Genomic DNA, 54324 nt, shown 5'->3' with positions numbered 1-54324 from the left:
ACGACGTAGGGAATCGAGTCGCGCAAGGCTCCCTTGTTGCGATGAACGTCGAATTGCGCCACTAGAGCGTCGAGTGCTCGTCTGCGAACGAACCCACCGCGATGTTGACCGCGTTCCAGTCGCTGGCGCAGGCGTCGGCAAGCCGTTGGCGCTCACGCTGTGCGCCCTCCTGCCTGGCAACGTATTCGGCCAGCAGGGATTCCATGGTGGCCGAGAGATTGTCGGTATAGGCCTTGGCCTGCGTCACCAGATCTGCATTGATCGTGAGATGGATTGGCCGCTTGGCGCTGGAGACAGCAATGGATTTCATCTCGGAACCCTCAGATAAAGATCATGCGCACAGTGTCTGTATGAGAGCGCGACGAGTCAAACCGCCGCGACCCAAGGCCCTGCTTGAACGTCTCACAGCTTCATGTCGTAGCCGATGGTCACCGGCGCATGGTCCGAGAACTTCACATCCTTGTAGATGTTCTCGGTGCGGGCCAGCGCGGCGGTAGCGGGGGTGGCCAGGTGGTAGTCCAGGCGCCATCCCACGTTGTTGGCGTAGGCCTGGCCGCGGTTGCTCCACCATGTGTAGCAGGTGTCGGTGGTGTCGGGCTGGAGCAGGCGATAAACGTCCACCAGGCCGCCAGTCGGCTCAGTTTTGTTCAACAATTTTGTCATCCACTCGCGTTCCTCGGGCGTGAAACCGCTGTTTTTCTGGTTGCTGCGCCAGTTCTTGAGGTCGATCTGCTGGTGGGCGATGTTGATGTCGCCGCAGAGGATGAACTCGCGTTCGCCCTTCATGCGCATCAGGTGGGCGTGCATTTCGGCCAGGAAGCGGAACTTGGCCGTCTGGCGCAGTTCGCCGGAGCTGCCGCTGGGAAAGTAGGCGCTGATGATGGACAGCTTGCGCGATGGCGTGTCGAAGCGCGCCTCCACGTAGCGGCCTTCGGCGTCGAATTCGTGCGAGCCGAAGCCGACCACGACGTCGCTGGGCTCGTGGCGGCTGTAGACGCCCACGCCCGAGTAGCCCTTTTTCTCGGCGTAGTGGAAGTGGCCGCGCAGGCCGGCCAGCAGCTCGAAGCGTCCGGTCATGTCGGCGGCCTGGGCCTTGATTTCCTGCACGCAAATACAATCCGGCGCAGTGGCCTCGATCCAGGCTTCGACGCCCTTGGTCGAGGCCGAGCGGATGCCGTTGAGGTTGAGGCTGGTCAATTTGAACAAGGATGAATCCATGGTGGTGAGTAATCTGCAGGCCGATGACGCAGGCCGTCTGGCGCAGGAATTTGTGCAATTCGCCGTTGACGCAGGGGTGCTGCGTTTCGGCGAGTTCAAGACCAAGGCCGGGCGCATGAGCCCGTACTTCTTCAATGCCGGCCTGTTCGATGACGGCGGCAAGATGGGCCGTCTCGCCGAATTCTATGCAAAAGCCATTGCGGCCAGCGGCATCGAGTTCGACATGATCTTCGGCCCGGCCTACAAGGGTATCCCGCTGGCGGCCACCGTGGCGGTGGAGCTGGCCCGCATGGGCATCAACAAGCCCTTTGCGTACAACCGCAAGGAAGCCAAGGACCACGGCGAGGGCGGCACCCTGGTGGGCGCGCCGCTCAAGGGCCGCGTGCTGATCGTGGACGACGTGATGAGCGCCGGCACGGCCGCGCGCGAGTCCATCGCCATCATCCGCGCCGCCGGTGCCACGCCGCATGCCGTGGCCATCGCGCTGGACCGCCAGGAAATGGCCACGGAAAATGGCCAGGACGTGCCCCACAGCGCCGTGCAGTACGTGCGCAACCAGCTGGGCATGCAGGTCTGCACTATTGCAAAACTGGCAGACTTATTGCTTTATCTTGAGATTCAAGGTGGCAGCGCAGGCAGCGGCCACCATGAGCGCGTGCTGGCCTACCGCCAGCGTTATGGAGTCAACGACAAGGGGTGAGCGGTTGATGAAGCGGGCGATGCATGCACGATCCTTGCTGTGTGCCATGGGCTTGGCCACGCTGGGCTGCGCCGTGCTCGCCCAGGATATGCCCCTGGGGCCGGGCATCTATTCATGCACCGACGCCCGTGGCCGCCGCCTGACGGCCGACCGCCCGATTGCCGAATGCGTGGACCGCGACCAGCGCGTGCTGGGCAACTCCGGCGTGGAGCTGCGCCGCGTGGGCCCCACGCTGACCGACAACGAACGCGCCGAGCTGGACGCCCAGCGCCGCCGCGACCAGGCAGAACAGCGCCGCATGCGCGAGGAGCGCTCGCGCGACAAGGCGTTGATCACGCGCTACCCCAACCAGGCCGCCCACGATGCCGAGCGTGCCGAGGCCATCTCCCAGGTCGATCAGGTCATCTCCGTGGCGCGCCAGCGCCAGCAGGAACTGCAGACGCGGCGCACGGCCCTGAATGCCGAGATGGAGTTCTACAGGAAAGACCCCGCCAAGGCGCCGGCATCGCTGCGCCGCCAGCTCGACGAGAACACGGCCTCGCAGGAGGAGCAGCAGCGCTTCGTCCAGCAGCAGGACCAGGAAAAGCGCCGCATCCAGGAGCGCTTCGATGCCGAGCTGCAGCAGCTGCGCCAGCTGTGGGCTGCGAGCGCACGCCGCTGAGGCTGGCCCAACGCCGCGCCCGCCGCCGCGTTCTTTCTCCTTCCTGCCCCTCCTTTCCTTCCTCCTTCTCGTTGCACGCTTGCTGAGTCGAATTCGTCCTGCATGCGGCGCCCGCATGCAGGGCTAGGCTTTGCGCATCGAGTCTGCGGGCTGACATCAAGGGAGGCAGCATGACGGTGTGGCGTTGGTTGATGGCCTTGCTGCTGTGGGCAGCCGGGGCCTGGCTGTCCTGGGGCGGCGCCCAGCTCCTGCTGGCCGGCGGCAGCGGCTACTACGTGATCGCCGGCCTGCTGCTGGTGGTGGGGTGGGGCGTGGCGCGCCGTTCGGCCATGGCGCTGTGGCTGTTTGCGCTGTGGCTGCTGGGCACCGCGCTGTGGGCGGTCTGGGAGATAGGGCTGGACTGGTGGCCGCTGGCGGGGCGCCTGGGGCTGCCCTGGTTGATGGGCCTGCTGCTGGTGCTGCCCTGGTCGGTGCGTGCGCTGCGCCATGAGCCCGACATGGGCCAGAACCGGGGCCTGGCCCCGGCCCATGCGGCGCTGGCGCTGGTGGTGCTGGGCACGGCCATTCTTGCGGGCCTGTCATTCGGGCGCCAGCGCGATGCCCATGAAACCCAGGGCCAGTTTGCGGGGGCGGCCGCCGCTGCGTCGGACCTGCCGGCCGACGGCCAGGTCACGGCCGTGCAGAACATGTCCATGGTGGCCTCCGATGCCGGCGGCCTGCGCAGCCCGCCGGTGCTGCAGGGCGATGCCACCGATGCCGTGCCCGATGGCGAATGGCATGCCTACGGCCGCACCGGAGCGGGCCAGCGCTATTCGCCGCTGCGCCAGATCGGCCCGCACAACGTGCGGCTGCTGCAATTGGCCTGGGAGTTCCGCACGGGCGATGTGCGCGGCAAGCCCGGCGATCCCGAAGAAACCACGTTCGAGGTCACGCCGCTGAAGATCGGCGAGCGCCTGTTCCTGTGCACGCCCCACCAGTCGGTGATTGCGCTCGATGCCACCACGGGCAAGCAGCTGTGGCGGCGCGACCTGCCCATGCCCAAGGGGCTGGCGCTGCAGCACCTGACCTGCCGGGGCCTGTCCTACCAGTCGGCGCAGGCGGCCGCGCAGTTCGATGCGGCGGCGGGGCAGACGCATTCGGCGGTGGCGCCGGCTGCAAGGAAGGCCGGCGCACAGGCGGTACAGGCGGTACAGGCTGATCCGGCTTCCTCGGTCTCCCCGGCCCCTTCCTCCGATGATGGCCGCTGTACCGCCAAGCTGTTCATGGCCACGGCCGACGGCAAGGTGGTCGCCCTCAATCCCGCCGACGGCCAGACCTGCGGCAACGTGGCGGGCGGCCAGGGCCAGATCGACCTCTGGCAGGGCATGCCCGAGCGCAAGCCGGGCTCGTACTACTCGACCTCGCCGGTGGTGGTGGCGCGCGACCGCATCATCGTGGGCGGCACGGTGTTGGACAACCATTCCACGCGCGAGCCCTCGGGCGTGATCCGCGCCTTCGACATCCGCTCGGGCGCGCTGCTGTGGGCCTGGGACCCGGGGCGGCCAGCGACCAGCACGCCGCTGCCCGAAGGGCAGACCTATGTGCCCAGCTCGCCCAACAGCTGGTCCATCTCCAGCGTGGACGAGACGCTGGGCCTCGTCTTCGTGCCCATGGGCAATGCGCCGCCCGACCAATGGGGCGGGAGACGCAGCGCCGAGGCCGAGCGGTATTCGTCCTCCGTGGTGGCGCTGGACATCGCCACGGGCGCCGTGCGCTGGGTGTTTCAGACCGTGCACCACGATCTCTGGGACTACGACGTACCCTCGCAGCCCAGCCTGATCGACCTGGAGATCGGCGGCCACAGCGTGCCCGCCCTGGTGCAGCCCACCAAGCAGGGCGAGCTGTTCGTGCTGGACCGGCGCACGGGCCAGCCGCTGCTGCCCGTCACCGAGGTGGCTGCGCCGCAGGGCGCGGCACGCGGCGACCGCACGGCGCCCACGCAGCCGCATTCGCAGCTGAGCTTCAATCCCCCGGCCCTGACCGAACGCGACATGTGGGGTGCCACGCCCTTCGAGCAGCTGTGGTGCCGGCTGGCCTTCCACCGGCTGCGCTACGAGGGGCGCTTCACGCCGCCCTCGGAGCAGGGCTCGCTGATCTATCCGGGCAACTTCGGCGTCTTCAACTGGGGCGGCGTGGCCGTGGATCCGCGCCGGCAGGTGGCGTTTGCCACGCCCACGCGGCTGGCCTTCGTCTCCACCCTGGTGCCGCGTGCGGACGATACCTCGCTGCTGGTGCAGGATGGCGGCCCGCCCAAGGACGGCCTGCCCGCGCTCAACGAAAACTTCGGCGCACCGTTTGCGGTGCGGCTCAAGCCCTTTGTCTCGCCGCTGGGCATTCCCTGCCAGGCGCCGCCCTGGGGCTTTGTGGCGGGTGCCGACCTGCGCACGGGCCAGATCGTCTGGCAGCGCCGCAACGGCACGCCGCGCGACCTGAGCCCGCTGCCGCTGGGCTTTCGCATGGGCGTGCCCGGCATTGGCGGCCCGGTGGTGACCGCTGGCGGCGTGGCCTTCTACTCGGGGGCTCTGGACAACTATGTACGCGCCTACGACGTGGACAGCGGCCGCCAGCTCTGGCAGGACCGCCTGCCTGCTGGCGGCCAGGCCACGCCCATGACCTACCTGGGCACGGACCAGCGCCAGTACCTGGTGGTGGTGGCGGGTGGCCATGGTTCGACCGGCACCAAGGCTGGCGACAGCGTGCGTGCCTATGTGCTGCCCAAGGAGGTGGCGGCGCCCTGAGCGCTCAGCGCCGTGGGGGTCTGCGCCGGCTCATGCCGATCCGGCCCGGCCCAGCATGCGCAGCACGCGCGTGACCAGCAGCGCGGCCACCCAGGCCAGTCCGCCGATCAGCAGCGGCAGGCGCAGCAGCGCGCCTTGCTGGGCGAACAGCATCAGCGCGTCTGCCTTCCACAGCGCGGCATAGCCCGTGTACAGGCCGTAGGCCAGCCAGGCCAGGGCGCCCAGGGCGAACAGGGCCGCCATGCGCCGGGCGCTGCGGCCATCGCGCGAATCCGCGGGCAGGGCGCGCGTGCCGTGCCAGACCCAGCCGATGGAGGCGAGCACCAGCAAGGCACTGGCTGCCACGGACAGCTGCAGCCAGGTATGGGGGGAGAGTGAGGACATCAAAAGGAAACTGCGCGCCGGCAAAGTGCCGGCCGCAGCGAGTGTAGCGGCGCAGTGCCCTGCGTGGTTTCGGTGCTCAGGCCGGCTGCCAGACGGTGGCGCCGTGGCCCTGGCCGCCGCTGCCGGGGACGGAATGGATGCCCAGCACGGCTGCATGGCGCTGCAGCAGGGCGTCGAACTGCTCGATGCTTTCCGCCGTGGCCGGGGCGTCGTCGTATTCGCTGGCCACCTGGTCCGTGGTGAAGGAGCTGGCGCCGAACTTCTGGACGATGTTGCGCAGCTTGTCGAGGTTGGGGCTGGAGGATGGTGTCATGGCAACTCCTTGGGGTCATGGACGCCTGCTGCGCCGCAGGCCTGTGGGCCAGTGTAGCCCCGGGGCCTGGAGCGGCCATCCGGGGCATCCCCGCAAAGCGGCGTAGGACTTGGAACCCGCCGTCAGCCGCCCGTGGCCACGGGGCCGGCGCTCAGCACTTCGGCCAGCGGCTTGCGCGGCGTGGGCACCTCGCGCTCGCGCAGATCGTCGGGCAGGGCGGCTGCATCGCCGCGCCAGCCCACGGCGATCACCACCTCGGGCTCCAGGTGCTCGGGCAGGCGCAGCACCTCGCGTGCGGCGTCGGCCGAGAAGCCGCCCATGGCGTGCGTGGCCAGGCCCATGGCGTGGGCTTCCAGCGCCAGGTAGCCCCAGGCGCAGCCTGCGTCGAAGCTGTGCTTGCCGGGCGAGGCCTGGCGGTCGGACATCAGCACGATCAGCGCGCCCGCCTCCAGGCACCAGCGGCGGTTGAACTCGTTGGGAATGGTGCTGAAGGCCTGCCAGTTCGCATCGCCGCGCAGCGCATAGGCAAAGTGCCAGGGCTGCTTGTTGCTGGCCGAAGGCGCCCAGCGCGCGGCGTCGGCCAGCTGCTCGACCTGGGCCTGGCTCAGTGCCTCCGGCTTGAAGGCGCGCGGCGACATGCGGCCCAGGAATTGCGGATGGATGGGGGTGGTGGTGTTGCGTGTCATGCGGATAGGCGGCAAGCAGAAAGGAAAGCGGCAACGATAGCGCAAGGCCTCAGGGCTGGCGCTGTGCCTGGCCATGCTGCTGGCTGATTACGCGCAGGTGGCGCTCCATGCGGATGAAGACCAGCACCATCACCACCAGCACGAGGAATGACATCAGCATGCTCCAGAAGGCCGTCTCCACGGCGCCGAAGCGCTCCTTCCAGGAGCTGCTGCCGTGGCTGTCCTCGCCGCGCAGCGCGCGCGCCGCATTGTCCAGGGACAGCGTGTAGTTCAGCAGCACCGTGGACAGGATCTGCTGGGCCGTCTGCGCCTGCAGCCGCGGCTCCAGGGCAGCATTGCCGAAGACCTGCTCCAGCGCGGCGGGCAGGCCCTGCACATAGGCCGCATAGGCGCCCTTGCCGTGTTCCAGCTCGGCGGCCTGGGCACGCTCGTGGATGGCGGCGGCGGTATCCACGGGATCGACCATCCAGCTGTCTTCCTCGTCGGCGGAGGCGGCTGCGGCAGCCGCTGCATCGGCAGCCGCTGCATCGGCCGCCGCATCCACGGCCCCGGCATCGCCTTCGCGCTGGCCGCGCTCCTGGATGTGGCGCTGCACATCGGCCTCGGACGGCAGGGCGTCGCCTTGCAGCAGCGGGTGCAGCGGTGCCAGGCCCCGGGCCTGGTGGTCCCGCTCGGTGCGCTCGCGCCGCGCAGGATCCTTGTTCACGAAGGCGCGCACCAGGGCGTCGGCCTTCTGGAAGGCGGGGCGCAGCGCCGGATCGGCCAGGCGCTTTTCCATGGCGGGTTCGCCGCCGCCCGCGCCCAGGTCGCGGCTGGTTTCGTCCACGACGAACTGCAGGTCGGGCCTGGCGTCCTTCCAGTTCAATTCCTGGGCCACGGCCTGGGGCGCCTCGGCCTTGCCGGGCCTGAAGCTCTCCCAGGTCCACAGTGCCATGCCCACCAGCACGAGCAGGGAGAACACCAGCAGCACCACGCGCACCACCTGCACCAGCAGGTCCTCGATCCTGCGCAGCATGTTTGTAATCATCGGATTCCTCGGTTGGTTCGTAAAACAAGGGCGCGTCCGGACCGCCTGCAGGCCTGTTCTGTTGCTATTGATTTGAAAGCACCGGACGCAGACGCGCGAATTCTAGGAAGGCTGCCGCGCACGCGCGCACCGGTTCTCAATGTTTTACATTTCGCGCCAAACTCGAAGTGTGCATGTGCTCCCGTGGCATGCGCCGTCCTGCAATGGGTGTCTGCCGGATGGCGGGATGTTCATGGCCGCAGGGCGCATGGTTCTCCCGCTTGCGGGCGCGCTGGCTTTGGGCCTACCGGCTGTAGCGGCTTCCCGAATCCGCTGTAATGCTCGCTTTGATTTCTGACTGACTAGAGAGGGCTCGCCCATGACCAAAACGTCGCTGGATAAATCGAAGATCAAGTTCCTGCTGCTCGAAGGCATCCATCCTTCCGCACTCGAAGTGCTGCGCAATGCGGGCTACACCAATGTGGAGACCGTGACGGGCGCGCTGGAAGGCGAGGAGCTCAAGCGCAAGATCGCCGACGTGCACTTCGTCGGCATCCGTTCGCGCACGCAGCTGACGGCCGACGTGTTCGCCGCCGCGCAAAAGCTCGTGGCCGTGGGCTGCTTTTGCATCGGCACCAACCAGGTGGACCTGGACGCGGCGCGCGAGCGTGGCGTGGTGGTCTTCAACGCGCCTTACTCCAACACGCGCTCGGTGGCCGAGCTGGTGCTGGCCGAAGCCATCCTGCTGCTGCGCGGCGTGCCTGCCAAGAACGCCTCCGCCCACCGCGGCGGCTGGCTCAAGAGCGCCGAGAACTCCTACGAAATCCGCGGCAAGACGCTGGGCATCGTGGGCTACGGCTCCATCGGCACCCAGCTGTCGGTGATGGCCGAGTCGGTGGGCATGCAGGTGCTCTTCCATGACGTGTCCACCAAGCTGCCGCTGGGCAATGCGCGCCAGGCCGCATCGCTGGCCGATCTGCTGGCCGGCAGCGACATCGTCACCCTGCACGTGCCCGAGCTGCCCTCCACCCAGTGGATGATCGGCGCCAAGGAAATCGCGGCCATGAAGCCCGGCGCCATCCTGATCAATGCCTCGCGCGGCACCGTGGTGGAAATCGAGCCGCTGGCCGAGGCCCTGAAGGCCGGCAAGCTGCTGGGCGCCGCCATCGACGTGTTCCCCACCGAGCCGCGCAGCAACAAGGATGAATTCGTCTCGCCCCTGCGCGGCCTGGACAACGTCATCCTGACACCGCACGTGGGCGGCTCCACCATGGAGGCCCAGGCCAACATCGGCCTGGAAGTGGCCGAGAAGCTGGTCAAGTACAGCGACAACGGCACCACCACCTCGGCGGTGAACTTCCCCGAAGTGGCCCTGCCCGCCCACCCCGGCCAGAACCGCATCCTGCACGTGCACCACAACCAGCCCGGCGTGCTGTCGGCCATCAACCAGGTGTTTGCCGAGAACGGCATCAACATTGCCGGCCAGTACCTGCGCACCGACGAGAAGGTGGGCTATGTGGTGATCGACCTGGCAGCCCAGTCCTCGGGCCTGGCGGTCGAGAAACTGACCCAGGTTCCCGGCACCATCCGCTGCCGCGTGCTGTTCTGATGGCCAGGTTTCAGGATGCTGCGCTTGGGCGCACTTCCTGAAACTGGCGCATTGCCGGCTCGCCCTATCTGCCCGGCTGCAGCAGAAGCCGCATCAGGTCCGTGCGCGTGATCAGGCCGGTCAGCCGGCCTTCGCGCATCACGGGAATGCAGGGCACGCTGTGCCGGGCCAGGGCGTTGAGCAACTGGCCCACGGGCGTGTCTTCGTCCACGCTGAGTTCAGGCGCATGAACCAGCTGGGGCAGCTCCGACAGACGGGGCACGGCCCGGTTCTTGCCGGGCAGGCGCTGGCCCAGCCAGTTCAACAAAGAAGGTTTTGCCGCAGATTCGGCCGGGCGCACGGGGCTCATCCACAGCCACTCGTACAGCTCGGCACGGGAGACCGTACCGGCCAGGCCGCCATCGGCGTCCAGCACCGGCAGGCTCTTGGCCGGGTGCGCGCGAAAGCGTGCGGCCACGGCGTGCACGTCGTCGTCCAAGGAGCAGCTCACGGGATCGCGCGTCATCAGCTGGGCGCAGCGCACGCCGCCCAGGCGGTGCTCGATGGCGGTTTCCTCGGCGGCGGCCAGCAGCTCGGCCAGGTCGTCGGCTTCCAGGTTGTTTTCCTGGCCGAAGCGCAGCAGCAGCGCCTCCAGATCGGCATGGGACAGGCCCAGGCGCGAGGCATGGCGATGGGCCGAATCGGCGGGCGAGGCCTTGGGCGCCGTGTCGGCATGGTGGGGATAGCGCCGGCCCGTGGCGCGGTGGAGCGCCGTGGCCGCCAGGACCAGCGCCAGCGTCAGCGCGCCCACGGGCACGAAGGGCAGCATCCAGCCGGCGGCCAGCGAGGCCTTGGCATTGAGCACCGTCAGCAGGGCCATGGCGCCACCCGGCGGATGCAGCGAGCGCGTCAGCAGCATGCAGCCTATGGCGCCACCCACGGCCAGCGCAGGCGCCAGCTGGGGCGGGCACCACTGCAGCACGAACAGGGCCCAGAGCGCCGACACCGTATTGCCCACCACGCAGGACCAGGGCTGGGCCAGTGGGCTGGTGGGCACGGCGAACAGCAGCACGGCCGTGGCGCCCAGCGGCGCGAACAGGCGCAGGGGAAGATCCCAGGTGCCCGCATGCGCCAGCCAGACCAGGGCCGTGGCCAGCCCCATGCCCACGATGGAGCCCATGGCCACGCGCCACATGTCCGCAGGCGCGGGGCGCGGCACCACCGGCCCCCATGCTTTTCTGTTCCAGCCCATGGCCTTGTTGTCTTGTTGTCTTTGCCTGCGCGGCCCCGGGGCAGGGCTGCAAAAGCGCGTCATTTTAGGAAGGGACGCCGCTCTTGCTGGCAGCATGGGCTTTGCACTGCCTTGGTGCAAACCCGGAAGATTCAGTCCACCACGGACTGGTACACGCCCTCGCGCATCACCCAGCGGTAGGCAATGCGCTGGGCCATGGACTGCATCATGAGGATGGCGAACAGGTCCTCCTGCGGATCGATCCAGAAGAAGGTGCCGTAGATGCCGCTCCATGAAAAGTCGCCCACGCTGCCCGGCAGCGGGTTGAGGCCCGGCGCCGTGCGCACCGCAAACCCCAGGCCGAAGCCCTGGCCCACCTCGGGCGAGGGCAGCTGGGCGCCGAAATACGCCATGTCCGGCCCCATGCGCACGCTGGCGGGCAGGTGGTTGGAGGTCATCAGCTCCACGGTCTTGCGCGAGACCAGGCGCACGCCGTCCAGCGTGCCGCCGTTGCGCCAGAACAGGCACAGCCGCGCGTAGTCGGCCATGGTCGAGACCATGCCGCCGCCGCCCGACTCGAACACCATGGCGCGCGTGACCGGGGGGATGGGCGGCATCTGTTTCTGCGGCCCTTCGGGCTGGGGCCGCGCGGCGCGTGCGATCTCGCTGTCGGGCGCATGAAAGCCCGTGTCGGCCATGCCCAGCGGCCCGGTGATGTGCTCGCGCACGAAGGCGGCCAGCGTCTGGCCGCTGACCACCTCGACCACGCGGCCCAGCACGTCGGTGGACATGCCGTATTCCCAGGTCTCGCCGGGCTGGGCCACCAGCGGCAGCTGCGCGAGCCTGGTGATGAACTGCGCATTGGTGAACTTGCCGCTGAACAGGCCCGCATCCAGGTACATCTTCTTGACGGGGTGCTCGGTGCCGGCGAATCCATAGGGAATGCCGGAGGTGTGGCGCAGCAGGTCCTGCAGCGTGATGGGCCGCGCCAGCGGCGCGCGCTCCAGGCCCACGCGCAGCGCGGCCAGCTCGGGCAGGTACTGCTCCACGGGCTCGATGATGGACAGCCGCCCCTGCTCGGCCAGCATCATGATGGCCAGCGAGGTGATGGGCTTGCTCATGGAGGCGATGCGGAAGATGGCATCGGGCCGCATGGCCGTGCCGGCCTCGGGGTCCAGCAGGCCGAAGCTCTCCAGGTAGGCCAGCTTGCCGCGCCGCGCCACCAGGGCCACGGCGCCCGGGATCTCGCCGGTGTCCACGCCGCGCTGCAGCCGGGCCGACAGGCGTGCCAGGCGCGCGCCGCCCAGGCCTACGGCTTCAGGGGAGTCGGCCCAGGGCAGGCCGGGGATGTGCAGGCGGTCGGTGCTGGTGGTCATGCTGTCTCCTCAGGTGCGATGGCAGGGATTCTGGAGACATGCAGGCGCAGGCGCTGTTCGGTGCGGGACAGCCGGCGCGGAGCGTGCACACGAAAAAAAGCCCGCCACGGTGGGCGGGCCTGGTGGGCCGGGTGGACCGGGCGTGTGGTCAGACCAGCTTGGCCTTGAGCAGCTCGTTGACCTGCGCCGGGTTGGCCTTGCCCTTGGAAGCCTTCATGACCTGGCCGACCAGGGCGTTGAAGGCCTTGTCCTTGCCTGCGCGGTACTGCTCCACGTTGGCCGGATTGGCGGCGATCACCTCGTCGATGATCTTCTCCAGCGCGCCCGTGTCGTTCATCTGCTTGAGGCCCTTGGCCTCGATGATGGCGTCCACGTCCTGGCCCTCACCTGTCCACAGCGCCTCGAACACCTGCTTGGCGGCGTTGTTGGAGATGGTGCCGTCGCCGATGCGCGCGATCAGCGCGGCCAGCTGGGCGCTGGAGACCTTGGCGGCCTCCATGCCGATTTCCTCGGTGTTCAGGCGGCGCGAGATCTCGCCCATGATCCAGTTGCTGGCCAGCTTGGGCGCATTGCAGGCCCGGGCCGTGTCCTCGAAGTAGGCGGCCATGGCCTGGCTTTGCGTCAGCGTGGTGGCGTCGTACTCGGGCAGGCCGTATTGCTCGACAAAGCGCGCGGCCATGGCGCGCGGCAGCTCGGGCATGTCGGCCCTGACCTGTTCCACCCACTCGGGCGCGACCACCAGCGGCGGCAGGTCGGGGTCGGGGAAGTAGCGGTAGTCGGCCGCGTCTTCCTTGGTGCGCATGGAGCGCGTCTTGCCCGTGTCGGGGTCGAACAGCACGGTGGCCTGCTGGATGCGGCGGCCGTCCTCGATTTCCTCGATCTGCCAGCGGATCTCGTAGTCGATGGCCAGCTGCATGTTCTTGAAGCTGTTGAGGTTCTTGATCTCGCGGCGCGTGCCCAGCGGCTGGCCGGGCTTGCGCACGGAGACGTTGGCGTCGCAGCGGAAGCTCCCTTCCTGCATGTTGCCGTCGCAGATGCCGATCCAGGTGACGATCTGGTGCAGCGTCTTGGCGTAGGCCACGGCTTCTTCCGTGCTGCGGATGTCGGGCTCGGTCACGATCTCCAGCAGCGGCGTGCCGGCGCGGTTCAGATCGATGCCCGACTGGCCGATGAAGTCCTCGTGCAGCGACTTGCCGGCATCTTCCTCCAGGTGGGCGCGCACCAGGCGGATGGTCTTCTTCTCGTCGCCGAGGAAGAAGGACACCTCGCCGCCCTGGACCACGGGAATCTCGAACTGCGAGATCTGGTAGCCCTTGGGCAGGTCGGGATAGAAGTAGTTCTTGCGCGCGAAGATGCTGCGCGGCGCAATGTGCGAGCCCAGCGCCAGGCCGAGGCGGATGGCGCACTCGACGGCCTTTTTGTTCATCACCGGCAGCGTGCCGGGCAGCGCCATGTCCACGGCGCAGGCCTGGGTGTTGGGCTCGGCGCCGAAGGCGGTGCTGGCGCGGCTGAAGATCTTGGACTGGGTGGCCAGCTGGGCGTGGGTCTCGAAGCCGATGACGACTTCATAGCCCTGGATGAGTTTCGCGGTCATGGGGTCTCAGATGCCCTTCGGAGCTTGAAGGTGGAAATCGGTGGCCTGCTGGAAGCGGTGGGCGGCGTTGAGCAACTGGCCTTCCTTGAAGTAGTTGCCGATCAGCTGCAGGCCCACGGGCATGCCGGCCTCGCCAAAGCCTGCGGGCACGCTCATGCCGGGCAGGCCGGCCAGCGATGCGGGCAGCGTGAAGATATCGGCCAGGTAGTTGGCCAGCGGGTCGCTCTTTCCGCCCAGCTGCCAGGCCACGGTGGGCGCGGCGGGGCCGGCGATCACGTCGCACTGCTGGAAGGCGGCCTGGAAGTCGTCGGCGATCATGCGGCGGATCTTCTGCGCCTGCAGGTAGTAGGCGTCGTAGTAGCCCTCGGACAGCACGTAGGCGCCGATCATGATGCGGCGCTTGACCTCGTCGCCGAAGCCTTCGGCGCGGGTCTTCTTGTACATGTCCACCAGGTCCGTGTAGTCCTTGGCGCGGTGGCCGAACTTCACTCCGTCGAAGCGCGAGAGGTTGGACGATGCCTCGGCCGGGGCCAGGATGTAGTACACGGGAATCGACAGCTCGGTGCGCGGCAGCGAGATCGGCACCAGGCGGGCGCCCAGCTTCTCGTATTCCTTGAGCGCGCCATCCACGGCGGCGCGCACGTCGGCCGACAGGCCTTCGCCGAAGAACTCGGCGGGGATGCCGATGCGCAGGCCTTCGATGCTGTCGTTCAGGCGGGCCGTGAAGTCTTCGGCGGGCACGTCCAGGCTGGTGGAGTCGCGGTCCAGGTCGGGGCCGCACATCTCGGACAGCAGCAGGGCGCAGTCCTCGGCGCTCTTGCCCATGGGACCGGCCTGGTCCAGGCTGGAGGCGAAGGCGATCATGCCGTAGCGGCTGGCGCGGCCATAGGTGGGCTTGATGCCCGTGATGCCGCAAAACGATGCGGGCTGGCGGATGGAGCCGCCCGTGTCGGTGCCGGTGACGGCGGGCGCCAGGCCGGCGGCCACGGCCACGGCCGAGCCGCCCGAGGAGCCGCCGGGCACGCGGTCCAGGTTCCAGGGATTGCGCACGGGCGCGGGTGCGTCGAAGCCCACGGGCGCGACGGCCGAGTTCTCGTTGGCCGAGCCCATGGCGAATTCGTCGCAGTTGAGCTTGCCCAGCGTCACGGCGCCGGCCTCGGCCAGGCGGGTGACCACGGTGGCGTCGAAGGGCGAGCGATAGCCGGCCAGCATCTTGCTGGAGGCCGTGGTCGGGAAGTCGCGCGTGACGAAGATGTCCTTGTGCGCAATGGGCACGCCAGCCAGGCGACCGCCCTTGCCTTGGGCAATCAGGGCGTCGGCAGCGCGGGCCTGGGCCAGGGTGGCCTCTTCGTCGATGCTGACGAAGGCGCCCAGGTTCTGGTGCGCCTGGGCGCGGGCCAGGAAATGCTGGGCGGCTTCGACGGCGCCGAGCTTGCGCTCGCGCAGCAGGGCCGACAGGGCCGACACGCCGAGCGTGTGCATATCAGTGGTTTGCTGGGTCATGTATGGGATGCGGAAAACGGGGACGGATGCCAGGGGACAGGAAGCAGGGCGAGCGACGCCCGGCGCTCACTCGATCACCTTGGGGACCAGGAACAGGCCGCGCTCGACGGCCGGGGCGCTGCGCTGATTGGCGTCGCGCTGGTCGGGCTCGCTGGCAATGTCCTCGCGCAGGCGCAGGGCAATGTCCTGGATGGCGGCGACCGGATGTGACAGCGGGCTGACGCCCGAAGTATCCACAGCCTGCATCTTCTCCACGATGCCGAAAAAATCATTGAGCTGGCCTAGCATGCGCTCACTCTCTGCGGAAGAGAGCTCGAGCCGTGCGAGGTTCGCGATGCGTGCGATGTCTTGTGCGTTCAGTGCCATAGGAATTTTGAAGGGGGCAACGGGATGTAAACCCGCATTTCAAGCCCCGGCAGTACAAGTTATTCACAGGGGATACGGTATTATCTCGGCTTTGCCGCAAGACCCTCTCCGAGCTGGTCATTGTGCGAAAAGCCAACCCCATCCAGACTCCCTAACTTTCATCCCGGCGATGGCAGGCCGACGAGCATGCCGTGCCTGAGAGGACTCTCGTAATGTTCGGAGCTTTCCGTCGGTATTTCTCCACCGACCTTGCCATTGATCTTGGCACAGCCAACACCCTGATTTTCGCCCGCGACAAGGGCATTGTTCTGGACGAACCCTCCGTTGTCGCCATCCGCCACGAAGGCGGCCCGCATGGCAAGAAGGTGATCCAGGCGGTGGGCCGTGAAGCCAAGGCCATGCTGGGCAAGGTGCCCGGCAACATCGAGGCCATCCGCCCGATGAAGGATGGCGTGATTGCCGACTTCGTCATCACCGAGCAGATGATCAAGCAGTTCATCAAGATGGTGCATCCGCGCTCGGTGCTCACGCCCAGCCCGCGCATCATCATCTGCGTGCCCTGCGGCTCCACCCAGGTCGAGCGCCGCGCCATCAAGGACGCGGCCGAGGCGGCAGGCGCCACCTCCGTCTACCTGATCGAGGAACCCATGGCCGCCGGCATCGGTGCCGGCCTGCCGGTGTCCGAGGCCTCGGGCTCCATGGTGGTGGACATCGGTGGCGGTACCACCGAAGTCGGCGTGATCTCGCTGGGCGGCATGGTCTACAAGGGCTCCGTGCGCGTGGGCGGCGACAAGTTCGACGAAGCCATCATCAGCTACATCCGCCGCAACTACGGCATGCTGATCGGCGAGCCCACGGCCGAATCCATCAAGAAGAACATCGGCTCGGCCTTCCCCGGCTCCGAAGTCAAGGAGATGGAAGTCAAGGGCCGCAACCTCTCCGAAGGCGTGCCGCGCAGCTTCACCATCTCGTCCAACGAGGTGCTCGAAGCCCTGACCGACCCGCTCAACCAGATCGTCAGCGCCGTCAAGAACGCGCTGGAGCAGACCCCGCCCGAGCTGGGCGCCGACATTGCCGAGCGCGGCATGATGCTGACCGGCGGCGGCGCGCTGCTGCGCGACCTGGACCGCCTGCTGGCCGAAGAGACGGGCCTGCCCGTGCTCGTGGCCGAGGAACCGCTGACCTGTGTGGTGCGCGGCTGCGGCATGGCGCTGGAGACCATGGACCGCCAGGGCAGTATCTTCACCAGCGACTGACGCGGCGCAGGCCGGGGCCCGTTGTCGCGGGCCCGGGCGGCAGCCGACCGACTGCAACGTTTTTCTTCTCCCTTCCGTGGTGACCTGCATGCTTGCCCTGCCTTCCTTCGCACCGGGCCCGGCCCGTGCTTTCCAGGCCGCAGCAAGTGCGGCAGGGCAGGCCCTGCCGCGCGGGAGGGGCGCATGAATCCCAACACCCTGGACCACTCGGCGCCCTCGCTGTTCAAGCGGCGGCCCTCGCGCGTCTCCCAACTGGCCATCTACAGCGCATTGGCGCTGTTTCTGATGGTGGCCGACGCGCGTTTCAGGATCACCGACCCCGTGCGCGTGGCCGTGTCCACCGTGCTGTACCCCGTGCAGTGGGTGATGCTCAAGCCGGTGGAGGCCGTGCACGACGCCAGCCGCTACCTGGGCTCGCTGGACGAGGCCCAGGCCCGGGAGCAGGGCGCGCGCAAGGAACTGGTGGCCATGGCCCAGCGTGCCTCGCTGGCCGACGAACTGATCCAGGAAAACGACCATCTGCGCGAGCTGCTGCAGCTGCGCGACCGCCTGACCACGCCCGGCACGGCGGCCGAAGTGGTCTACGACAGCCCCGACCTCTATACCCGCCGTGTGGTCATCGACCGAGGCCAGGTGGACGGCATCGCCCAGGGCTCGCCCGTGCTCGATGAAAAGGGCGTGGTCGGCCAGGTCACGCGCGTGTATCCGCTGCGTTCCGAGGTCACCCTGCTCATCGACCGCGACCAGGCCATTCCCGTCTTCAACCCGCGCACCGGTGCACGCAGCGTGGCCTATGGCGACCCGTCGCCGCTGCGCACCGGCGGCATCGAGCTGCGCTTCATGCCCAGCAATGCCGATGTGCAGGAAGGCGACCTGCTGACCACCAGCGGCGTCGACGGCCTGTACCCGCCGGGCCTGCCCGTGGCCAAGGTGGTCTCGGTGGAGCGCCGCGCGGACTCGGCCTTCTCCCGCATCTACTGCGAACCCGTGGGCCGCGTGCAGGGCGTGCGCCACGTGGTGGTGCTCAAGCCGCTGGACCGCGCCACGCATCCCGAGGCGGAAGGCGCTGCCGAACCCCTGCGCGCCGGCAAGGGCAAGGAAAAAGACAAGTCCAAGGATGGCAAGGGCAAGGAAGCCTCCAAGGACGGTGGCAAGGCCGGCAAGACAGATGCGCCGGCCACGCCTGCAGCACCCGCTGCTCCCGCCGCACCCGCCTCCGCCAGGAAGGAGCCCGCATGATCATGCCGCGCGGCCAGCAGCTGCTGCTGCCGGTCAATCCCCTGTTCATCGTCGTCAGCCTGCTGGCGGCGCTGGCACTCAACATGCTGCCGCTGGGACGCCAGGCCTGGCAACCCGACCTGCTCATGGTGCTGCTGGCCTTCTGGGCATTGAACCAGCCCCAGCGCGTGGGCATGGGCGTGGCCTTCCTGCTGGGCCTGTGCATGGACGTGGACCGCTCCTCCCTGCTGGGCCAGCATGCGCTGGCCTATGCGCTGCTGGTGTTCGCGGCCGGCGCCATGGGCCGGCGCCTGTCGTGGTTCTCCACGCCCGTGCAGGCGCTGCACCTGCTGCCGCTGTTTGCCGTGGTGCACGGCCTGCAGGTGCTGCTGCGCATGGTGGCCGGTGGCATCATGCCCGGCCCGCTGGTGGTCGTCGCGCCTTTGATCGAGGCCCTGCTGTGGCCCCTGGTCAGCGGCCTGCTGCTGGCGCCTCAGCGCCGCCCGCCGGACAGTGACGAGAACCGTCCCCTGTGAGGCTTGACGCGTGATGGAAATCCGCAATACAGAAGCCGAGCTGCAGCGATTCAGGCTGCGCGCATGGGTGATGAGCGTGGTGGTGCTGCTGGCCTTCGGGCTGGTGGTGGCGCGCTTGCTGGTGCTGCAGGTGCAGCGCCATGAGGAGCTGTCCGAGCGCGCCGAAAGCAACCGCACGGCCGTGGTGCCCATCGTGCCCAACCGGGGCCAGATCCTGGACCGCAACGGCGTGGTGCTGGCCACCAACTACTCGGCCTACACGCTGGAGATCATGCCCTCGCGCGCGGGCAACCTTGAAGAGACCATTGACAGCCTGGCCGAGATCGTCGAGATCACGCCGCGCGACCGGCGCAAGTTCAAGCGCCTGGTGGACGACTCCCGCAGCTTCGACTCCCTGCCCATCCGCACGCGCCTGACCGATGACGAGGTCGCGCGCTTTGCCGCGCAGCGCTACCGCTTCCCGGGCGTGGACATCAAGGCGCGGCTGTTCCGCACCTATCCCATGCAGGACACGGCCAGCCATGTCATCGGCTACATCGGCCGCATCAACCAGCGCGAGAAAGAGGCGCTGGAAGACTCCGACGACGCCGCCAACTACCGTGGCACCGACGTCATCGGCAAGCTGGGCGTGGAGCAGAGCTACGAAACCGACCTCCACGGCCAGACCGGCTGGGAGGAAATGGAAACCTCGGCCGGCGGACATGCCGTGCGCAAGCTCGGCAGCCGCCCCGCCACGCCCGGCGACAGCCTGGTGCTGTCGCTGGACATCAAGCTGCAGCGCATGGTGGAGGAGCTGTACGGCGACCGCCGCGGCGCCCTGGTGGCCATCGATCCGCGCAGCGGTGAAGTGCTGGCCATGGTCAGCCGTCCCACCTTCGACCTGAACCTCTTCGTCGATGGCATCGACCAGGAGAGCTGGACCACGCTCAACGAATCCATCAACCGCCCGCTGCTCAACCGCGCGCTGCGGGGCACCTATCCGCCGGGCTCCACCTACAAGCCCTTCATGGCGATTGCCGCGCTGGAGTCGGGCAAGCGCCGCCCGGACACCACCATCATGGACAACGGCAGCTGGACCTTCGGCGGCCACACCTTCCGCTCGGGCCACCCCAACGGGCCGACCAACCTGCGCCGCTCCATCATCAAGTCGTCCAACGTGTACTACTACATGCTGGCCAACGACATGGGCGTGGACATGATCCACGACTACATGAAGCCGCTGGGCTTCGGCCAGCTCACCGGCATCGATGTGCGCGGCGAGGCGCGCGGCGTGCTGCCCAGCACCGAGTGGAAGCGCAACACCTACAAGCGGCCCGAGCAGAAGAAGTGGTACGCGGGCGAGACCATCTCGCTGGGCATCGGCCAGGGCTACAACAACTTCACCATCCTGCAGCTGGCCAATGCCATGTCCACGCTGGCGGCCAAGGGCGTCAAGCACCGCCCCCACCTGGCCGTGGGCCGTGTCGATGCCGTCACGCAGCAGTTCTCGGCCATCAACAAGGACCCAGGCACCAGCATGGGCTACAAGCCCGAGAACGTGGAGGCCGTGCGCGCCGCCGTGGCCGCCGTGACGGTGGAGGGCACCTCGCGCGGCATCTTCGGCAACGCGCCCTACACCTCCACCGGCAAGACCGGCACGGCCCAGGCCGTGGGCGTGCGCCAGAACGAGAAGTACAACGCGGCACGCCTGTCCGAGTTCCAGCGCGACCACTCGCTGTACATCGCCTACGCGCCGGCCGACAACCCCACCATTGCCGTCGCTGCCATCGTGGAGAACGCCGGCTTCGGTGCCGCTGCCGCCGCACCGCTGGCGCGCCGCGTGTTCGACTACTGGCTGCTGGGCCGCTACCCCAGCGTGGAGGACATGGCCGCCATGCGCAAGGGCCAGGCCGGCGTGCCCATAGGCACCCCGCGCCGCGTCTCCGAAATCACGCTGGATGCGGAAACCGTGAACCTGCCCGGCCTGCCGCGCTATGAGCCGCCCGAGGCGCCGGTCCCCGTGCCCGCAGGCCGCCCGGCGGTGCTGTCGCCGCCTTCGGCTGCCGAGCTGGAGGATTGAGGCACGCTTGTGTGCCGCTGCAAGCGGGTCTGAGCCCTGCGCGGCAGATTCAGTGCTGCCAGGGATCGATGACCGTGACCCCGCAGTCCGCAAAGTCCCGCACATTGCGGGTGGCAAGGCTGGCTCCCCTTGAGCGGGCGATGGCCGCAATCATGGCGTCGAACTGGCTGATGGGTCTGCCGGACTGCCTTCGGGCCGCAGCGATCTGCGCATAAGCGTCAGCGGCACCGTTGTCGAACTCCAGGACGCGGCCTGCCATATCGATGTCCAAGATGGCCTGCACTGCAGCCAGCAACCCATGCTTGCGCTGTCCCTGCGGCAACAGCAGGACGCCGTACAGCAATTCGCCGCGCGTGATGGCTGTGGTGAGCAAACTGGAGCGGGGCTGGCTGGCCAGCCATTCCATGGCGCGCCTGTCGGGATCGGGGCGCAGAGCCTCGGACAGGACGTTGGTGTCGAGAATGATCACCGGCTGGCACCCAGCGGATTGCGAATGGGCTCGCGCTGCGCAAGCACCAGTTCAACGCCGCCCAGGGGCTCGACCCGGGCCCGGATGGAGTCGAACAGTGAATGCCCCTCCGCCGCATTGGCTGCGAGTGCCGCGCGCAAGATGTTGCGGGCCTCTTCTTCCATGGAGTGGCCGTGCAGGTCCGCCTGCAGACGCAGCCGGGCCTGCAGGTCTTCATCCAGATCGTGGATCGTCATGGTAGTCATGGCCAGGCTCCTTTCAGGTCAATGACGCATGGTAGTCATGGACACGCAAGGCGACAACGGCATGCCCCCTGCGCATGAGGGCACGCAAGGCGACGAATCAGGGCTTCGGCCTCAATGCCCCATGCGCCCGATGAACGCCGCGATCCGCTCGCTGGCCGGGTTGCCGAAGAATTCGGCCGGTGGCGCCTCGTGGGCGATGCAGCCCTGGTCGAAGAACATCACGCGGTCGGCGACCTCGCGGGCGAAGCCCATTTCGTGGGTGACCACGATCATGGTCATGCCGCCGCGTGCCAGCTCGCGCATCACGTCCAGCACCTCCTGGACCATCTCCGGGTCCAGCGCGCTGGTGGGCTCGTCGAACAGCATCACCTGCGGCTCCATGGCCAGGGCGCGTGCAATGGCCACGCGCTGCTGCTGGCCGCCCGACAGCTGCCACGGGTACTTGTGGGCGTGGGCCTGCATGCCCACGCGCTCCAGCAGGGCCATGGCCTTGGCATTGGCCTGGGCGCGCGGCGTTTTGTGGATGCGGCGCGGCGCCAGGGTCACGTTGTCCAGCACCGTCATGTGGCCGAACAGGTTGAACTGCTGGAACACCATGCCCACTTCGCAGCGCTGCTTTTGCAGCGTGGCTTCGTTGTCGGTGACTTCGACGCCGTCGATGGTGATGCGCCCGCCATCATGCGGCTCCAGCCGGTTGATGGCGCGCAGCAGCGTGGACTTGCCCGAGCCCGAGGCGCCGATGATCACCGTCACCTCGCCCGTGCAGAACTGCGTGGAAACGCCCTTGAGCACCTGGTGGCTGCCGAAGGACTTGGTGACCTTGTCGGCCACGATGTAGGGCATGCCCCGTGCCAGCTTGTCGGCGCTCATTTGTGGCGGCCCTCCACGTCGAAGCGGTACTCCACGGCAGCCGTGACCTGGGTCACCAGCGTGGTCAGCACCAGGTAGGTCACGCCCACGGTGACCAGGGTCTCCACGGGCTGGAAGGTGGCCGACTGGATGCGGTTGCCCACATTGGTCAGCTCCACCACGCCGATGGCGTACGCCAGCGACGAATCCTTGAGCAGGGCCACGAAGTTGCTCACCAGCGGCGGCAGCGAGATCTTGAAGGCCTGCGGGAACACCACGTCCATGAAGACGCGGCTGCGCGGCAGGCCCAGCGCGCGTGCGGCCTCGGCCTGGCCGCGCGGCACGGCCTGCAGGCCGGCACGCACGGCTTCGGCGTTGTAGGCGCCCACGTTCAGCGCCAGCGCAATGCAGGCGGCCGCGAAGTCGGGCAGGTTCAGGCCCGGGATCAGCACCGGCAGCGCGAAGTAGATGAACAGGATCTGCACCAGCAGCGGCGTGCCGCGGATCGCCCAGACGTAAAAGCCTGCAGCCCAGCGCAGGGCGGCCGTGCGTGAGGTGCGCGCCAGCGCGGCGGCGATGCCCAGCACCAGGCCGGCGGCGCCGCTGGCCAGCGTCAGGTACAGCGTGGTGCGCGCGCCTTCGGCGAAGGTGTCGGCATTGGAGCCTATGGGCTCGGGCAGCAGGGACAGCAGTTGCCCCAGCAGCGAAACCACGAGCACCATCAGCAGCAGGGCCGTGACCAGGGTGGCGTTGCTGCGCTGCGAGCGGCTCCAGTGGGCGGGCCAGAGGACGGTAAGCATAGGTGGGCTAGAAACAAAAAGGCGCCCTGCAAGTGGGCGCCGGTCGGGCAGATCTGCCCGGGGCCTCAGTCAGGGCAGCGGATGTCTTCGTGGAAGTATTTCTGCGACAGCTTGGCGTAGCTGCCGTCGGCCAGGGCGTCCTTGAAGGCCTTGTTCCAGGCATCGGCCAGCGACTTGTTGTCCTTGGCCACGGCGGCGGCAATGCGCTCGACCAGCAGCAACTCGCCCTGCTTGAGCTGGGCATTGGGGTTCTTCTGCTGCAGTTCCTTGGCAATGAAGCGCTCGGTCACCCAGGCGTCCACCCGCTTGGACAGCAGCGCATTGCGCGCGGCCTCGTTCGTGGGGAAGTTGACCAGGCGCTTGATGCCGGGCAGGTTCTTCTCCATGTACTGCATATAGGTGGTGCCGGTCTGCACCGACACCGTCTTGCCCGCCAGGTCCTTGCCCGAGCGGATGGCCGGGTCCAGCGACATCACGATGGCGCCAGAGCAGTAATGGGGCTGGGTGAAGGTCACGGCCTTCTCGCGCTCGGGCGTGATGCCGTGCGAGGAAATCACCAGATCCCAGCGGTCCTGCTGCAGGCCGGTCAGCAGGGCGTCGAAGCTGATGGTCTTCCACTCGTACTTCACGCCCATCTTGCCGGCCAGCATCTGTGCCAGCTCGACCTCGAACCCGGTCAGCTGCTTGCCCTCGAAATGGGCAAAGGGCGCGTAATAGCCTTCGGTGGCCAGGCGCAACGTGCCTTCCTTCTGGATGGCGTCGAAGGGGCGGGCCTGAACGCCTGCGGCGGTCCACAGGGCCAGCGCGGCGGCGGCGATGACGGTAATGCGTTTCATGGAAGCTCCAGGAGGGCTGTCGCTCAGGACCTGACCCCGGCGCCGCAGCATGAAGAAAGCGCCAAGGCACGCATCAGTGCATGGGCCATGGACGGCGGGGCCGGTTTTTTGCGGCTGGTCGGCTGGTCGGGTACGGCCGCTGGCAGGGGTGCGACATGCACCAGCCGCCGCAGCTCAAGGCGAAAAGTCGGCAATTATAGAAGGTTGCCGTCGCCAACGCCGATGGCAGGTGTTGCGAACGCCGCTGGCCCGTGCTCAGGCGATGAAGGCGTCGTAGCCGGTCTTGAGGATCAGCAGGCTCACCACGCCGATGAAAATGCCGCGCACAAAGCCCGTTCCATGGCGCAGGGCCATGTGCGTGCCCAGCATGGCGCCCAGCACATTGGCCACCGCCATGGGCACGGCCAGGTGCCACCAGATATGGCCCTTGAGCGCGAACAGCGCCAGCGCAGCCAGGTTGGTGGCCATGTTCAGCAGCTTGGCCGAGGCCGATGCGTTCAGGAAGTCATAGCCCATCAGCCGCACGAACAGGAACACGAAGAAGCTGCCCGTGCCGGGGCCGAAGAAACCGTCATAGAAGCCAATCACCAGGCCGATGGCGCAGGCGATCAGCGTCTCGGCGCGGCCCGAATAGTGCGGCGTGTGGTGGCGGCCCATGTCCTTGCGCGCCAGCGTGTAAACCAGCACGCCCAGCAGCACCAGCGGCAGCAGCCGGCGCAGGAAATCGGGGGAGATCTGCGTGACGGCCCAGGCGCCCGCAAAAGAGCCCGCCATGCCCACGCAGGCCGCCGGCATCATCGCGCGCCAGGGCAACTGCACCTTGCGGCCGTACTGCCAGGTGGACATGGCCGTGCCCCAGACCGAGGCGCTCTTGTTGGTGCCCAGCAGCGTGGCCGGTGGTGCGGTGGGGAAGGTGGCGAACAGCGCGGGCAGCAGGATGAGGCCTCCGCCGCCCACGATGGCGTCCACGAAGCCGGCCAGCATCGAGGCCAGCGAGACGATGATCCATTCCATAGGGCGGCGATTGTCGCACCGCCACGGTGCCGCATCAGGCTGGCCGCAGGCATAAAAAAAGCGCCGGACTTGCCGGCGCTCTGGGAAATGCATCTTGGGATGCTATTTATGAATGTTGATCTGGTTGTGTACGAGTTGTCTCCTCGGCCCCTCTTGTGCAGCACTGTGGTACCGCGAGAGTGGATGGACTTTAATGGCCGCACCTGGGTGGTGCATCGGGGATTTCCCGCAGTTGCCGCGAAAGTGCGGGATTGCACCAGCAAGGGGCTGGGACGATGATTGCCGGTTGCCGGACGTTCAGCGCATGCGCAGCACCAGCTTGCCGAAAGCACCCCGCTCCAGATGCTCCAGGGCTGCCGGCAGATCGGCCAGCGCGTATTCGCTGTCGATCACAGGTTGCAGCTTCAGCCAGTCCACGGCACGCACCAGATCCTGCAGCGCACGCCGGTGTGCCACGCCGATGCCCTGAACGGTGGCGCGTCCCAGCAGCAGCGGATAGACCGAGCCGCGCAGCTCGTCGCCCTGCAGATTGCCGATCACCGACACGCGGCCTCCCTGTGCCAGGGCCGATAGCGAGCGGCCGAAGTTATCCCCCCCGGCCAGTTCCAGCACATGGTCGGCGCCGCGTCCTCCCGTGAGGGCGCGCACCTCGGCGGCCCAGTCCGGCGTGCGGTGGCGGTGGATGCCGTGGTCTGCACCCAGCTGCGCAGCCCGCGCCAGCTTGTCGTCGCTGCCCGAAACCACCACCACGCGCGCACCCTGGGCATGGGCGATCTGCATGGCGAACAGCGCCACGCCGCCCGTGCCCATGATGACCACGGTGTCCCCGGGCCGCGTGGGCGCGGACTCGGCCAGCGCGAACCAGGCGGTTGCGCCCGCGCACGTCAGGGTGCTGGCCTGCGCAAAGTTCAGCTGACGGGGCGCGGCGACCAGGTTGTCTTCGCCCAGCACCACGTATTCCGACAGCATGCCCGGCCCGGGCGAGCCCAGCGGCAGGCTGGTGCGCGGCTGCACGCCGTCCTGCCAGCCGCAGAAGAAGGTGCTGATCACGGCGTCGCCAACCGCGAACTCCGCGACGCCCGGGCCGATGGCGGCCACCTCGCCAGCCATGTCCGAGCCGGGCACCAGGGGCAGGGCCGGCCCCATGCCCATGCCGTCGCGCAGGATCAGCAGATCGCGGTAGTTCAGCGATGCCGCATGCACACGCACCAGTACCTGGCCCTGCCCGGGCTCGGGAATGGGGACTTGCACCAGCTGCAGGTTTTCATGGCCCAGGGCGGGCAGTTGCCATTGCTGCATGAATGGGGAAGACGCAGGCGCGGTCATGGAAGGCGGTCCTTTCGAGGCAGATATCAAACAGGACTTCAGTCTATTGATTCCTCAATAATTGCATTGATTCAATTGAGGCTATGGTTTGTAGAATTTATGGAACCAATTGCAAATGACAGGCTGGCAGGCGTCAGCGCTTTCGTCGCCTCGGCCGAGGCCGGCAGCTTCGCCCAGGCGGCCGAGCGCCTGGGCCTTACGCGCTCGGCTGTTGGCAAGGCCGTGGCGCGGCTGGAAGAGCGCCTGGGCGCGCGGCTGTTCGTGCGCACCACGCGCAGCCTGGGGCTGACCGAGGACGGTCAGATGTTCTACGAGCGCTGCGCGCAGGCGCTGGAGGACCTGGATGCCGCCCGGCACATGCTGGAAGCCGGGCGGCGGGAAGTGGTGGGCCGGCTGCGCATCAGCGCACCCGTGGTCTTCGGCCGCCACCACGTGGCTCCCTTGCTGCTGGAGCTGGCGCAGCTGCATCCGCGCCTGCGCATCGAGGCCAGCTTCACCGACCGCCAGCTGGACTTCGCCGATGACGGCATCGACCTGGCCATACGCAGCGGGGAACTGTCTGACAGCGACTGGCTGGTTGCGCGGCGCCTTGGCATGCAAACCATGGTGCTGTGCGCATCACCCGCCTATCTGCAGGCCCATGGCGCGCCGCGCAGCGTGGCCGACCTGGCCGGGCATCGCTGTATTGCCTATATGCGCAGCGGCCGCGCCGCCCCCTGGAGGCTGGCCGGTGAGGATGGATCGCTGGCCGCGCCCGTGCTGGAGCCGGCGCTGGGCTTTGACGACATAGAAACCATCGCCACGGCCACGCTGCAGGGCGCGGGCCTGGCCCACATGCCGCTGTGGCGGGTGCGCAGCGCGCTGGACAGCGGGGCGCTGGTGCGCCTGCTGCCCGACGTGCCGGCCGCGCGCATTCCCCTGCATGTGCTGTGGCCGCGCACGCGCTTTCTGCCCTACCGGCTGCGCGTGACCATCGATGCGCTGTTGGCGGCGATTCCGCCGCTGCTGCAGGAGCCGTCCTAGGCGGCCAGCGCAACGGCCGGTTCCGTGCTCTGCCGTGCCGGCTCCTGGCCCCGGCCCTGCCTGTCCGCAAGAATCCAGCCGGCGGCCTTCTCCGCCATCATCAGCGTCGGGCTGTTGGTGTTGCCGCTGGTGATGCGCGGCATGGCGCCTGCATCGATCACGCGCAGGCCCTGTACGCCGCGCACGCGCAGGCGGCTGTCGAGCACAGCCATGGGGTCGTCGGCGCGGCCCATCTTCGTGGTTCCCACGGGGTGGAAGATGGTGGTGGCAATGTCGCCGGCCAGGCGGGCCAGGTCCTCGTCGCTCTGGTATTGCACGCCGGGCTTCCATTCCTCGGGGGCAAAGCGCGCCAGCGCGCTCTGGCTGACGATGCGCCGCGTCACGCGCAGGCTGTCGGCGGCCACCTGCCGGTCCTCGGGCGTGGACAGGTAGTGCGGCGCAATGGCAGGCGCCTGGCGGAAGTCCCCGCTGCGGATGCGTACCGTGCCCCGGCTGGTGGGGTTGAGGTTGCAGACGCTGGCCGTGAAGGCCGGAAAACCGTGCAGCGGCTCGCCGAAGGCGTCCAGCGACAGCGGCTGCACGTGGTACTGGATATTGGGGTGCGCCTGCTGGGGGCTGCTGCGCGTGAAGGCGCCCAGCTGCGAGGGCGCCATGCTCATGGGGCCGCTGCGGCGCAGCAGGTACTCCAGGCCGATGCCGGCCTTGCCCCACAGCGAATTGGCCATGGTGTTGAGCGTGCGCGCGCCCTTGATCTTGTAGACCGAGCGGATCTGCAGATGGTCCTGCAGGTTCTCGCCCACGCCGGGCAGGTCGTGGCGCACGGCGATGCCGTGGCCTTGCAGCAGCGCCCCCGGGCCTATGCCCGACAGCTGCAGGATCTGCGGGGAGTTCACGGCGCCCGCGCACAGCAGGACCTCCTGGCTGGCCTGCACATCGACCATTTCCGAGCCGGTCCAGACCTGTGCGCCGCTGCAGCGCAGGCCGCCGGCGGGCAGCGGCTCGAACAGCAGCCGGCTGACCTGGGCATGGGTCCACAGCTCGAAGTTGGGGCGGCCATAGCAGGTGGGCCGCAGGAAGGCCTTGGCGGTGTTCCAGCGCAGGCCGCCCTTTTGGTTGACCTCGAAGTAGCCCACCCCCTCGTTGCTGCCGCCGTTGAAGTCCTCGGTGGCCGGAATGCCGGCCTGCTGGGCGGCTTCGGCAAAGGCGTCCAGGATGTCCCAGCGCAGGCGCTGCCGCTCCACGCGCCATTCGCCGCTGCCGCCTGTGCCCGTGCCGCCGTGCAGGGCGCGAAAGCGCGCATCGGCGTTGCCCCCTGCGTCCAGCCGCCAATGGCTTTCATGCTGGCGAAAGGCCGGCAGCACCTGGTCCCAGCGCCAGGCGTCGTCGCCGGTCAGCTCGGCCCAGCCGTCGTAGTCGCGGGCCTGGCCGCGCATGTAGATCATGCCGTTGATGCTGGAGCAGCCGCCCAGCGTCTTGCCGCGCGGATAGCGCAGGCTGCGGCCGTTGAGCCCTTCGTCGGGTTCGGTCTGGTAGAGCCAGTCGGTGCGCGGATTGCCGATGCAGTACAGGTAGCCCACGGGGATGTGGATCCAGTGGTAGTCGTCCTTGGCGCCCGCCTCGATCAGCAGCACGCGGCTGCGGCCGTCGCGCGAGAGCCTGTTGGCCAGGAGGGCGCCTGCCGTGCCGGCGCCGATGACGATGTAGTCGAAGGTGGTATTGCTCATGGAGATGGGCGGGCGTCCGCTGCGGGCCGGAACGTCCTTGCGAGCCGGGGTTGGTGCTTCGGCCCATTGTGCGGACGGCATGCGCACTGTCGAGAGGGAAAGCGCGCTGGACTCCTTTTTTCGCAGCAGCGCATGCAGCAGCGATGGCCGTCCCGCTGGTTTTTTGATAAAAATTGCACGCGTAGGGCAAAGCCGTCGCGCACACGGCGTTGCGGGGCAATCTGCGGGCCGCGCCGCTCGGTTATCCTGCGGTCTTGGCGGGCGTGCCACCGTGCCTGCCCGCGCGCCTCGGCCTCGCCTTCGCAACCCCCAAGGACTTCCTGCACTTGTCTGCCCTCAACAATCCCCCCCAATGCAGCCTGCGCCGTGACAACGACGGCCAATGGGCGTTGCTGACCGGCTCCTGGGGCGCGGCCGAGCTGGGCCGGCGGGCGCAATGGCGCAGGCTGCGTGCACAGCTGGCCGACGCCAAGGGCGATGACCTGGGCTGGAACCTGCAAGGGCTGGACTGGCTGGACCACGTGGGCGCGCAACTGCTGTGGAACCACTGGGGCCGTCGCCTGCCCGCGCGCCTGGCGGCCAGCGACGCGCAGCGCGCCATGCTCGACCGCGTGGCCCGTTTTTCCAAGGAGCCTGCACCGCCGGCCCCGCGCCTGAGCCTGCTGGAGCACATCGACAGCCTGGGCTGCCTGGTCATCAACGCCTGTGGCCATTTCGCACAGCTGACGCGGCTCATCGGCCAGTTGCTGATCGACCTGGTGCGCTTTGCGCGTGCCCCGCACCGGGGCCCCTGGCGCGACATTTCCGGCCACCTCTACTCCATGGGCGCCACGGCCCTGCCCATCACGGCCCTGGTGGGCTTTCTGATCGGCGTGGTGCTGGCCTACCTGATGGCGCTGCAGCTGCGCCAGTTCGGGGCGGAATCCTTCATCGTCAACATCCTGGGCATCTCGCTGATCCGCGAGCTGGGCCCGCTGCTGGCGGCCATCTTGGTGGCGGGCCGCACGGGCTCGGCCATCACCGCCCAGATCGGCGTGATGCGCGTCACCGAAGAGCTGGACGCCATGCAGGTCATGGGCATACCGCACGGCTTTCGCCTGGTGCTGCCGCGTGCGCTGGCGCTGGCCATTGCCATGCCGCTGGTCTCGCTGTGGACCACGCTGGCCGCGCTGGCCGGCGGCATGCTGGCAGCCGACCTGACCATGGGCGTCACGGGCGCCTACTTTGCCGAGGCGCTGCCTGCCGCCGTGAAGATCGGCAACCTCTGGATCGCCATGGGCAAGTCCGTGGTCTTCGGCGCCCTCATCGCCCTGATCGGCTGCCACTGGGGCCTGCGCGTGGAGCCCAATACGCAGAGCCTGGGCAAGGGCACGACGGCCTCGGTGGTGTCGGCCATCACCATGGTCATCGTGGTGGATGCGATCTTCGCAATCCTTTTCAAAGATGTCGGAATCTGATGGCCATGGACACCGAAACCTCCTCCACGCCCGCAGCCGACGAGCCCATCGTGCGCATCGCCGGGCTGTGGAGCGTGTTCGGCGAAGGCGAGAACGCCTTTGCCGTGCACCAGGACCTGGACCTGGATGTGCAGCGCGGCGAGATGCTGTCCATCGTCGGCGGCTCGGGCACGGGCAAGACCGTGCTGCTGCGCCAGATGCTGGGGCTGCTGGAGCCCACCAAGGGCCGTGTCGAAGTGCTGGGCCGCCCGGCCAGCGAAATGGGCCGCGAGGGCGCTGCCAGCCGCGTGGGCATGCTGTTCCAGCACGGGGCGCTGTACTCGGCCTTCAGCGTGCTGGACAACGTGGCCTTCGCGCTGCGCGAGCAGGGCACGCTGCCCGACGAACTGGTGCGCGACGCGGCCCTGGTCAAGCTGCAGATGGTGGGCCTCAAGCCCGAGCATGCCTCGCGCATGCCGGCCGATCTCTCGGGCGGCATGATCAAGCGCGTGGCGCTGGCGCGGGCGCTGATCATGGACCCGCCCCTGCTGCTGCTCGACGAGCCCACGGCCGGCCTGGACCCCACCAGCTCCGACGAATTCTGCGAACTGCTGCGCGAGCTGCGTGCCGAGCTGGGCCTGACCGTCATCATGGTCACGCACGATCTGGACACGCTGTTCGCCCTGTCCTCGCGCGTGGCCGTGCTGGCCGAGAAGAAGGTGCTGGTCAGCGGCCCGCCGCGCGAGGTGGCTGAGTTCAAGCATCCGTTCATCGAGCATTTCTTCCAGGGCGAGCGCGGCAGGCGCGCGATGAGCACGGTATGAGAAGCCCCCCTGAGTCGCTTCGCGCCTTCCCCCCTCTCGCCTTGCGGGGGGGGACGACACCCTCGCGGCGGGGCGGCCCTTGCCCGGTGTCCCTCGCCTTCGGGCACGCCGGTTTTGAAGGCCTCGCCCTGAGTTGTGAATTGTCTGGGGGCCGCGGCCCCATGCCTTGTTTGCTGGGCTAACGTTATGGACCATTGATATGGAAAACAAATCACATGCCATGGCGGCCGGCATTTTCGTGCTGGTCGTGGCGGCCCTGCTGGCGGGGCTGGCGATCTGGCTGACGCGCGATACGCGGCAGTACAACGAGTACGAGCTGTCCACCAAGGATGGCATCAGCGGCCTGCAGGCCCAGGCGGCCGTGCGCTACAAGGGCGTGGCCGTGGGCAAGGTCACGCGGATCGGGTTCGATCCGCAGACCAATGGCAATGTGCTGATCCGCATCGCCATCGGTGTGAACACGCCCATCACGCCCACCACGTTCGCCGTGCTGGGCTACCAGGGCGTCACGGGCCTAGCCCATGTGCAGCTCGATGATGCGGACCAGCCCCAGCCCCAACTGCCCCCGGGCCCCAGCGGCCTGCCGCGCCTGCCGCTGCGCTCTTCGCCGCTGAGCATGCTGGCCGACCAGGGGCAGGTGCTGCTGGAGCGCGCCGATGAAATCTCGCGCCGCCTCAGCGACATGCTGGACACCGACAACCAAAAGCGCGTGAGCCAGGCGCTGGAGAACATTGCGGCCGCTGCCGCAGGCGTGCAGCAGCTCACGCAGAACCTGGACCGCACGCTGTCCACCCAGGTGCCGCAGCTCGCCGCCGACGCCCACAACACCCTGCAGTCGCTGGAGAAGGCCAGCAACGGAGCCGCCGCCGTGGCGTCCGAGCTGCAGCAGACCGTGCGCCGCGTGAACGCGCAGGACGGGCCGCTGGAGCAGATCGCCCAGAGCACGCGCGCACTGACCCGCATGGCCGATTCGCTGGGCCGCAGCACGGTGCCGCACGCCAACCGAGCGGCCGATGATGTCTCGCGCGCCGCGCGCCAGATGGGCACGGCCGCCAGCCGCTTCAGCGACAACCCGCAGGCCGTGATCTACGGGCCGGGCCAGGCCCGTCCTGGGCCGGGCGAGCCCGGCTTCGTCGCCCCGTCTGCAGCCACCCAGCCCTGACCGAGGAACCCGCATGTCCCCATCTCGCAAGACCGCCGTGGCCAGCGCTGGACTGGCCGCCGCCCTGATCCTGCTGGCCGGCTGCTCGGCCCTGCCGCAGCCCCCCGCCCAGCCCGCGCGCTATGACTTCGGCCTGGCGCCGCTGTCCACCCCCGCGCAGTCCGCCACATCCGCCGCCCCGCAGGCGCGTACGCCACTGGCGCTGGCCGATGTGGAGGCCCCCGCCCTGTCCGACGGCAGCACGGCCATGTTCTACCGCCTGGCCTATGCCAACGGCCAGGAACTGCGCCCCTACCAGCTGGCGCGCTGGAGCCAGCCTCCTGCACTGCTGCTGCAGCAGCGCCTGCGCAGCCAGCTGGGCCTGCAGCGCCCCGTGCTGGCCAGCAGCGAAAGCGTGGCCCAGCCGCGCCTGCAAGGCGCCGTGCCCACGCTGCTGCGCGTGGACATCGAAGAGTTCAGCCAGGTCTTTGACGCGCCCGGCTCCAGTGCCGGCGTGGTGCGCCTGCGCGCCACCCTGGTCGAGCAAAGCGGTGCCGTGGACCGCCTGCTCGGACAGAAGGTGTTCGAGGTGCGCAGTCCTGCAGCTTCGGGCGATGCGGCGGGCGGCGCCCAGGCCCTGGCCAAGGCCACGGATGCGGCCATTGCGCAGATCGATGCGTGGCTGGGGCAGCAGGGGCACTGAGCTGCTGCTGGATTTCCAGCCCATCCATTCTCTTGAGAACGGCTGGTGGGTGCATTGCATCCGCTGGCCGTTTTTTGTTTTCGGCAACTGGCTCTGCAAGCAAGTGGACTTTTTCTGCCCCTGCCGGATGGTTGCTTTTCGAGGCCGGGTCTCGGCCCGGCAGCCGACTGCCCTTTTCTTGATTCGCCAAGAAAGGTCAGATCACGAAGCAAGCCTGTCCTTCGGCAGGCTTGCAACCCCGCAACCGCCACGGCGCAGGCGCGGACATACGGGGAAAAGGCCGGGTACTCAGGGCAGGGGCGGGCCGCGCCTGACCCAGCGCTTCCCGCGCGTCCGTCAGGGGCTGTAGTCCCGATCCCACCGTCTCGGCTGCCCCTGGGACGACCGTCAACACTAGGTCCAGACTACGGCGCGCGGCGCGCAGGTTTTTTACAGTGAAACCGTCGCTGATGCAGATCGCGGCTTTGAAAAAACAAGGCCTGATTGCACGGCACGACTTCAACATCACTGAAAGGAACAAGCCATGAATGAAGACCGCATCAAGGGCAACTGGAAGCAATTCACCGGCAAGATCCGTGAGCAATGGGGCAAGCTCACCGATGACGATCTGGACGTGATCGCCGGCAAGCGCGAGCAATTCCTGGGCAAGCTGCAGGAGCGCCAGGGCCTGGCCCGCGACGCTGCCGAAAAGCAGCTGACCGACTGGCAAAAGCGCAACCCCGACTTCCGCTTCGAAGACTGACGAGGGTGGACTGCGGATGGGCTGGTCGCCCTGGCCGGCGCCCCCATCCGCTCCTCGACAGCCGGCATGCCCCCAGGGCATGCACCCAAGGCCCGCCGCCGCAGGCACCAAGGGCCACCTCAGTACAAATACAAGGAGTTCCATCATGCAAACACCGCAACGCTTTCGCCACATGCTGTCCGCCGTCGCCCTGGGCCTGATGGCCTCCGGCGCCATGGCCATGACCAATGCCGAGCACACGGCCGCCAAGAACCAGATCGAGGCCGACTACAAGGCTGCCAAGGAACAGTGCAAGCCGCTCAAGGACAACGCCAAGGACGTCTGCGAGAAGCAGGCCAAGGGCCAGGAAAACGTCGCCAAGGCTGAACTGGAATCGCGCCGCAATCCTTCGCCCAAGAACAGCGAAAAGGCACTCAAGGCCAAGGCTGATGCGGACTACGACATCGCCAAGGAAAAGTGCGATGACCTCAAGGGCGACGCCAAGGATGTCTGCGTGAAGGATGCCAAGGCTGCTCATGTGCGTGCCGTCGAAGCCGCCAAGGTGAACAAGGCCCAGGCCGAACCTGCCGCCAACTCTGCCGCCAAGGCCGCCAACGTGGCCGAGACCCGCAAGGACGCTGCCGAGGAAACCCGCGAAGCCGACTACAAGGCTGCCAAGGCCCGTTGCGACACCATGAGCGGTGACGCCAAGGATGCCTGCGTGGCGGATGCCAAGCGTAAATATGGACAGTAAGCTCCCCCTGAGCGGCTGACGCCGCTTCCCCCTCTCTACCCGCTTCGCGGGGGAGGGGGACGACCCCCTCGCCGCGAGGCGGCTCTTGCTTGGCGTCCCTGATGTTGGGGCGCGCCAGTTTTATCCGCCTTGACCAAGCCCCGCTCGCGGGGCTTTGCTGTTTTCGGGTTGGCTGATGTGGGTCAAACGGGTTGGGCGGTGCTGTTCCTAAGCTGCAGTCTTTCACGATGAAGGCAGGAGAAGCGTATGGCCGTGCTGGAATGGAGCGGAGCGCTGGCATTGGAGTTGCCGGCCATGGACGAGGTGCACCAGGAGTTCGTGCTGCTGCTGGCCGAGGTGGAGGCGGCCGATGATGCGCAGCTGTGCGTGCGCTGGGATGAGCTGATCGCGCATACGCAGGTGCATTTCGACCAGGAAGACCGCTGGATGCAGTCCACGCGGTTCACCAGCACCAACTGCCACAGCCTGCAGCACAAGGTGGTGCTGCAGGTGATGCGCGAGGGGGCGGCCAAGGCGGCAGCGGGGGATCTGGCCGTGATCCGCAGCATGGCGGGCGAGCTGGCGGCCTGGTTCGTGCACCATGCGCAGACCATGGATGCGGCGCTGGCCCTGCATCTGCGCAGCGCGGGCTTCGATCCCGCCACGGGCTCGCTGGCCCACCCCGAGGCCTTGCCCGAGCAGCCCATCACGGGCTGCGGCGGTGCCTGCGACGGCAGCGCCGACCGCGCGCGGGCCGTGCCGGCCTGATCCGGCGGGCCTTCAATCGGCCAGCCAGCCCGCTCAGGGCACGATCGCGGGCGAGGCCAGGATGGGGAAGATCTTCACCAGCCCGCCCGCCATCACCTCTACGGCCAGGGCCGCGAGGATCAGGCCCATGAGCCGCGTCATCACGTTGATGCCGGTCTTGCCCAGCACGCGCGCAATCGGGTCGGCCAGCGAAAAGCAGACCATCACCACCAGCGCCACCACCACGCCATAGCCCACCAGCGCCAGGTGCTGCCAGATGGTGCGTGCCTGGTCGGCATAGATCACCACGGTGGACATGGAGGCCGGCCCTGTCAGCAGCGGAATCGTCAGCGGCACCACGGCAATGCTGTTGCCCATGGCGGCCTTTTCCGCGCCTGCCGCCAGCGTGGGCGCGTTGGGCCGTTCCTCGGCCGGGCGGGCGTTGAGCATGTTCATCGCGCTGATCAGCAGCAGCAGGCCTCCGCCCACCTGGAAGCTCTGCAGCGAGATGTTGAAGAAGTCCAGCACCTGCAGCCCGATGATGGCGCAGGCCGCGATCACGCAGAACGAGGCCAGCGCCGCCGTGCGAATGGTCTGCTGGCGCTGCTGGGCGCTGAATCCCTCGGTGTAGTGGATGAAGAAGGGGACGATGGCCAGCGGGTTGATGATGGCCACCAAAGTGATCAGCGGTTTGAGGTCCATGGTTGCCTTGGAGCTAGAGGTTGCCGCCCGAGATATCGACCAGGCTGCCCGTGGTGTAGTGCGAGCCGTCGGACATCAGCCAGAGGATGGCGTCGGCCACCTCCTCGGCCCTGCCGCCGCGCTGCATGGGCACGTTGGGCGCCACGCGCTCGACGCGGTCGGGCTGTCCGCCGCTGGCGTGGATGTCGGTCTCTATCAAGCCGGGCCGCACGGCGTTCACGCGTATGCCCTGGGCGGCGACTTCCTTGGCCAGGCCCAGCGTCATCACGTCCAACGCGCCCTTGGCGGCCGCATAGTCCACGTACTGGCCCGGTGCGCCCAGCCGCGAAGCGATGCTGGAGACGTTCACGATGGCGCCTCCCCTTCCGCCATGGCGGGTGCTCATGCGCCGCACGGCCTCGCGCGCGCAGATGAAGCTGCCGATGGTATTGACGCGGAACATGCGCTCCAGCCGCTGCACGCTCATCTCGGCCACGGTCTGCGCGCGGTCCACCACACCGGCGTTGTTGACCAGGGCATCCAGCCGGCCGAACTGCGCATCCACCGCACCGAACAGGGCCAGCACCTCGGCTTCGTCGCCCACATCGGCCTGCACGGCCAGCGCGCGGGTGCCGGCCAGTTGCACGTCGGCCACCACGGCCTCGGCCGCATCGCGCTGGTGCTGGTAGCTGATCACCACGTCCCAGCCCCGGTGCGCTGCCATGCGTGCCGTTGCGGCGCCTATGCCGCGGCTGCCGCCGGTGATGAGCACGACTTTTCGTTCCATCGAATGTCTCCTGTGAAAGAATTGCCGCACGGGCCGGCCCGCCGCCATTACAGCATTGCGGGGCGCGTCCGCCCACCGGGAAATCACAACAGGTTCTCAGACAGAAAGGAACGCGGACATGGGCAGTTTTGTGCAGTTGACTTCATTGGATGGCACGTCTTCGCCGGCCTGGGTGGCCCGCCCCGACGTGCCCGCGCGCGGTGCCATCGTCGTGCTGCAGGAGATCTTCGGCGTCAACGCCCATATCCGCGCCGTGACCGACCGGCTTGCGGCGCGGGGCTATGTGGCCGTGGCGCCGTCACTGTTCACGCGTGTGGAGCCGGGTGTGGACCTGGGCTACGGCGACGCCGACCGTGCCAAGGGCATGGCGCTGAAATCCGCCGCCGAGGCGCTGCCCCAGCCCGGCGTGCTGCCCGAGATCGAGGCCGCCATCGCCCATGCCGCCACGCTGGTGCCCGGCGGCAAGGTGGGCATCGTGGGGTTTTGCTGGGGCGGCCTGTGGGCCTGGCGCGCGGCCTGCAACCTGCCCAGCCTGTCGGCTGCAGCCTGCTACTACGGCGGCGGCATGACCACGCCGCTGGAGATGGGCCGCGAGCCGCTGTGCCCCGTCATCGCCCACTTCGGCCGGCGCGATGCGCACATTCCCGTGGACGCCGTGCAGGCCTTCGCCCAGGCGCAAAAGCATGTGCAGGTGCACCTGTACGACGCAGACCACGGCTTCAACTGCGACCAGCGCAGCGCCTACGACGAGGCCAGCGCCCTGCAGGCGCGCGATCGCACGCTGGCCTTCTTCGACCAGCACCTGGCCTGATCAACCCCCGGGGTCCGGATCACATGCCGGCCCCGGCGTCGCCTTGCGCGCCTGCACGGTCTGCAGCGTGCCCCGCAGCGCGCGCTGCTGTGCGGTCAGGAAGCTCATCAGTCCGCCCAGGTCGCTCAGTTGTTGGTCTGGGCCGGCCATGCAGCACAGGTCGATCACCAGGCCCATCTGGTGCATGCAGTCCTTGAGGCGATAGACCTCGTATTCGGAAATGGGGTAGTACAGGCTGGTCTCTTCCCTCGGCACTTGCGGGGAAGAGAAGAAAGGCGGGGAGGCGTGTGCTCCGCTGAGTGCATCGAGGTCAGACATGGCGGCTCCTTTGGCATGAACTGGCACCCCCTTGCGGAGGTCCCGCACAGCCCCGCCAAAAACGGAACCGTGCCCGGCGCAGCACCGGGAAGATGAAAAGCCGCTGCCTCATCAAAAGGCGTGCGGCTGCTGCGCCTACGTTGTTCCGGGCCGCCAAGCCCGTATCCCCCGAGGGGATCGCGAAATGGTACTTCAAATGCGCGCCCTGCCGCGCTCTGAAGCCAGCTTCAGCCCTGGGGTTGCTGCGCGTGCAGCCCCATGTGGTACAGCCCCCAGGGCGCCTGCGCAAAACGTTCCTTGAGCGGCTTGCCTGCCAGATCGGCAATGCGGTCGGCGTCATACATGGCCCATTGCGGGCCCAGGCCGCCCAGGCCCAGGCGCCGGCCGTCCATGTGCGTGGCCAGCAGCATGCGCCATTGCAAGGCCTGCGCCAGCGGCAGCTGGGCGCGGTAGCCGTCGATGGCCTGCAGGGTGATCCACTGGCCCTTGGCCGCTGCGGCGGCGCTGTCCACGCCGGCCGCCTGCAGCACGGTGGCCAGCAGCGGGCCGCGCAGCCGGTGGGGCTGGCCGTCGTATTCGATATGGGGCGTGATCTCCACCGTGGGCAGGCGCTCCAGCGCACCGGCCCCTGTGGTCCAGGCCGAGTCGAAGGCCAGGCCATGGTTTTTCAGCAGCAGGTCGGCCACCGGGTCCAGCGGCCCCCGGTTGCCGCGCACGCCGGGGCCGCTGATGGTGAGCACGGCGGCTTCGGTGCTTTTCCCGGGGGCGGCGGGGGCGGCCAGGGCGCTTTCGCACAGGGCCAGGCCGGTGGCTGCGCTGGCGGCCAGCAGGCTGCGGCGTGAAAGCGGGCTCCGGCTTGCGGATGCGGTCATGGGGAACTCCTGGAGGTGCGTGGCGATGTGCCAGCGCCGATTTTCCGTGAAGTGCCCATCCTGCGCGACAACGCCGCGCCCGCTGCGGTCAGCAGGCTCAGCAGCGCAATCCCCCCGGCGCCCAGCGCTGGAATGGGCGCTGCAGATGGTGCGGGGGCCGCCGTGACGGTCACGGTGTTGCTGTCCGAGCCGGAGGTATTGCCATCACCGGGCACATAGCGCGCCTGCACCGTGGCCGTGCCCGGTGGCAGCCGGGGCACGCTGCAGCTGGCCTGCCCGCCGGTCACCGCAACGCTGGCGCACAGCACCTGCGTTCCGTTCAAGAAATCCACCGTGCCGCTGGCGCCGGCAGGCAGCGTGACCTGGGCGCTGAAAGTCACGCTCTGGCCATGGCCTGGCGCAGCGGGGGAGGCCGACAGGTGGGCGCTGGTGGCTGCCGGGCCGATCACCACGGTCACGGCTGCGGGTTCGGTGGTGGCGCCGTTGGCATCGGTGGCGGTCAGCGTGAAGCTGTAGCTGCCTGCCGCCTGCGTGGCTGGAGCCGAAAGGGTGCCGGCGGCCTGGCTGAAGCCTGCGGGCAAACCGCCCACGCTGTAGCTGAACGGCCCCACGCCGCCGCTGGTCACGGGCGCCAGCGGCTGGCTGTAGGCCGTGCCGTAGGTGCCGGAGGGCAGGCTTGCCGTGACGCTGAAGGCCGTGAAGCTGGCCTGCACGCTCCTGGCTGCATCGATGGTGACGCTGCACGTGGACGTGCTGCCGCTGCAGGCATCACCCCAGGTGGCAAAGGCATGGCCAGGGTCGGGTGTGGCGGCCAGGGTCACCAGGGTGGGCGCGCCTTCGAAGTAGCCATAGCCGGCCTGGCACAGGCCGCCTGGGCGGCCGCAGTCCTGTATGGCACCCGTGGCTGCAGGCGGGGAGGCCTGCGCCGATACGCCGCCCGCGCCGCTGGCCAGCACGGTCAATGCCGCCTGGAAGACGTTCGCCTCCACGGCGCCGATGTCGCACCGCGCACCCTGGGGCCTGACCACGCCGCGCTGGTCCGTGCCGGGTGCGGCAGTGCAGGCCACCCCGTCCAGTGCCGGGCTGCCGGTGGTGTTCAACATGGTCTGGGTGGGGCCGCCGTGGCTGGCCAGGGGGCCGAGCTGCGGGTTGCCCGTGGTGAAGGCCAGGGCGCTGATGTCGGCATTGTTCAGGGCCTGCGCCAGGCCCAGCAGATTGTTGCTGCCGCTGGCATCGCTGGTGCCGCCATTGCGCAGGTCCAGCACCACGTCCCTGCCAGCGGGCTGTTTGGTGGCCGGCTCGAACACGCTGCCCTGGACAATGCTGGCCTGCATCTCCAGCGAGGCGCCGCTGCGGGTGCAACGGGTGTTGCCACCCGCACTGCAGGCGGCCTGGGAATCGCCCAGGCTGTAGATGGCGCCGCCTTGCGCGGCCGGGTTGTCGTCGCCATTGGCCTGCACGGTATTGCCGGCCAGGGTGGAGAAACGGATGGTGAGTACGCCGTTGTAGTTGAAAACGGCGCCACCCAGGCCGGCGCCGCCGCCGCTGCTGTTGCCCAGCCCGCCGTGTGCACCGTTGCCAGCCAGGGTGACCTGGTTCAGCGTCAAGGTGCCTGCGTTGTTGAAAATGGCCCCTCCCATGCCGCCTGCGCCACCGCCAGCGTCGAAGGGGCCGCCCCCACCGTTGCCGGCGCCGAAGCCGCCACCGCTGCCACGACGGCCACCACCACCGCCAAATCCGCCACCGCCGGAGCCGCCGCCGCCACCACCGAAGCCGCCGTTCTTGCCGCTGGCGCTGCCACTGCCACCGCCCAGGCCGCCATCGTTCGGGCCGCCAGCGTTCGGCCCTCCCCCCGGGGACAAAGTCCCATCCTCGCCCACGCCGGCACCTGCAAAGGAGTTCAAGGAAAGCCTGCCTCCTTGCCCCCCTTGTGCGTGATTGCGCGTGAGCGTGCTGCGTTCGATGGTGAGCTGGCCCCGATTGAAGATGGCACCGCCCGCACCCAGCGCGCCGCCGCCAAAGCGGCTGGAGCCGCCTGTGGCCTGCCCCCCGGCCAGGGCCAGGCCGCGCAGGACCAGGCCACCCTGCGCATCGATGTCGAACAGCCGGAAACCGGGTGCGGTACCGAGGCGCTGCACGCTCACGCCCTGGGGCGTCAGGCCATTGGCGGTGGCATCGATGGTGATGTGCTTGCCGCTGATGAAGAAGGCGCTGGGGCCGAACTGCGAGACGTAGCCGGGCCAGCTGGCCAGCGGCAGGCAGGTGGCGCCGGCGGCCTGCCCGGTGTCCAGGCAGTTGGTAAAGCGGGTCAGCGAGATGGTCTGCCCATTCAGGGCCGCGCCGAAGACGATGGTGTCGCCATCGGCGGCATGGTTGATGGCATCGCGCAGGGTGTCGCAGTTGCGGTCGCCTGCGGCAGGCGAGCATTGCGCACGAGACAGCGGCTCGGTGTCTGCAATCTCGCCGGCGGTGGTGACGGTGAGTGTGGCGGCCTGGGCCGCGGCGCCGGCAAGGGCCAGTGCCAACCCGACCGTCAGGCCCGGCAATGTCCGGACCCAGGGGCTCGGCGTGGGTATGGGTGGTACGTCGGCTGCAGCAGACGGGTGGATGATGGACATGGCGGACCCCCTCGGTAGGCACAGCATCTCGGTGATGTGCTGAAGAGGGCAAATCTATGGGGTGTCCGGCTTTCTGTATGTCCCCCGTTCGGGCGACATGGCCGATGAGAGGGGCGGGGCCGCCATGCCGCTCATGTCGCCCATGTCGCCTATCCGGGCGACATGACAGCGGTCTTGTTCCATGTGAACATGCGGGCCTCGCCACGCACTCCACCTCCATGGACACGCACACAGACCCTTCCTCTGCCGCCGCGACGGGTGGCTCCACACCCATCCGCGTGGCCGTGGTGGAGGACGACGCCGCCTGCCGCCACGCCCTGGTGGGCGTGATCAATGCCGCGAAGGACATGGCCCTGTGCTGGGCGGCAGCCAGCCGCGCGGAGGCCCTGCACCAGCTTGGCAGGGCCGATGGGGCCGGTGCCATGGACGTGATGCTGGTGGACCTGGGCCTGCCCGACGGCAGCGGCCTGGAGGTGATTGCTGCCGTGCGTGCCCGCCATGCCGGGGCGGCGGTGATGGTCAGCACCATCTTTGGCGACGAGCAGCATGTGCTGGCCGCCATCGAGGCCGGCGCCATGGGCTATCTGCTCAAGGACCTGGCCGCCGACGCGGTGCTGGAGGAAGTGCGCAGCCTGCACGCGGGCGGCAGCCCCATCAATCCCATGGTGGCGCGCAAGCTGCTGCTGCGCCAGCAGCGGGCCGGGGCGGTGGCAGGGCTGGAACGGCCTGTGGAGCCGCAGGCCGCCGCGCAGGCGCTGTCTGCGCGCGAGCTGGAGGTGCTGCGCCTGGTGGCGCGCGGCCATACGCTGGACGAGGTGGCGCGCCAGCTGGGCGTGTCGCGCCACACGGTGCGCACCTTCGTGCGGCGCATCTACGGCAAGCTGCAGGTGTCCAGCCGCACCCAGATGATGCATGTGGCCTTGCAGCGGGGCTGGCTGGCCGAGGGGCGGCAATGAGCGCCGCGAGGGTGGGCAGATGACGCAGCCGCTGCTGCGGGGGAGGGTCTTGCTGGTTTCGGCGGGGCTGGTGGCGCTGGCGATGCTGCTGGCGGGGGCGTTCGGGCTGCGTGGCCCCGCCGCAGGCGAAGCGGTGCAACTGCGCCAGGCGCAGCTGTGGCGGTCGGACAGCCCGCACTGGGCGCCGCCTGCGGCGCTTGCGTCGGCCGACGACGCGGTGCTGGATGCATCGACGCCGTGGAGCGATGTGGACCTGCCCTATGGGGGCGACAGGGCCGTGTCGGGCAGCGGCGACCTGGCAGCGGCGCCGCCCGAGGTGCGCTGGTTCCGCGCCGTGGTGCCGCCCGAGGCGCTGGCGCCCACGCCGCAGGGCGCGCGCCTGTATATCCCGCGCTGGCAGACGGTGGGCACGGTGGCGGTGTATGTGGACGGGGCGCTGGCCTGGCAGACGCGCGGCAGCCGGGTGTGGAACAGTTTCAACCGGCCGGTGTGGCTGGACCTGGGCGGGCTGGCGCAGCCGGGCAGGCCGCTGCAGGTGCATGTGCGCATGGCCAGCCAGCAGGGCGTGGGCGGGGCGCTGTCCAGCCTGTGGGCGGGGCCGGCCGAGTCGCTGCGCCTGTCCTGGCGGCTGCGCAGCCTGCTCCAGGCCGATCTGGTGGTCTACACGGCGGGCTCCTACCTGGTGCTGGGCCTGTTCGCGCTGGCGCTGTGGACGCTGCAGCGGCGGCGCGGGGATGTGGTGTTCCTGCTGTTCTTCCTGATGTCGCTGTGCCAGTTGCTGGGCTCGCTGCAGTTCATGGTGGACGGCGAGGGGCTGGCCCTGTCGGACGGCTGGTTCTCCTGGCTGACGCTGGCCGGCCTCATGGGCGCCACGGTGGCGGCCTTCCATTTCCTGTGCCTGATGCAGCGCAGGCGCCGGCCCTGGCTGGCCCGGGTGCTGCAGGGCTATGTGGGCACGGTGCTGCTGGTGGCGGTGCCGCTGTGGGGGCCGGCGCACGAGACCATCCTGCCGCTGCTGCGGCTGCTGATGGTGCCGCCGGAGATCCTGGTGCTGTGCATGGCCGTGGCGGGCGCCTGGCGCATGCGCGATGGCGGCAGCACCATGCTGGCCGTGTGGATGCTGCTGTCGTTTCCCATCGGCTTCCATGACCTGGCGCTGCAAAGCTACCTGATCAGCATAGAGAGCATCTACCTCACGCCCTATGTGTACCTGGGGCTGTTCACGCTGTTCCTGCTGGTGGCCTACCGGCGCTATAACGGTGCGCTTGCCGTGGCCGAGAACGCCAACCTGCATCTGGCGGAACGGCTCAAGGCCCAGGAGGCGGAGCTGGCCCAGGCCCATGAGCGCCTGCTGGCCGTGGAGCGCGAGCAGACGCTGATGCAGGAGCGCCAGCGCCTGATGCGCGAGATGCACGACGGCGTGGGCTCCTCGCTGATGAGCGCGCTGCGCGTGGTGGAGTTCAACCAGGCCGGCACGGTGGACCTGGTGCAACTGCTGCAGGAGTGCATCGATGACCTGAAGCTGTCCATCGATTCGCTGGAGCCGCTGGACTGCGACCTGCTGGCGCTGCTGGCCGGGCTGCGCTATCGGCTGGGGCCGCGCCTGGAGGGGGCGGGGCTGCGGCTGCACTGGGAGGTGAGCGACCTGCCCGCGCTGCCCTGGCTGGACGCGCAGGCCGCCCTGCATGTGCTGCGCATCCTGCAGGAGGTGCTGACCAACATCATCAAGCACAGCGGCGCGCGCGAGATCACGGTGCGCACGGCCCAGGCCCCGCTGGACGGCCGGGCCGGCGTGCAGGTGCTGGTGGAGGACGACGGCCACCCCTTCGACCGCGCCCGGGCACCCACCGAGGGCCGCAAGGGACTGGTGAACATGCGCACACGCGCGCTGGCGCTGCAGGCGCGGCTGGACTGGGCGCCGCTGGCCGGCGGCAATCGCTTCACGCTGTGGATGCCGCTGGAGCGGGCGGGGCCCTAGCCCTGCGCCGTGCGCGCCATGTAGCGCTTGCGCCAGAAGAACATGGTCAGGCCCACGGCAATCGCCATCATCGAGCCCATGGCCCACCAGAAGCCGTCCTGCTTGTGCACCAGGGGGATGAACTCGAAGTTCATGCCGAAGATGCCGGCAATCAGGTTCAGCGGCAGGAACACGGCCGTCAGCGCGGTCAGCGTGCGCATGATGTCGTTGGTGCGGTTGCTCTGCACCGAAAAATGCATCTGCACCACGGTCTCGGTGCTTTGCTCCAGCCGCCGCACGTGGTGGACCACGCGCTCTATGTGTTCCAGCACGTCGCGGCTGCGCACCTTGAGCAGGTCCAGCTCGCGCAGCGCCGCCGCGCCCTCGGGAGGTGCCCAGGTCTCCAGCGCGTCCGTCCAGTCCTGCACGGCAGCGCGCTGGTCTTCGCAGACTTCGTCCAGCTCATGCAGGGCCAGCCGTGCGTCCAGCAGCGCCCCCCAGTTGGCAAAGCGCGTGCGCGGGCGCAGCAGCTCGGTCTGCCAGTGGTCCAGCTGGCGCGACAGTTCGCGGCGCAGGTCCAGGAAGCCGTCCACGATGAGGTTGACCACGCGCAGCATGAGGTCGGCCGGGCTGGCCGGCAGCCGCGTGCCGGAGGTGGGGTTCAGCCGTCCCTCGCGCGGGTCATTGGGCACGGCGGCCAGCAGCCGCGCGGCATAGGCGTCGCGCACGGTGCAGTCGTCGGGGTGCACGGACAGCAGCACCTGATCGAACATGGCAAAGCCCACGGGGCTGGTGTCGATGTTGCGCAGCACGGGCGGACCTGTGCGGCGCACGGGAGGTGAGGGGGGCAGCGCCTGCGCCGCAGGCGAAGAGGCCGTGCCGGCCTGCGGGGCGGCACGTGCCTGCCCGCTGGCCAGGCGGCGAAACACCAGCAGGTCGTACTGCGAGGTGTAGTCGTAGCGCGAGGGCAGCTGGGCGTTGAGCAGGTCCGAGACATGCAGGTCCACCAGCTGCTGGCCCGACAGCAGCTGCAGCGTGCGCTGCACCTCGGCCAGCCGCTCCTGCAAGGTGGCGCGGGTGCAGGAGATCCAGACGAATCCCTGCGCGGGCGCCTGGTCGGGCAGGGCGGCCAGTTCGGTGGCGCCGCCCGGCTGCAGGTGGAAGATGCGCATGTTCCTGGCGTTCCCGGCTGGGGGAGCGGCTCCCGTGCCCGTGGGCGGCGTCACCGGCGGCATGCGTTCAGCCGCGCAGCTTGCGCGCGGCGTCGATGGCGAAGTAGGTCAGGATGCCGTCGGCACCCGCGCGCTTGAAGGCCAGCAGCGATTCCATCATCACCTGGTCATGGTCCAGCCAGCCGTTGGCGGCGGCGGCCTTGAGCATGGCGTACTCGCCGCTGACCTGGTAGGCGAAGGTGGGCACGCCGAACTCGTCCTTGACGCGGCGCACCACGTCCAGGTACGGCATGCCGGGCTTGACCATGACCATGTCGGCGCCTTCGGCCAGGTCCTGGGCGACTTCGCGCAGGGCCTCGTCGGTGTTGGCGGGGTCCATCTGGTAGACGTTCTTGTCGGCCTTGCCCAGCGCGCCGCGCGTGCCCACGGCATCGCGGAACGGGCCGTAGAAGGCGCTGGCGTACTTGGCGCTGTAGGCCATGATGCGGGTGTGGATGTGGCCGTGGGCCTCCAGCGCCTCGCGGATGGCGCCGATGCGGCCGTCCATCATGTCGCTGGGCGCCACCATGTCCACGCCGGCCTCGGCATGGGTGAGGGCCTGGCCCACCAGGACCTGCACGGTCTCGTCGTTGATGATGTAGCCGGACTCGTCGAGGATGCCGTCCTGGCCGTGGCTGGTGTAGGGGTCCAGGGCCACGTCGGTCATGACGCCCAGTTGCGGGAACTCCTTCTTGAGCGCACGCACCACGCGCGGGATCAGGCCGTCGGGGTTGAGCGCCTCCTTGCCGTCGGGCGTCTTCAGCGAGGTCTCGATGGCGGGGAACAGCGCCAGGAACGGGATCTCCAGCTGCACGCACTGCTCTGCCACGGGCAGCAGCAGGTCCAGGCTCAGGCGGTCCACGCCGGGCATGGAGGGCACGGCCTCGCGCTGGTTCGTGCCTTCGTGCACGAACACGGGGTAGATGAAGTCATGGGCCGTGAGCACGTTCTCGCGCACCAGATTGCGCGTGAAGGCATCGCGGCGCAGGCGGCGAGGGCGGTTGTGCGGGAAGGGGGTGGGGCTGGACAGATGCATGCCGAAAATTGTGCCCCATTCCCGCCGCAGGCCCCGCAACCCCGGCGACGACGCCGGCACGCGGGACTCGGCTTTTGCGCCTGCGCAGCCTGGCGCACCCCTGTACGCACGTACACTGCCCGCATGCTGTGGGTCAAAGCCTTTCATATCGTTTTCGTGGCAAGCTGGTTCGCGGGCCTGTTCTATCTGCCTCGCATCTTCGTCAATGTGGCCATGGTCACGCCCGGCTCGGTGGCCGAGCGCGAGCGCCTGCTGCTCATGGCACGCAAGCTGCTGCGCTTCACCACGCTGCTGGCCGTGCCCGCATTGGGCCTGGGCCTGTGGCTGTACCTGGGCTACGGCATCGGCAAGGGGCCGGGCAACGGCTGGATGCATGCCAAGCTGGCCGGCGTGCTGCTGGTCATCGGCTACCACCATGCCTGCGGGCGCCTGCTGCGCAAGCTGATCGACAACCGGGACCAGCACAGCCACCGCTGGTTCCGCTTCTTCAACGAGGTGCCGGTGCTGCTGCTGGCGGCCATCGTCATCCTGGTGGTCGTCAAACCTTTCTGAGAAACCGTTCCAACGAAGAGGGAGGCAGGGCGTGGTGCAAAGGACTTCGGCCTGGCCGCTGGCACTGGTCTATGCGGTGCTCATCGTTTTCGCCAGCCTGTTTCCCTTCGATGGCTGGCGTGCCCAGGGCATTGATCCGCTGGTCTTCCTGACGGCAAAGATCCCGCCGCCGTACTGGACCTGGTTCGACGTCAATACCAATATCGTCGGCTACGCGCCGCTGGGCTTTTTCCTGGCGCTGGCCCTGGTGCGCAGCGGCAGCCCGCGCGCGGCCGTGCCGCTGGCGGCGCTGGCAGGCACCCTGCTGTCGCTGTCCATGGAGTTCCTGCAGATCTACCTGCCGCGGCGCGTTCCCTCCAACCTGGATCTGGTGCTCAATGTGGGCGGCACCTTGTTGGGCGCGCTGGTGGCGCTGCTGCTGGAGCGCCTGGGCGCCCTGGCGCGCTGGAGCGCCTTTCGCACCCATTGGCTGGGCGAGGATGGCGGCGGCGCCATGGTGCTGCTGGCGCTGTGGCCATGGGCGCTGCTCTTTCCCGCTGCCGTGCCCTTCGGTTTGGGCCAGGTGCTGGAGCGGCTGGAGCAGGGCCTGCTGGACCTGCTCGAAGGCACGCCCTTTCTCATGTGGCTGCCGCTGCGCGAGTCGGCCCTGACGCCGCTATCGCCCGTGACCGAGATGCTGTGCGTGATGCTGGGCCTGTGGGTGCCCTGCCTGCTGGCCTATTGCGTGATGCGCCACATGGGCCGGCGCGCCGTGCTGGCGGGCTCGGCCATCGTGATCGGCATCGCGGTCTCGGCGATGTCGGCTGCGCTGAGCTGGGGGCCTGCCCATGCCTGGGAGTGGGTGGACCTGCCGGTGCGCATGGGCGTATGGGGGGGCGTGGGCCTGGCCATGGTGGCCCTGCCGCTGCCGCGCCGCGCCTGTGCAGCCCTGCTGATGCTGGTGCTGGTGCTGCAACTGAGCATCCTGAACCAGGCGCCCACCAGTGCCTATTTCTCCGAGACGCTGCAGGCCTGGGAGCAGGGGCGTTTCATCCGCTTCTACGGGCTGGGGCAGTGGCTGGGCTGGCTGTGGCCCTATGCCACCCTGGTCTACGTGCTGCTCAGGGTGGCGCGCCGCGATGCAGGGCCGCTGCCGCCTGCACCTTCAGCGCCCCCGGCGCCTTCGGGGCAGCAGACGCAGGCCTAGAATCCGCTGCATGAGCGAAAACCCACGTCCCGGGGCCGAAGGCGGCCAGCAAGGCGCAGGCAACTACTATGCGCGCCACATCTTCTTTTGCCTCAACGAGAGGCCTGGCGGCGAGGACTGCTGTGCGCTGCACGGCGCCAAGGCAGGCTTCGACCACTGCAAGAAGCAGGTCAAGCAGCTGGGCCTGGCCGGCAAGGGCCAGGTGCGCGTGAACAAGGCCGGCTGCCTGGACCGCTGCGCGGGCGGGCCCGTGGCCGTGGTCTACCCCGAAGGCACCTGGTACACCTTCGTGGACGAGACCGATATCGACGAGATCGTCGAGTCCCATCTCAAGAACGGCCAGCCCGTGGAGCGCCTGCTGCTGCCGCCCGACGTGGGCCGCTGAGCACCGGCTGGTACTTTGGGCCTTTCCGGGCATCAGTGCTTTGTCAGCTTGGACTGGCTGCTACTACTAGGATAGCGATTGTGAATGCGCAGACCGAACGTTTGACCCTGACCGGCCTTGCCGGGGCCGTGGAGGCCCTGCGCGACGCGCCGGCCGCCGATGCGACTGCGCGCGGCGTGGCCATCATCGCCCACCCCCATCCGCTGTTTGGCGGCACCATGGACAACAAGGTGGTGCAGACCCTGGCGCGGGCCTTCGTGCAGTGCGGCTACACGGCCGTACGCTTCAACTTCCGTGGCGTGGGTGCCAGTGCCGGCGAGCACGACGCAGGCATCGGCGAGGCCGAGGACATGCTGTCCGTGGTCCGCCAGGTCGCTCCCGAAGGGCCGATCGCGCTGGCGGGCTTTTCCTTCGGCGCCTTCGTCACCAGCCATGTGCTGGCGGGCCTGTGGAATGAAGGCCGGGTGGAAAAGGCTGTGCTGGTGGGCACGGCGGCCAGCCGTTTCTCGGTGGCCCCCGTGCCGCCCGAAGCCCATGACCGGACATTGGTGGTGCACGGCGAGGCCGATGACACGGTGCCGCTGTCGGCCGTCATGGACTGGGCGCGCCCGCAGATACTGCCTGTTACCGTCGTGCCAGGGGGCGGTCATTTCTTTCACGGACAATTGCCGCTACTCAAGAGTCTCGTGGTCCGCCATTTGCGCTCACTTCCCTAGCGGCCCGCGCCGCTGCTCAATAGGCCCGCCCCAGCCGGCGGCATCTTCCGCCTTTCCTGCTTTACCTGCCCTTTAGCGAGAGTTTTCCTCATGAAGCCCATTTCCTCCACGCTGCGAGTCCTGGCACTGGCAGCGGCCATGGCGCCGGCCCTGGCGCTGGCGCAGATCACCCCGCCCCAGCCGCCCGAGATCGCGGCGCGCAACTATCTGCTGGTCGATGTCACCGCCAACCAGGTGCTGGGTGCCAAGGACATCGATGCGCCCATCGAGCAGGCCTCGCTGACCAAGCTCATGACCGGCTACCTGGTCTTCGACGCACTGCGCGCCAAGAAGATCACGCTGGAGCAGCGCCTGCCCGTCAGCGAGCGCGCCTGGAAGATGCCGGGCTCGCGCATGTTCATCGACCCCAAGATGCAGGTGCCGGTGGATGACCTGATCAAGGGCATGATCGTGCAATCCGGCAACGACGCCACCATGGCCCTGGCCGAAGGCGTGGGCGGCTCGGCCGAGAACTTCGTGCGGCTCATGAACGAGCAGGCCAAGGCGCTGGGCATGAAGAACACCAGCTACAAGAACCCCGAAGGCCTGACCGAGCCCGGCCACCTGACCACGGCGCGCGACCTGTCCATCCTCGCGCAGCGTCTGATGCAGGACTTCCCCGAGTACATGCACTACTACTCGACCAAGAAGTACTTCTACCCGGGCACGCCGGCCTCCAACGGCACCAACCGCAACTCGCTGCTGTTCCGCGACCCGACCGTGGACGGCCTCAAGACCGGCCACACCGCTGCGGCCGGCTACTGCCTGGTGGCCACGGCCAAGCGCGATCTGCCCAACGTGGGCAGCCGCCGCCTGATCTCCATCGTGCTGGGCGCCGCCAGCGAGAACGCGCGCGCCAATGAAAGCCAGAAGCTGCTGAACTGGGGCTATGCGGCCTTCGACTCGGTCAAGCTGTTCGATGCCGAGCAGGCCGTGGCCACGCCCGAGGTCTGGAAGGGCAAGGCGGGCACCGTCAAGATCGGCCGTACCACGCCCATCGTGGTCACCGTGCCGGCCGGCAGTGGCGGCAAGCTGAGCACCGAAGTCGTGCGCCAGGACCCGCTGATCGCTCCGTTCACCAAGGGCCAGGCCATGGGCACGCTCAAGGTCAAGCTGGGGGCCGACACCGTGGCCGAAGTGCCGCTGGTGGCGCTTGAAGGCGTGGAGCAGGCAGGCTTCTTCGGCCGTGCCTGGGATGCGATCCGCCTCTGGATCAAGTAAGCCCTGCGCCTGTCGCGCAGGCCCTCGCGTACCGGCTTGAAGGGGGTGCAGTTGTGCGATCTCCTGCAAGCTGGTACAGTCGAGGGCTTTTCGGAATTTCCGAAGGGATTCACGTTTTCGCTTTTCGCAAGCAATTCACGTTTAGGGACGTTTATTAATGCCAACCATTAACCAACTCGTGCGTCAGGGCCGCACGGTCGAAGTTGTCAAATCCAAGAGCCCTGCTATGGAAAACTGCCCTCAGCGCCGCGGCGTGTGCACCCGTGTGTACACCACGACGCCCAAGAAGCCTAACTCCGCTCTGCGTAAGGTTGCCAAGGTGCGCCTGACCAACGGCTTCGAGGTCATCTCCTACATCGGTGGTGAAGGCCACAACCTGCAAGAGCACAGCGTTGTGCTGGTGCGCGGCGGCCGTGTGAAGGACTTGCCCGGTGTGCGTTACCACATCGTGCGTGGCTCCCTTGACCTGCAAGGCGTCAAGGACCGCAAGCAAGCCCGTTCCAAGTACGGCGCGAAGAAGCCCAAGGCCAAGTAAGCCCTGCGTTTTTTCGAAGAAGGTGCTGTATCCCGCGTGGCGCGAGATCCAGCGTAGTGACCCCAAACGCAAGTGTTTTGCGCGGGTCGAGTAAGTGGGAGTCCTGTTGGCTCTCGCGGTGTCTGAAAAGACGCCAACTGAAGCAAGATAGAGGTAAAAAATGCCACGTCGTCGCGAAGTCCCCAAACGTGAAATCCTGCCGGATCCCAAGTTCGGCAATGTCGAGCTGTCCAAGTTCATGAACGTGATCATGGAAGGCGGCAAGAAGGCGGTCGCAGAACGCATCATCTACGGTGCCCTGGACCTGATTCAAAAGAAGCACCCTGACAAAGACCCGCTGGAAGCCTTCATCGTTGCCATCAACAACGTGAAGCCCATGGTCGAAGTGAAGTCCCGCCGCGTCGGCGGTGCCAACTACCAGGTGCCCGTCGAAGTGCGTCCCGTGCGTCGCCTGGCCCTGTCCATGCGTTGGCTGAAGGAAGCTGCACGCAAGCGCGGCGAGAAGTCCATGGCCCAGCGCCTGGCCAACGAGCTGCTCGAGGCCACCGAAGGCCGTGGCGGCGCCATGAAGCGCCGTGACGAAGTGCACCGCATGGCCGAAGCCAACAAGGCGTTCAGCCACTTCCGCTTCTAAGAGCGCTTCGCTCCTGATCAGACGGGCCGCATGCATTTTTGCCTGCGGCCTTGTCTCGATTAGGAGCATCCCCAGATAAGACTGCTGTCCGTCTGCACCATGAGGCTGGAACGGGCAGAGACTCCCTCCATACGATCAATCAAGGATCCATCATGGCTCGCAAGACCCCCATCGAGCGCTACCGCAATATCGGTATCTCCGCCCACATCGACGCCGGCAAAACCACCACCACCGAACGTATCCTGTTCTACACCGGTGTGACCCACAAGCTGGGCGAAGTGCACGACGGCGCTGCTACGACCGACTGGATGGAGCAAGAGCAAGAGCGCGGCATCACCATCACTTCCGCTGCAGTGACCTGCTTCTGGAAGGGCATGGACCTGTCCTACCCCGAGCACCGTTTCAACATCATCGACACCCCCGGCCACGTGGACTTCACCATTGAGGTGGAGCGTTCCATGCGCGTGCTGGACGGCGCCTGCATGGTGTACTGCGCCGTGGGCGGCGTGCAGCCCCAGTCGGAAACCGTGTGGCGTCAGGCCAACAAGTACAAGGTGCCTCGTCTGGCCTTCGTGAACAAGATGGACCGTACCGGTGCCAACTTCTTCAAGGTCGTCGAGCAGATGAAGCTGCGCCTGAAGGCCAACCCCGTGCCCGTCGTGATCCCGATCGGTGCCGAAGAAAACTTCAAGGGCGTGGTCGACCTCGTCAAGATGAAGGCCATCATCTGGGACGAAGCCTCGCAAGGCATGAAGTTCGAATACCACGAAATCCCCGCCGAGCTGGTGGAGACCGCCAACAAGTGGCGTGAAAACCTCGTGGAAGCGGCTGCCGAAGCCAGCGAAGACCTGATGAACAAGTACCTGGAAGAAGGTACTCTGTCCGAAGAAGACGTGAAGGCCGGCCTGCGCGCTCGTACGCTGGCTACCGAAATCCAGCCCATGCTGTGCGGTACCGCCTTCAAGAACAAGGGTGTGCAGCGCATGCTGGACGCCGTGATCGACTACCTGCCGGCGCCTGTGGACATCCCTGACGTCACCGGTACCGATCCCGAAAACGAAGAAACCAAGCTCAGCCGCAAGGCAGACGACGGCGAAAAGTTCTCGGCCCTGGCCTTCAAGCTGATGACCGACCCGTTCGTCGGCCAGCTGACCTTCGTGCGCGTGTACTCGGGCGTCCTGACCAAGGGCGACACCGTGTTCAACTCGGTCAAGGGCAAGAAGGAGCGTATCGGCCGTATCGTGCAGATGATGGCCAACGAGCGCGTGGAAGTCGAGGAAATCCGCGCCGGCGACATCGCTGCCTGCGTGGGCCTGAAGGACGTGACCACCGGCGAAACGCTGTGCGCCGTCGAAGCTCCCATCGTGCTGGAACGCATGGTCTTCCCCGAGCCCGTGATTGCACAGGCCGTGGAGCCCAAGTCCAAGGCCGACCAGGAAAAGATGGGCATCGCCCTGTCGCGCCTGGCTGCTGAAGATCCGTCCTTCCGCGTGCGCACCGATGAAGAATCGGGCCAGACCATCATCGCCGGCATGGGCGAGCTGCACCTGGAAATCATCGTTGACCGCATGAAGCGCGAATTCAACGTGGAAGCCAACGTGGGCAAGCCCCAGGTGGCCTACCGCGAAACCATTCGCCAGAAGGTTACCGATGTGGACGGCAAGTTCGTTCGCCAGTCCGGCGGCAAGGGCCAGTACGGCCACGTCGTGCTGACCCTGGAACCCCAGGAAGCCGGCAAGGGCTTCGAGTTCGTCGACGAAATCAAGGGCGGTGTGGTTCCTCGCGAATACATCCCTGCGGTCGAGAAGGGCGTGATCGAGGCGCTGACTTCCGGCGTGCTGGCCGGCTACCCCGTGGTGGACGTCAAGGTGCGCCTGACCTTCGGTTCGTACCACGATGTGGACTCGAACGAAATGGCCTTCAAGATGGCTGCCATCTTCGGCTTCAAGGAAGGCGCCAAGAAGGCCAGCCCCGTCATCCTCGAGCCCATGATGGCCGTGGAAGTCGAGACGCCTGAAGACTACGCCGGCACCGTGATGGGCGACCTGTCCTCGCGTCGCGGCATGGTCCAGGGCATGGACGACATGGCCGGCGGTGGCAAGTCCATCAAGGCTGAAGTGCCGCTGTCGGAAATGTTCGGCTACGCCACTTCGCTGCGTTCGCAGACGCAAGGCCGCGCTACGTACACGATGGAGTTCAAGCACTACGCCGAAGCTCCCCGCAACGTGGCCGAAGCCATCGTGGCTGCTCGCGCCAAGTAAGGCTTTTTGTATAATCGAAGGCTTTTGAGTCGCAGCCCCTGAAAAGGGGCTGCGATTTTTGCCGGTCTGCGATCCCATGCCGTCCTGTCACCTGTGCGGGGCGACCAAGCAATGGGATGCAGACCTTAAACATCACACAGGTTTTGCTCTTTCGGAGAAATCATGGCAAAGGAAAAATTCGAGCGGACCAAGCCCCACGTCAACGTGGGCACCATCGGTCACGTGGACCACGGCAAGACGACCCTGACGGCTGCCATCGCCACCGTTCTGTCCAAGAAGTTCGGCGGCGAAGCCAAGGCTTACGACCAGATCGACGCAGCACCTGAAGAAAAGGCCCGCGGCATCACGATCAACACCGCCCACGTCGAGTACGAAACGGCCAACCGCCACTACGCTCACGTTGACTGCCCCGGCCACGCCGACTACGTCAAGAACATGATCACCGGCGCTGCTCAGATGGACGGCGCTATCCTGGTGTGCTCGGC

General features: G+C 67.9%; 55 protein-coding genes (1 of these 55 only partly in view). 28 read left to right on the top strand and 27 right to left on the bottom strand.

Features of this window, described 5'->3' with window-relative positions; translation table 11 throughout:
- The 3 genes from HFGMBDPB_RS27930 to HFGMBDPB_RS27920 all read right to left on the bottom strand — a co-directional run.
- A protein-coding gene (locus tag HFGMBDPB_RS27930) for a CcdB family protein (RefSeq protein WP_074922594.1) crosses the window boundary here: on the bottom strand, window positions 1-62 show its 5' end (the start). 268 nt of this gene lie to the left of the window's left edge; 62 of the gene's 330 nt are visible here — the first part of the coding sequence; it begins with the start codon at window positions 60-62; the stop codon falls past the left edge of the window.
- Window positions 62-310, bottom strand: coding sequence for a type II toxin-antitoxin system CcdA family antitoxin (locus tag HFGMBDPB_RS27925; RefSeq protein WP_043791083.1), 249 nt, complete (start codon window positions 308-310; stop codon window positions 62-64). The genes HFGMBDPB_RS27930 and HFGMBDPB_RS27925 overlap by 1 nt, the downstream gene beginning before the upstream one ends.
- 92 nt (window positions 311-402) lie before the next feature.
- Window positions 403-1206: an exodeoxyribonuclease III gene (locus HFGMBDPB_RS27920; RefSeq protein WP_016448562.1), complete on the bottom strand. Its 804-nt coding sequence runs from the start codon at window positions 1204-1206 to the stop codon at window positions 403-405.
- 10 nt (window positions 1207-1216) lie between these two features.
- Between HFGMBDPB_RS27920 and pyrE the strand changes: the two genes are divergently transcribed.
- From pyrE to HFGMBDPB_RS27905, 3 genes are all read left to right on the top strand, one after another.
- Window positions 1217-1918, top strand: coding sequence for an orotate phosphoribosyltransferase (pyrE, locus tag HFGMBDPB_RS27915; protein WP_016453598.1), 702 nt, complete (start codon window positions 1217-1219; stop codon window positions 1916-1918).
- A gap of 46 nt (window positions 1919-1964) precedes the next feature.
- Window positions 1965-2579: a hypothetical protein gene (locus HFGMBDPB_RS27910; RefSeq protein ID WP_043791084.1), complete on the top strand. Its 615-nt coding sequence runs from the start codon at window positions 1965-1967 to the stop codon at window positions 2577-2579.
- Window positions 2580-2749: 170 nt separating this feature from the next.
- Complete coding sequence (locus HFGMBDPB_RS27905; RefSeq protein WP_212646693.1) at window positions 2750-5356, top strand: membrane-bound PQQ-dependent dehydrogenase, glucose/quinate/shikimate family; 2607 nt, start codon at window positions 2750-2752, stop codon at window positions 5354-5356.
- A 30-nt stretch (window positions 5357-5386) separates the two neighbouring features.
- Here HFGMBDPB_RS27905 and HFGMBDPB_RS27900 read toward each other — a convergent pair whose 3' ends face one another.
- The 4 genes from HFGMBDPB_RS27900 to HFGMBDPB_RS27885 all read right to left on the bottom strand — a co-directional run bounded on the left by HFGMBDPB_RS27900 (window position 5387) and on the right by HFGMBDPB_RS27885 (window position 7766).
- On the bottom strand, window positions 5387-5740 hold the full coding sequence (locus HFGMBDPB_RS27900; protein ID WP_016448558.1) for a hypothetical protein: 354 nt from the start codon (window positions 5738-5740) through the stop codon (window positions 5387-5389).
- 76 nt (window positions 5741-5816) lie between these two features.
- Window positions 5817-6053: a hypothetical protein gene (locus HFGMBDPB_RS27895; protein ID WP_016448557.1), complete on the bottom strand. Its 237-nt coding sequence runs from the start codon at window positions 6051-6053 to the stop codon at window positions 5817-5819.
- A gap of 122 nt (window positions 6054-6175) precedes the next feature.
- Window positions 6176-6739: a nitroreductase family protein gene (locus tag HFGMBDPB_RS27890; RefSeq protein WP_212646692.1), complete on the bottom strand. Its 564-nt coding sequence runs from the start codon at window positions 6737-6739 to the stop codon at window positions 6176-6178.
- Window positions 6740-6788: 49 nt separating this feature from the next.
- Window positions 6789-7766, bottom strand: a complete 978-nt coding sequence (locus tag HFGMBDPB_RS27885) for a hypothetical protein (protein WP_212646691.1) — start codon at window positions 7764-7766, stop codon at window positions 6789-6791.
- Between the two features lie 358 nt (window positions 7767-8124).
- Here HFGMBDPB_RS27885 and serA point away from each other — a divergent pair, with 358 nt between their 5' ends.
- Window positions 8125-9354 (top strand): phosphoglycerate dehydrogenase, encoded by a 1230-nt coding sequence (serA, locus tag HFGMBDPB_RS27880; protein ID WP_012202286.1) that lies wholly within the window; start codon window positions 8125-8127, stop codon window positions 9352-9354.
- A gap of 64 nt (window positions 9355-9418) precedes the next feature.
- Here the strand turns inward: serA and HFGMBDPB_RS27875 are convergent, their stop codons facing one another.
- The 5 genes from HFGMBDPB_RS27875 to gatC form a co-directional block, all read right to left on the bottom strand.
- Window positions 9419-10585, bottom strand: coding sequence for an HPP family protein (locus tag HFGMBDPB_RS27875; RefSeq protein WP_212646690.1), 1167 nt, complete (start codon window positions 10583-10585; stop codon window positions 9419-9421).
- A gap of 131 nt (window positions 10586-10716) precedes the next feature.
- Window positions 10717-11940: a serine hydrolase domain-containing protein gene (locus HFGMBDPB_RS27870; RefSeq protein WP_212646689.1), complete on the bottom strand. Its 1224-nt coding sequence runs from the start codon at window positions 11938-11940 to the stop codon at window positions 10717-10719.
- A 148-nt stretch (window positions 11941-12088) separates the two neighbouring features.
- Entirely contained in the window at window positions 12089-13534 is a 1446-nt protein-coding gene (gatB, locus tag HFGMBDPB_RS27865; RefSeq protein WP_212646688.1) for an Asp-tRNA(Asn)/Glu-tRNA(Gln) amidotransferase subunit GatB, read from the bottom strand.
- A gap of 6 nt (window positions 13535-13540) precedes the next feature.
- A complete protein-coding gene (gene gatA, locus HFGMBDPB_RS27860) occupies window positions 13541-15037 on the bottom strand; it encodes an Asp-tRNA(Asn)/Glu-tRNA(Gln) amidotransferase subunit GatA (RefSeq protein ID WP_212646687.1) in 1497 nt (498 codons plus the stop codon).
- 66 nt (window positions 15038-15103) lie between these two features.
- Window positions 15104-15403 carry an Asp-tRNA(Asn)/Glu-tRNA(Gln) amidotransferase subunit GatC gene (gene gatC, locus HFGMBDPB_RS27855; protein ID WP_016448550.1) on the bottom strand — a complete coding sequence of 100 codons (300 nt, stop codon included), beginning with the start codon at window positions 15401-15403 and terminating at the stop codon, window positions 15104-15106.
- A 212-nt stretch (window positions 15404-15615) separates the two neighbouring features.
- Between gatC and HFGMBDPB_RS27850 the strand changes: the two genes are divergently transcribed.
- The 4 genes from HFGMBDPB_RS27850 to mrdA all read left to right on the top strand — a co-directional run bounded on the left by HFGMBDPB_RS27850 (window position 15616) and on the right by mrdA (window position 20472).
- Window positions 15616-16659: a rod shape-determining protein gene (locus tag HFGMBDPB_RS27850; RefSeq protein ID WP_012202293.1), complete on the top strand. Its 1044-nt coding sequence runs from the start codon at window positions 15616-15618 to the stop codon at window positions 16657-16659.
- 183 nt (window positions 16660-16842) lie between these two features.
- On the top strand, window positions 16843-17898 hold the full coding sequence (gene mreC, locus HFGMBDPB_RS27845; protein ID WP_212646686.1) for a rod shape-determining protein MreC: 1056 nt from the start codon (window positions 16843-16845) through the stop codon (window positions 17896-17898).
- The gene (mreD, locus tag HFGMBDPB_RS27840; protein WP_016448548.1) at window positions 17895-18413 is read left to right on the top strand and encodes a rod shape-determining protein MreD; all 519 of its coding nucleotides are present in this window, start codon (window positions 17895-17897) and stop codon (window positions 18411-18413) included. Before mreC ends, mreD begins: the two co-directional genes overlap by 4 nt.
- Window positions 18414-18426: 13 nt before the next feature.
- Window positions 18427-20472 (top strand): penicillin-binding protein 2, encoded by a 2046-nt coding sequence (gene mrdA / locus HFGMBDPB_RS27835; protein ID WP_047326955.1) that lies wholly within the window; start codon window positions 18427-18429, stop codon window positions 20470-20472.
- A 49-nt stretch (window positions 20473-20521) separates the two neighbouring features.
- On the opposite strand, the gene HFGMBDPB_RS27830 is transcribed toward mrdA, so the two are convergent.
- The 7 genes from HFGMBDPB_RS27830 to HFGMBDPB_RS27800 all read right to left on the bottom strand — a co-directional run bounded on the left by HFGMBDPB_RS27830 (window position 20522) and on the right by HFGMBDPB_RS27800 (window position 26011).
- Entirely contained in the window at window positions 20522-20941 is a 420-nt protein-coding gene (locus HFGMBDPB_RS27830; RefSeq protein WP_016453587.1) for a type II toxin-antitoxin system VapC family toxin, read from the bottom strand.
- A complete protein-coding gene (locus tag HFGMBDPB_RS27825; protein WP_016453586.1) occupies window positions 20938-21186 on the bottom strand; it encodes a FitA-like ribbon-helix-helix domain-containing protein in 249 nt (82 codons plus the stop codon). Before HFGMBDPB_RS27825 ends, HFGMBDPB_RS27830 begins: the two co-directional genes overlap by 4 nt.
- Before the next feature lie 111 nt (window positions 21187-21297).
- Window positions 21298-22056: an amino acid ABC transporter ATP-binding protein gene (locus tag HFGMBDPB_RS27820; RefSeq protein WP_016448544.1), complete on the bottom strand. Its 759-nt coding sequence runs from the start codon at window positions 22054-22056 to the stop codon at window positions 21298-21300.
- A complete protein-coding gene (locus tag HFGMBDPB_RS27815) occupies window positions 22053-22835 on the bottom strand; it encodes an amino acid ABC transporter permease (protein WP_183019267.1) in 783 nt (260 codons plus the stop codon). The genes HFGMBDPB_RS27820 and HFGMBDPB_RS27815 overlap by 4 nt, the downstream gene beginning before the upstream one ends.
- A gap of 65 nt (window positions 22836-22900) precedes the next feature.
- Window positions 22901-23671, bottom strand: coding sequence for an ABC transporter substrate-binding protein (locus tag HFGMBDPB_RS27810; RefSeq protein ID WP_047326957.1), 771 nt, complete (start codon window positions 23669-23671; stop codon window positions 22901-22903).
- 255 nt (window positions 23672-23926) lie between these two features.
- The gene (locus HFGMBDPB_RS27805; RefSeq protein WP_013800226.1) at window positions 23927-24685 is read right to left on the bottom strand and encodes a sulfite exporter TauE/SafE family protein; all 759 of its coding nucleotides are present in this window, start codon (window positions 24683-24685) and stop codon (window positions 23927-23929) included.
- A 297-nt stretch (window positions 24686-24982) separates the two neighbouring features.
- The gene (locus tag HFGMBDPB_RS27800) at window positions 24983-26011 is read right to left on the bottom strand and encodes a zinc-dependent alcohol dehydrogenase family protein (protein WP_249343747.1); all 1029 of its coding nucleotides are present in this window, start codon (window positions 26009-26011) and stop codon (window positions 24983-24985) included.
- Window positions 26012-26110: 99 nt separating this feature from the next.
- Here HFGMBDPB_RS27800 and HFGMBDPB_RS27795 point away from each other — a divergent pair, with 99 nt between their 5' ends.
- Window positions 26111-27034 carry a LysR family transcriptional regulator gene (locus tag HFGMBDPB_RS27795; protein ID WP_047326959.1) on the top strand — a complete coding sequence of 308 codons (924 nt, stop codon included), beginning with the start codon at window positions 26111-26113 and terminating at the stop codon, window positions 27032-27034.
- Here the strand turns inward: HFGMBDPB_RS27795 and HFGMBDPB_RS27790 are convergent.
- Entirely contained in the window at window positions 27031-28758 is a 1728-nt protein-coding gene (locus HFGMBDPB_RS27790; RefSeq protein ID WP_017404919.1) for a GMC family oxidoreductase, read from the bottom strand. The genes HFGMBDPB_RS27795 and HFGMBDPB_RS27790 overlap by 4 nt on opposite strands.
- Window positions 28759-29084: 326 nt before the next feature.
- On the opposite strand from HFGMBDPB_RS27790, the gene HFGMBDPB_RS27785 reads away from it, so the two are divergent.
- The 7 genes from HFGMBDPB_RS27785 (at window position 29085) to HFGMBDPB_RS27755 (ending at window position 35084) form a co-directional block, all read left to right on the top strand.
- Window positions 29085-30215: an MlaE family ABC transporter permease gene (locus HFGMBDPB_RS27785; RefSeq protein ID WP_016448537.1), complete on the top strand. Its 1131-nt coding sequence runs from the start codon at window positions 29085-29087 to the stop codon at window positions 30213-30215.
- Complete coding sequence (locus tag HFGMBDPB_RS27780) at window positions 30215-31018, top strand: ABC transporter ATP-binding protein (protein WP_016448536.1); 804 nt, start codon at window positions 30215-30217, stop codon at window positions 31016-31018. Before HFGMBDPB_RS27785 ends, HFGMBDPB_RS27780 begins: the two co-directional genes overlap by 1 nt.
- Window positions 31019-31217: 199 nt before the next feature.
- Window positions 31218-32180, top strand: a complete 963-nt coding sequence (locus tag HFGMBDPB_RS27775; protein ID WP_016448535.1) for an MlaD family protein — start codon at window positions 31218-31220, stop codon at window positions 32178-32180.
- Between the two features lie 13 nt (window positions 32181-32193).
- Complete coding sequence (locus HFGMBDPB_RS27770; protein WP_016453581.1) at window positions 32194-32862, top strand: ABC-type transport auxiliary lipoprotein family protein; 669 nt, start codon at window positions 32194-32196, stop codon at window positions 32860-32862.
- A gap of 523 nt (window positions 32863-33385) precedes the next feature.
- Entirely contained in the window at window positions 33386-33604 is a 219-nt protein-coding gene (locus tag HFGMBDPB_RS27765; RefSeq protein WP_012202308.1) for a CsbD family protein, read from the top strand.
- Window positions 33605-33749: 145 nt separating this feature from the next.
- Window positions 33750-34337: a hypothetical protein gene (locus HFGMBDPB_RS27760; protein WP_016448533.1), complete on the top strand. Its 588-nt coding sequence runs from the start codon at window positions 33750-33752 to the stop codon at window positions 34335-34337.
- Window positions 34338-34583: 246 nt separating this feature from the next.
- Entirely contained in the window at window positions 34584-35084 is a 501-nt protein-coding gene (locus HFGMBDPB_RS27755; RefSeq protein WP_016448532.1) for a hemerythrin domain-containing protein, read from the top strand.
- A 33-nt stretch (window positions 35085-35117) separates the two neighbouring features.
- On the opposite strand, the gene HFGMBDPB_RS27750 is transcribed toward HFGMBDPB_RS27755, so the two are convergent.
- Both HFGMBDPB_RS27750 and HFGMBDPB_RS27745 read right to left on the bottom strand, forming a co-directional pair.
- The gene (locus HFGMBDPB_RS27750; protein ID WP_016448531.1) at window positions 35118-35765 is read right to left on the bottom strand and encodes a MarC family protein; all 648 of its coding nucleotides are present in this window, start codon (window positions 35763-35765) and stop codon (window positions 35118-35120) included.
- Window positions 35766-35778: 13 nt separating this feature from the next.
- The gene (locus HFGMBDPB_RS27745) at window positions 35779-36531 is read right to left on the bottom strand and encodes an SDR family oxidoreductase (RefSeq protein ID WP_016448530.1); all 753 of its coding nucleotides are present in this window, start codon (window positions 36529-36531) and stop codon (window positions 35779-35781) included.
- Between the two features lie 118 nt (window positions 36532-36649).
- On the opposite strand from HFGMBDPB_RS27745, the gene HFGMBDPB_RS27740 reads away from it, so the two are divergent.
- Window positions 36650-37342 (top strand): dienelactone hydrolase family protein, encoded by a 693-nt coding sequence (locus tag HFGMBDPB_RS27740; RefSeq protein ID WP_016448529.1) that lies wholly within the window; start codon window positions 36650-36652, stop codon window positions 37340-37342.
- Here HFGMBDPB_RS27740 and HFGMBDPB_RS27735 read toward each other — a convergent pair whose 3' ends face one another.
- The 3 genes from HFGMBDPB_RS27735 to HFGMBDPB_RS29950 all read right to left on the bottom strand — a co-directional run bounded on the left by HFGMBDPB_RS27735 (window position 37343) and on the right by HFGMBDPB_RS29950 (window position 41150).
- Window positions 37343-37660, bottom strand: a complete 318-nt coding sequence (locus tag HFGMBDPB_RS27735) for a hypothetical protein (RefSeq protein WP_016448528.1) — start codon at window positions 37658-37660, stop codon at window positions 37343-37345.
- A 227-nt stretch (window positions 37661-37887) separates the two neighbouring features.
- On the bottom strand, window positions 37888-38532 hold the full coding sequence (locus HFGMBDPB_RS27730; RefSeq protein WP_016448527.1) for a molybdopterin-dependent oxidoreductase: 645 nt from the start codon (window positions 38530-38532) through the stop codon (window positions 37888-37890).
- Entirely contained in the window at window positions 38529-41150 is a 2622-nt protein-coding gene (locus tag HFGMBDPB_RS29950; protein ID WP_212646685.1) for a choice-of-anchor Q domain-containing protein, read from the bottom strand. The genes HFGMBDPB_RS27730 and HFGMBDPB_RS29950 overlap by 4 nt, the downstream gene beginning before the upstream one ends.
- Window positions 41151-41368: 218 nt before the next feature.
- On the opposite strand from HFGMBDPB_RS29950, the gene HFGMBDPB_RS27720 reads away from it, so the two are divergent.
- Complete coding sequence (locus HFGMBDPB_RS27720) at window positions 41369-42106, top strand: response regulator (RefSeq protein ID WP_212646684.1); 738 nt, start codon at window positions 41369-41371, stop codon at window positions 42104-42106.
- Window positions 42107-42125: 19 nt separating this feature from the next.
- On the top strand, window positions 42126-44084 hold the full coding sequence (locus HFGMBDPB_RS27715; protein WP_212646683.1) for a sensor histidine kinase: 1959 nt from the start codon (window positions 42126-42128) through the stop codon (window positions 44082-44084).
- On the opposite strand, the gene HFGMBDPB_RS27710 is transcribed toward HFGMBDPB_RS27715, so the two are convergent.
- Together HFGMBDPB_RS27710 and hemB are read right to left on the bottom strand one after the other, a co-directional pair.
- The gene (locus HFGMBDPB_RS27710) at window positions 44081-45298 is read right to left on the bottom strand and encodes a magnesium transporter CorA family protein (RefSeq protein ID WP_212646682.1); all 1218 of its coding nucleotides are present in this window, start codon (window positions 45296-45298) and stop codon (window positions 44081-44083) included. The two genes, HFGMBDPB_RS27715 and HFGMBDPB_RS27710, sit on opposite strands and share 4 nt — an antisense overlap.
- Window positions 45299-45302: 4 nt before the next feature.
- Window positions 45303-46310: a porphobilinogen synthase gene (gene hemB / locus HFGMBDPB_RS27705; RefSeq protein WP_017405507.1), complete on the bottom strand. Its 1008-nt coding sequence runs from the start codon at window positions 46308-46310 to the stop codon at window positions 45303-45305.
- A 123-nt stretch (window positions 46311-46433) separates the two neighbouring features.
- Between hemB and HFGMBDPB_RS27700 the strand changes: the two genes are divergently transcribed.
- From HFGMBDPB_RS27700 to HFGMBDPB_RS27660, 9 genes are all read left to right on the top strand, one after another.
- Window positions 46434-46862: a CopD family protein gene (locus HFGMBDPB_RS27700; RefSeq protein WP_016453572.1), complete on the top strand. Its 429-nt coding sequence runs from the start codon at window positions 46434-46436 to the stop codon at window positions 46860-46862.
- Between the two features lie 31 nt (window positions 46863-46893).
- Complete coding sequence (locus HFGMBDPB_RS27695; RefSeq protein WP_212646681.1) at window positions 46894-48048, top strand: VanZ family protein; 1155 nt, start codon at window positions 46894-46896, stop codon at window positions 48046-48048.
- Window positions 48049-48058: 10 nt separating this feature from the next.
- Window positions 48059-48433: a (2Fe-2S) ferredoxin domain-containing protein gene (locus HFGMBDPB_RS27690; protein ID WP_016448519.1), complete on the top strand. Its 375-nt coding sequence runs from the start codon at window positions 48059-48061 to the stop codon at window positions 48431-48433.
- An 80-nt stretch (window positions 48434-48513) separates the two neighbouring features.
- Window positions 48514-49149: an alpha/beta hydrolase gene (locus HFGMBDPB_RS27685; RefSeq protein WP_017405508.1), complete on the top strand. Its 636-nt coding sequence runs from the start codon at window positions 48514-48516 to the stop codon at window positions 49147-49149.
- 90 nt (window positions 49150-49239) lie between these two features.
- Complete coding sequence (locus HFGMBDPB_RS27680; RefSeq protein ID WP_016453570.1) at window positions 49240-50409, top strand: D-alanyl-D-alanine carboxypeptidase family protein; 1170 nt, start codon at window positions 49240-49242, stop codon at window positions 50407-50409.
- A 157-nt stretch (window positions 50410-50566) separates the two neighbouring features.
- The gene (gene rpsL, locus HFGMBDPB_RS27675) at window positions 50567-50944 is read left to right on the top strand and encodes a 30S ribosomal protein S12 (protein WP_003059441.1); all 378 of its coding nucleotides are present in this window, start codon (window positions 50567-50569) and stop codon (window positions 50942-50944) included.
- A gap of 160 nt (window positions 50945-51104) precedes the next feature.
- A complete protein-coding gene (rpsG, locus tag HFGMBDPB_RS27670; RefSeq protein ID WP_016448516.1) occupies window positions 51105-51578 on the top strand; it encodes a 30S ribosomal protein S7 in 474 nt (157 codons plus the stop codon).
- Window positions 51579-51730: 152 nt separating this feature from the next.
- Complete coding sequence (gene fusA, locus HFGMBDPB_RS27665; RefSeq protein WP_016448515.1) at window positions 51731-53839, top strand: elongation factor G; 2109 nt, start codon at window positions 51731-51733, stop codon at window positions 53837-53839.
- A 162-nt stretch (window positions 53840-54001) separates the two neighbouring features.
- The coding region (locus HFGMBDPB_RS27660; RefSeq protein ID WP_249343744.1) for a GTP-binding protein at window positions 54002-54324 on the top strand (323 nt) is incomplete at its 3' end.

Origin of the sequence: Delftia sp. PE138, assembly GCF_018320755.1 — a bacterium.
GTDB lineage: Bacteria > Pseudomonadota > Gammaproteobacteria > Burkholderiales > Burkholderiaceae_C > Comamonas > Comamonas tsuruhatensis.
Note: the sequence above shows the minus strand (reverse complement) of the source record. Positions and strands in the feature narration are given on the sequence as shown.

What these genes read in the sequence shown, in the direction of transcription:
- mreD (WP_016448548.1), top strand. Translation starts at nt 17,895, where the DNA reads ATGATCATGCCGCGCGGCCAGCAGCTGCTGCTGCCGGTCAATCCCCTG.
- HFGMBDPB_RS27740 (WP_016448529.1), top strand. Translation starts at nt 36,650, where the DNA reads ATGGGCAGTTTTGTGCAGTTGACTTCATTGGATGGCACGTCTTCGCCG.
- hemB (WP_017405507.1), bottom strand. Translation starts at nt 46,310, where the DNA reads ATGCATCTGTCCAGCCCCACCCCCTTCCCGCACAACCGCCCTCGCCGC.
- HFGMBDPB_RS27765 (WP_012202308.1), top strand. Translation starts at nt 33,386, where the DNA reads ATGAATGAAGACCGCATCAAGGGCAACTGGAAGCAATTCACCGGCAAG.
- HFGMBDPB_RS27750 (WP_016448531.1), bottom strand. Translation starts at nt 35,765, where the DNA reads ATGGACCTCAAACCGCTGATCACTTTGGTGGCCATCATCAACCCGCTG.
- rpsL (WP_003059441.1), top strand. Translation starts at nt 50,567, where the DNA reads ATGCCAACCATTAACCAACTCGTGCGTCAGGGCCGCACGGTCGAAGTT.
- HFGMBDPB_RS27925 (WP_043791083.1), bottom strand. Translation starts at nt 310, where the DNA reads ATGAAATCCATTGCTGTCTCCAGCGCCAAGCGGCCAATCCATCTCACG.
- pyrE (WP_016453598.1), top strand. Translation starts at nt 1,217, where the DNA reads ATGGTGGTGAGTAATCTGCAGGCCGATGACGCAGGCCGTCTGGCGCAG.
- HFGMBDPB_RS27720 (WP_212646684.1), top strand. Translation starts at nt 41,369, where the DNA reads ATGGACACGCACACAGACCCTTCCTCTGCCGCCGCGACGGGTGGCTCC.
- rpsG (WP_016448516.1), top strand. Translation starts at nt 51,105, where the DNA reads ATGCCACGTCGTCGCGAAGTCCCCAAACGTGAAATCCTGCCGGATCCC.
- HFGMBDPB_RS27775 (WP_016448535.1), top strand. Translation starts at nt 31,218, where the DNA reads ATGGAAAACAAATCACATGCCATGGCGGCCGGCATTTTCGTGCTGGTC.
- HFGMBDPB_RS27710 (WP_212646682.1), bottom strand. Translation starts at nt 45,298, where the DNA reads ATGCCGCCGGTGACGCCGCCCACGGGCACGGGAGCCGCTCCCCCAGCC.
- HFGMBDPB_RS27700 (WP_016453572.1), top strand. Translation starts at nt 46,434, where the DNA reads ATGCTGTGGGTCAAAGCCTTTCATATCGTTTTCGTGGCAAGCTGGTTC.
- HFGMBDPB_RS27760 (WP_016448533.1), top strand. Translation starts at nt 33,750, where the DNA reads ATGCAAACACCGCAACGCTTTCGCCACATGCTGTCCGCCGTCGCCCTG.
- HFGMBDPB_RS27715 (WP_212646683.1), top strand. Translation starts at nt 42,126, where the DNA reads ATGACGCAGCCGCTGCTGCGGGGGAGGGTCTTGCTGGTTTCGGCGGGG.
- HFGMBDPB_RS29950 (WP_212646685.1), bottom strand. Translation starts at nt 41,150, where the DNA reads ATGTCCATCATCCACCCGTCTGCTGCAGCCGACGTACCACCCATACCC.
- HFGMBDPB_RS27790 (WP_017404919.1), bottom strand. Translation starts at nt 28,758, where the DNA reads ATGAGCAATACCACCTTCGACTACATCGTCATCGGCGCCGGCACGGCA.
- HFGMBDPB_RS27850 (WP_012202293.1), top strand. Translation starts at nt 15,616, where the DNA reads ATGTTCGGAGCTTTCCGTCGGTATTTCTCCACCGACCTTGCCATTGAT.
- HFGMBDPB_RS27825 (WP_016453586.1), bottom strand. Translation starts at nt 21,186, where the DNA reads ATGACTACCATGACGATCCACGATCTGGATGAAGACCTGCAGGCCCGG.
- HFGMBDPB_RS27875 (WP_212646690.1), bottom strand. Translation starts at nt 10,585, where the DNA reads ATGGGCTGGAACAGAAAAGCATGGGGGCCGGTGGTGCCGCGCCCCGCG.
- HFGMBDPB_RS27770 (WP_016453581.1), top strand. Translation starts at nt 32,194, where the DNA reads ATGTCCCCATCTCGCAAGACCGCCGTGGCCAGCGCTGGACTGGCCGCC.
- HFGMBDPB_RS27820 (WP_016448544.1), bottom strand. Translation starts at nt 22,056, where the DNA reads ATGAGCGCCGACAAGCTGGCACGGGGCATGCCCTACATCGTGGCCGAC.
- HFGMBDPB_RS27690 (WP_016448519.1), top strand. Translation starts at nt 48,059, where the DNA reads ATGAGCGAAAACCCACGTCCCGGGGCCGAAGGCGGCCAGCAAGGCGCA.
- HFGMBDPB_RS27755 (WP_016448532.1), top strand. Translation starts at nt 34,584, where the DNA reads ATGGCCGTGCTGGAATGGAGCGGAGCGCTGGCATTGGAGTTGCCGGCC.
- serA (WP_012202286.1), top strand. Translation starts at nt 8,125, where the DNA reads ATGACCAAAACGTCGCTGGATAAATCGAAGATCAAGTTCCTGCTGCTC.
- HFGMBDPB_RS27800 (WP_249343747.1), bottom strand. Translation starts at nt 26,011, where the DNA reads ATGACCGCGCCTGCGTCTTCCCCATTCATGCAGCAATGGCAACTGCCC.
- HFGMBDPB_RS27745 (WP_016448530.1), bottom strand. Translation starts at nt 36,531, where the DNA reads ATGGAACGAAAAGTCGTGCTCATCACCGGCGGCAGCCGCGGCATAGGC.
- HFGMBDPB_RS27810 (WP_047326957.1), bottom strand. Translation starts at nt 23,671, where the DNA reads ATGAAACGCATTACCGTCATCGCCGCCGCCGCGCTGGCCCTGTGGACC.
- HFGMBDPB_RS27900 (WP_016448558.1), bottom strand. Translation starts at nt 5,740, where the DNA reads ATGTCCTCACTCTCCCCCCATACCTGGCTGCAGCTGTCCGTGGCAGCC.
- HFGMBDPB_RS27905 (WP_212646693.1), top strand. Translation starts at nt 2,750, where the DNA reads ATGACGGTGTGGCGTTGGTTGATGGCCTTGCTGCTGTGGGCAGCCGGG.
- HFGMBDPB_RS27795 (WP_047326959.1), top strand. Translation starts at nt 26,111, where the DNA reads ATGGAACCAATTGCAAATGACAGGCTGGCAGGCGTCAGCGCTTTCGTC.
- fusA (WP_016448515.1), top strand. Translation starts at nt 51,731, where the DNA reads ATGGCTCGCAAGACCCCCATCGAGCGCTACCGCAATATCGGTATCTCC.
- gatB (WP_212646688.1), bottom strand. Translation starts at nt 13,534, where the DNA reads ATGACCGCGAAACTCATCCAGGGCTATGAAGTCGTCATCGGCTTCGAG.
- HFGMBDPB_RS27780 (WP_016448536.1), top strand. Translation starts at nt 30,215, where the DNA reads ATGGCCATGGACACCGAAACCTCCTCCACGCCCGCAGCCGACGAGCCC.
- HFGMBDPB_RS27730 (WP_016448527.1), bottom strand. Translation starts at nt 38,532, where the DNA reads ATGACCGCATCCGCAAGCCGGAGCCCGCTTTCACGCCGCAGCCTGCTG.
- mreC (WP_212646686.1), top strand. Translation starts at nt 16,843, where the DNA reads ATGAATCCCAACACCCTGGACCACTCGGCGCCCTCGCTGTTCAAGCGG.
- HFGMBDPB_RS27870 (WP_212646689.1), bottom strand. Translation starts at nt 11,940, where the DNA reads ATGACCACCAGCACCGACCGCCTGCACATCCCCGGCCTGCCCTGGGCC.
- HFGMBDPB_RS27735 (WP_016448528.1), bottom strand. Translation starts at nt 37,660, where the DNA reads ATGTCTGACCTCGATGCACTCAGCGGAGCACACGCCTCCCCGCCTTTC.
- HFGMBDPB_RS27910 (WP_043791084.1), top strand. Translation starts at nt 1,965, where the DNA reads ATGGGCTTGGCCACGCTGGGCTGCGCCGTGCTCGCCCAGGATATGCCC.
- gatA (WP_212646687.1), bottom strand. Translation starts at nt 15,037, where the DNA reads ATGACCCAGCAAACCACTGATATGCACACGCTCGGCGTGTCGGCCCTG.
- HFGMBDPB_RS27885 (WP_212646691.1), bottom strand. Translation starts at nt 7,766, where the DNA reads ATGATTACAAACATGCTGCGCAGGATCGAGGACCTGCTGGTGCAGGTG.
- HFGMBDPB_RS27890 (WP_212646692.1), bottom strand. Translation starts at nt 6,739, where the DNA reads ATGACACGCAACACCACCACCCCCATCCATCCGCAATTCCTGGGCCGC.
- mrdA (WP_047326955.1), top strand. Translation starts at nt 18,427, where the DNA reads ATGGAAATCCGCAATACAGAAGCCGAGCTGCAGCGATTCAGGCTGCGC.
- HFGMBDPB_RS27805 (WP_013800226.1), bottom strand. Translation starts at nt 24,685, where the DNA reads ATGGAATGGATCATCGTCTCGCTGGCCTCGATGCTGGCCGGCTTCGTG.
- HFGMBDPB_RS27895 (WP_016448557.1), bottom strand. Translation starts at nt 6,053, where the DNA reads ATGACACCATCCTCCAGCCCCAACCTCGACAAGCTGCGCAACATCGTC.
- gatC (WP_016448550.1), bottom strand. Translation starts at nt 15,403, where the DNA reads ATGGCACTGAACGCACAAGACATCGCACGCATCGCGAACCTCGCACGG.
- HFGMBDPB_RS27680 (WP_016453570.1), top strand. Translation starts at nt 49,240, where the DNA reads ATGAAGCCCATTTCCTCCACGCTGCGAGTCCTGGCACTGGCAGCGGCC.
- HFGMBDPB_RS27815 (WP_183019267.1), bottom strand. Translation starts at nt 22,835, where the DNA reads ATGCTTACCGTCCTCTGGCCCGCCCACTGGAGCCGCTCGCAGCGCAGC.